The sequence below is a fragment of the Streptomyces sp. NPDC031210 genome, from assembly GCF_055570395.1.
Map to the genome: position 1 here is coordinate 420,436 of NZ_JBVIHH010000002.1, position 57,671 is coordinate 478,106.

Sequence of the window (57,671 nt, forward strand, 5' to 3'; positions counted from 1 at the left end):
TCCCACCCACCCCCCCCCCCCCCCGCCCCTCCCCCCCCCCCCCCCCCCCCCCCCCCCCCCCCCCCCCCCCCCCCCCCCCCCCCCCCCCCCCCCCCCCCCCCCCCCCCCCCCCCCCCTGTGCCGGGAGAGAGGCCGGAGCGCGCCCCGACCGTGCCGCGCCTAGAGCTTCGGCGACTCCGCGTCGGGTGCGGGCGAACCCGCCCGCATCCGCTGGCGCACCAGCGCGATGACGGCCAGCACCACGCCGAAGCCGGCCGTGAACAGCAGTTGGAGGCGCTGGTTCTCGTCGCGCAGCATCAGCAGCAGCACGACGGAGACGCCGGCCAGCGCGACCCACGTGAGGAAGGGGAAGGCCCACATCTTCACGACGAGCTTCTCGGGCGCCTCGCGCTCCAGCCTGCGGCGCATCCGCAGTTGGGCGACGGCGATGAAGCCCCAGACCACGAGCACCGCCGCGCCGACCATGTTGAGCAGCCACTGGAAGACCGTGGTGGGCCACCAGAAGCTGAAGAGGACCGCGAGGAAGCCGAAGGCGGAGCAGAGGATGACCGCCCGGCGCGGGACGCCGCCGCTGACCTTGTTGAGGAACTTCGGGCCCTGGCCGCGCGAGGTCAGGGAGTACGCCATCCGGGACGAGCCGTAGATGTTGGCGTTCATCGCGGACAGCAGGGCCACCAGGATGACGATGTTCATGATCTGGCCGGCGGCCGGGATGTGCAGGTAGTTCAGGACCGCGACGTACGGGCCGTGCTCGGCTATCGAGGCGTCGTTCCAGGGGATGACGGTGACGATGATCGCCATGGAGCCGACGTAGAACAGGGCGATGCGCCACATCGCGGTGCGCACCGCGCCGGCGACGCCGCGGACCGGGTCCTTGGACTCGGCGGCCGCGATGGTGACCGTCTCCAGGCCGCCGTAGGCGAAGACGGAGGCGAGCAGGCCGACCATCAGGCCGTCGACGCCCTTGGGGAGGAAGCCGCCGTCCCCGGTCAGGTGCGCGGCGCCCGGCGCGGCGGTGCCGGGCAGCAGGCCGAAGATGGCGAGCAGGCCCAGGATCAGGAAGATGCCGATGGCGGCGACCTTCAGCGCGGCGAACCAGAACTCGAACTCGCCGAAGTTGCTGACGGCGGCCAGGTTGGTGCCGGTGAAGATCACCATGAAGAGCAGGACCCACATCCAGGGCTCGGTGCCCGGGAACCAACTGGTCATCACGCCCGCGGCGCCGAGCGCCTCGGCGGCCACCGCCACACACAGCAGCGCGGTGAACATCCAGCCCACGGTGAAGCCGGCCCAGGAGCCGATCGAGCGCTCGGCGTGCACGGAGAAGGAGCCGGAGGCGGGGTTGGCCGCGGCCATCTCGCCGAGCATCCGCATCACCAGCATGACCAGGCCGCCGGAGACCGCGTAGGCCAGCACGATCGAGGGGCCCGCGGCGGCGATGCCCTCGCGGGAACCGACGAACAGGCCGGCGCCGATCACGCCGCCCAGGGCGATCATCGAGAGGTGGCGCTGCTTGAGGCCGTTGGAGAGCGAGGAGCCGCCGTCCTGGCCGGCGCCCGGGACCGCGTCGGTCTGCTCGCGCGCGGGCGCGGCCGACGGGGGTGTCCGATTCATGTCGTACCTGTCCCAGTAGGTGAGAGCGGAGCGGGGCGAAACTGCGTTCTCCCGGGGCCGCGACCGGTGCGACTGTGCTGCCGGGCCCCCTGGACCCCCGCCGGGGCAGCGGGTCGCGCAGGGCTGCCGACGGTTTGGCTCCGGAGGTCCTCGGTGAAGCGCGCTCAGTTTGAGTGCCGGTGTCCGCTCAGGGCAACAGTCCTGCGGCAGATGTTCGGTATTCAGACGCGATCGTCACCGTCCGTGCCTGATTCCTCGTCGGTTACGACGCGCTGTGACCCCCGGCTCAGGGGCGGCCGGCGCTCCGGCGGGCCCGCAGCTCGCGGACGCCCGCGACGAGCAGGACCGCGGCGGTCGCGCCGGCCGACCACAGGAGCTGCGGCCGGGCCGTCTCATCCGTCAGCATCAGCACCAGGACGCCGCCCATCGCGGCCAGCGCCACCCAGGTCAGGTACGGGAAGGCCCACATGCGCAGGGTCAGCTTCCCGGGCGCCTCGCGTTCGATACGCGGACGCAGGCGCAGTTGGGAGACGGCGATCAGGCCCCAGACGAACAGCAGCACCGCGCCGACCGCGTTGAGCAGGTAGAGGAAGACCGAATCCGGCCATTTCAGATTGAGCAGCACGGAGACGAAGCCGAACGCCACGGACGCCAGCACCGCCCGGCGCGGCACCCCACCCGCCACCTTCAGCAGCGCCCGCGGCGCCTCACCGCGCTCGGCCAGCGAGAACACCATCCGCGACGAGCCGTAGAGGTTGGCGTTCAGCGCCGACAGCAGCGCCACGAACACCACGATGTTCATGATCTGCCCGGCGCCCGGCACGCCGATGCTGTCCAGCACCGCGACGTACGGGCTCTGGCCGGGCCGCATCGAGGTCCAGGGCAGCAGGGTGACGATGACGAGCATCGAGCCGACGTAGAAGAAGAGGATGCGCCAGACCGCGCTGCGCACCGCCCGGCCGACCGCGCGCGCCGGATCGTCGGACTCGGCGGCGGCGATGGTGACGACCTCCAGGCCGCCGAACGCGAACACCACCGCCAGGACGCCGGAGATCACCCCGGACCAGCCGCTGGGCAGGAAGCCGCCCCGCCCGGTCAGGTTCGCCAGGCCCACCGGCTCGGTATCGGGCAGCACACCGAAGACGGCGAGGACGCCGAGGGCGAGGAACAGCACGATCGCGGCGACCTTGAGGGCGGCGAACCAGAACTCGAACTCGCCGAAGTTCTTCACCGCCGCCAGGTTGGCGAGCGTGAAGACGACCATGAAGATCAGCACCCAGCCCCATTGGGGGACCGCCGGCACCCACCCGCTCGCGATCTGCGCCGCGCCGGTGGCCTCCACGGCGAGCACGACGACCAGCAGGAACCAGTAGAGCCAGCCCACGCTGAAGCCCGCCCAGCGGCCCAGCGCCCGCTCCGCGTGCACCGAGAACGCGCCGGAGGCCGGCATCGCCGCCGACATCTCACCCAGCATCCGCATCACGAGCATCGCGAGCGCGCCCGCGATCAGATACGACAGCACGATGCCGGGCCCGGCCACCGCGATGCCGGCGCCCGACCCCACGAAGAGGCCCGCGCCGATCACCCCGCCGAGCCCCAGCATGGTCAGATGGCGCTGCTTGAGCCCGGAGGTCAGCGGCTCTCGCTCGCCGGTGCCCTCACCGAGAGGGGGCGTCCCGGCGGTGGTCGGTGCATCGTGCATGGGCTCGTACTCTCGCAAGGTGGTTTGGGGGAACTCCACAGGTCTCCGCGGGGCGGCCCCAGTTTCCCCGCAAGCCGCACGCCAGCACAAAACGCCCCCCGCACAATGACGCGTTCCGTGACGGACATCACGTGACCTGCGAAGACACCGGCGGCCCGGCGGCATGGCGGTTGTTCGGAACTCTCCAAGCGGGCCGGTGCGGCTTTGTGGCCGCCTCACGATGATCGCCGGCGCCTTCCTGGACTACCGTCATCGCGTCCCGTCCTCCTCCCGTATCCCTCTCACACCTCGCGGAGCCCCGATGAGCACTGCCGCCGTCATCCGTCCCGGTACGGTCCTCGCCGACCTGCTGCCGGCCGCCACCGCCACCCGCGCCCGCGTCCGCGACGCCGCGCTGGTGCTCGGCGGTGCGGCGCTCACCGGCGTCGCGGCCCAGATCGCCGTCCCCGTCCCCGGCTCGCCGGTCCCGGTCACCGGCCAGACCTTCGCCGCCCTCCTGGTCGGCGCCTCGCTCGGCGCGGGCCGCGGTCTGCTCTCGCTGGCGCTGTACGCCCTGGCGGGCATCGCGGGCATGCCGTGGTTCGCGGGCGGCGCCTCGGGTGCGGGCGGCGCCACCTTCGGCTACGTCCTGGGCATGCTGCTCGCCGCCACCGTCGTGGGCGCGCTGGCCCGCCGCGGCGGCGACCGCGGCGCGCTGCGCACCGCCGCCACGATGGCCGCCGGCACGGCCCTGGTCTACGCCGTCGGCGTCCCCTACCTCGCGCTGAGCACCGGCATGCCGTTCGGCCAGGCCGTTTCGCTCGGCCTCGTGCCGTTCCTGATCGGTGACGCCCTCAAGGCCGCGCTGGCGATGGGCGCGCTGCCCACCGCCTGGAAGCTGGCCGGCCGCCGCGGCTGACCGAGCCGCCGCGCCTGCCGTCCGACGGGCCGGGCCCCGCACGCACCCCAGGGTGAGCGCGGGGCCCGGCCCGTTCCCGTCCGCCTACTTCGGCCCGGCGATCTGCCCGTCGGTCCGCCCGGCCGTCCGTCCCGCCTCGCGCGGCCGCCGCCGGTCCAGGACCAGCCCGACGGCCAGCACCACGACGGCGGCGACCACGGACAGGACCATCTGCTCCCGGCCGTCCGGGTCGTAGAACATGTAGCCGACGACGAAGACGATCAGACCGATCGTCGCGTACGTCAGCCACGGATACAGCCACATCCGCACCGTCAGCCGCTCCGGCGCCTCCCGTTCGATGACCCGCCGCATCCGCAACTGCGAGAAGCAGATGACCAGCCAGACGAACAGCGCCACCGCGCCCGAGGAGTTCAGCAGGAACTGGAAGACGGTGTCCTTGGACGTGTAGCTGAAGATCGTCGCGATGAAGCCGAAGGCGACCGACGCCCAGATGGCGACCGCCGGCACCCCGCCCCTGTTGACCTTCTTGAACGCCTGGGGCGCGTCGCCGCGCTCACCGAGCGAGAAGGCCATCCGCGAGGCGGTGTAGAGCCCGGAGTTCAGGCAGGACAGCACGGCGGTCAGCACCACCACGTCCATCACCGTGCCCGCGTACGGAATGTCCAGCGACTTCAGCACCGCCACGTACGGGCTCTTGATCACCGCCGGGTCGTTCCACGGCAGCAGCGTCACGATCACCGCGATCGAGCCGATGTAGAAGAGCGCGATCCGCCAGATGACGCTGTTGACGGCCTTGCGGACGGCCCGCACCGGATTCGGCGACTCGCTCGCCGCCAGCGTGACGATCTCGCTGCCCATGAACGAGAAGACCACCAGCAGCATCCCGGAGAGGATCGCGCCGGGCCCGTTCGGCAGGAACCCGCCGTGCCCCGTCAGGTTGGACATGCCCACCGCCGTACCGCCCGGCGGCAGCCCGAAGACCGCCAGCGCGCCGACCACGATGAACACCACGATCGCGACGACCTTGATCCCGGCGAACCAGAACTCGAACTCGCCGAACGACCCCACCGATATCAGGTTGGTGCCGGTCAGCACGGCCATCACCAGCAGCGCCCAGGCCCACTGCGGGACGGCCGGGACCCAGCCGGTGAGGATCGCGGCGGCCGCGGTCGCCTCGACGGCGAGGACCACCGACCAGAAGAACCAGTACAGCCAGCCGATCGTGAAGCCCGCCCAGCGGCCCAGCGCCCGGTCGGCGTACGCCGAGAACGACCCCGACGTGGGGGAGGCCGCGGCCATCTCGCCCAGCATCCGCATGACCAGCACGACCAGCAGCCCGGTCAGCGCGTAGGACAGGAGAATGCCCGGCCCGGCGGCCGAGATGCCGGCGCCCGATCCGACGAAGAGGCCGGCGCCGATGACACCACCGATGGCGATCATCGACAGATGACGGTTCTTGAGTCCTGCCTGCAGTCCGTCCCGTTGCTGCTCCCCGGTGGGCCCGCCGCCGGGTTCGCCGGTGGTGGGGGCCTCTGGGATGAGAGGCGGGCGCGTGCCCATGTGCACCGTCCTTCTGTGGCTCTTGTGTGGTTCTTGGTGAGAACCCTGCATGAGAACGTGGCCGATGATCGATTCCCACGATCCGGATCCGGCTCGTGGGGGTGACCTCCGGCCGGTCGAAGACCCGGCGGCGCCTACCCGCCGAGTGCCGTGCCACACTCTTGCCATGCGCGTGTATCTCGGCTCCGACCATGCAGGTTTCGACCTCAAGAACCACCTCGTCGAGTGGCTCAAGGCCCACGGCCACGAGCCCGTCGACTGCGGTCCGCACATCTACGACGCCCAGGACGACTACCCCCCGTTCTGCCTGCGCGCCGCGGAGAAGACCGCCGCCGACCCCGACAGCCTCGGCATCGTGATCGGCGGCTCGGGCAACGGCGAGCAGATCGCCGCCAACAAGGTCAAGGGCGTACGGGCCGCGCTGGCCTGGAGCGAGGAGACCGCCAAGCTCGGCCGCGAGCACAACAACGCCAACGTCATCTCGGTCGGCGGCCGGATGCACACCCAGGAAGAGGCGACGAAGTTCGTCGAGCTCTTCCTCAGCACGCCGTATTCGGGCGAGGAGCGCCACACCCGCCGCATCGACATGCTCTCGGCGTACGAGACGACCGGCGAGCTGCCCCCCGTACCCGCCCACCACCCGCAGGGCTGACCGACCCGCAGACCCACGCGCCCGCCCGCCCCGCTCGCCGGGCCGGGCGGGCGCGCCCACTGGAGGACCCCCATGCCCGAGGGGCACACGATCCATCGCCTCGCGCTGGACCACCGCGCCCGCTTCGAGGGCGAACCGGTCCGGGTGAGCAGCCCCCAGGGGAAGTTCGCGGACGGCGCCGCGCTCCTCGACGGCCAGGTCATGGACACCGCCGAGGCGCACGGCAAACACCTCTTCCTCGGCTTCGGCCCGGACCGCTGGGTCCACATCCACCTCGGCCTCTTCGGCAAGCTCGGCTTCGGCGACGCCCCCGCCCCGCCGCCCACCGACACCGTCCGGCTACGCCTGGCCGGCGCGCGGGCGTACGCCGACCTGCGCGGCCCCACCACCTGCGCGCTGATCACCGACGCCGAGAAGCGGGCGATACACGACAGGCTCGGCCCCGACCCGCTGCGCCCCCAGGACGACGGCGCGCGCGCCTGGCAGCGGATCAGCCGCAGCCGGACGACCATCGCGGCGCTGCTGCTCGACCAGAAGGTCATCGCGGGCGTCGGCAACGTCTACCGCGCCGAGGTCCTCTTCCGGCACGGCATCGACCCCTACCGGCCCGGCCGCGACCTGACCCGCGCCGAATGGGACGCCCTCTGGGCCGACCTGGTGTTCCTGATGCGCGAGGGCGTCCGCCACAACCGCATCGACACCGTCCGCCCCGAGCACATGCCCGAGGCGATGGGCCGCCCACCGCGCGTCGACGACCACGGCGGCGAGGTCTACGTCTACCGTCGCGCCACCGGGCGCTGCCACATCTGCGCCGGCGAGATCCGCACCGCCGGCCTCGCCGCCCGCAACCTCTTCTGGTGCCCGGGCTGCCAGCCGGCCACGGCCCGCGCCGACGGCTGACGACACCCGGCCCGGCCCGTACACCCAGAGGCCCTACGTCCGGACCCCGCACGGCCCAGCCTGCCGTACCACGCGTCCCACTCCGCCGGCCGCAGCTCCCGTAATTCTGTCGTCATGCGCGATCACCAACAGGACACTCTCCGCCCGCGCGACCGTATTTCGAACGCGATTTCCCGGCAATTGACCTGGGCGTCGTGCGGCGAATCGACGCACCGCCGAACGGGTGGATAAGGTCCAGAACAATGGCGAGCGGCCCGGGAACGGAAACCCTGACGGCCCGGGTGCACAGAGCCCTGCACCGGGCTCGCATCGGCGTGCGCAAGGCCGGCGTCGACTACTTCCGCGGCGACGGCTCCGACTGGATCGCCCTGGCCGCCCTGCTCCTGGCCATACCCGCCATCGCCGCCGGCACGCTCTGGCACCCCGACTGGATCGCGCCGGTCGCGCTGGTCCTGCCGGTCATCGCCGGCGGACTGCTGCTGCGCCCCGCCAACCTCCTCGCCCTGTACGCCACCTCCGCGACCGCCCTGATCGTGGAGGCGGCCCTGCTCGACCCGTACGACCAGGGCCCGGCCCGGATCACGCCCGGGACGGTGCTGGTCGTCGCCGCGGTCGGGCTCTTCGGACTGCTGATCGCCCAGTTCCGCAGCCGGGTCGGCGTGCCCTGGCGGCGCGGCGGGACGATGCTCTTCGACCTGCGCGAACGCATCCGCGTCCAGAGCAAACTGCCGGATCTGCCGCGCGGCTGGCACCGCGAGATGGCGCTGCGGCCGGCCGGCGGGCAGTCCTTCTCCGGCGACTTCGTGGTGGCCTCGCGCACCCAGGGCGGCAACATCCTCGAAGTCGTCCTGACCGACGTCTCGGGCAAGGGCATGGACGCGGCCTCCCGGGCCCTGCTGCTGTCCGGGGCGTTCGGCGGCCTGCTCGGCTCGCTCCCGCCGCACGGCTTCCTGCCCGCCGCCAACGGATATCTGCTGCGCCAGGACTGGGACGAGGGGTTCGCGACCTCCATCCACCTCGTCCTCGACCTGGAATCCGGCGACTACGAACTGCTCTCCGCCGGCCATCTCCCGGCCCTTCAGCTCAGCGCCGGCACCGGCCGCTGGGAAGAGAAGTCGGGCGACGGGCCGCTGCTCGGTGTCTACGACGGGGCCCAGTTCGACCCGGTCAAGGGCACCCTGCGGCCGGGCGACGTCCTGATGATGTTCACCGACGGCCTGGTGGAGGCCGCCGACCGCGACCTCACCGAGGGCATCGACCGCCTGACCGGCGAGGCCGACCGCTATGTCACCGCCGGCTTCGCGGGCGCCGCCTGGCACCTGATCGAAGCCGTCGCCAAGGACGTCAACGACGACCGCGCCCTGCTGCTGATCTGCCGCGACGCCTGACCGCAGGGCCTCCGCCGCAGGCCCTGCTCACGCCCCGCTCACACCTTGACGCGCTCCCGCTCCTCCTGCCGCGCCCCCGCCCGCGCCCGGTCGGCCGGATCCTTGACGAACGCCCACGCCATCGTCGGCTCCATGGCGAAGCGGAACACCTTGCGGACCGGTGGCGTGCACAAGGCCGTCACCACGGCCCCGGCGAGCAGCGTGACGGCGATCTCGCCGAGCGGAGAACGCAGCCACGCGTAGTCGTCGAACCAGCCCCAGAACCGCGAGCCCTTGGCCAGGAAGCCGTGCAGCAGATAGCCGTACAGCGTCCCCGCGCCCAGCACCGTGAACCACGTCCGCCGGGTGGGCACCCAGGAGAAGAAACAGGCCACCAACACGATCGAGCAGCCGAACAGGGCCAGCGTCATCAGGGCCCCGATCCACCAGGTGGTGCCCAACTCCTCGCCGCTGTCCCGGTGGTAGAACCAGGCCGAGGTCATCCTCGGCGCCGCCCAGTACGCCATCAGCAGCGCCCCCGCGAAGACCGGCACGGACGCGATCCGTACGACGCGCCGCTGCACGAGCTTGAAGTGCTCGGGCCGCACATACAGCCCCAGCACGAAGAACGGCAGGAACTGCAACACCCGTTGCAGGTCCAGGTCATCGCCGATGTCGGACGAAACGGACGCGAGGACGGCGATGGCCAGCGCGAGCGGAACCGGCCAGCGCACGACCTTCCACAGCGGCGTGGTCAGCCGCCAGATGAACAGGGCGACGAGGAACCACGTCAGGAACCACGGATCGAGCAGGCTGATCGGATGCCCCGGATCGTCGTCCGCCCAGCGCTTGAAGAAGGCGTACGCGGTCTCGAAGAGGACGTAGGGAACCGCGACGCCGGTGACGAGCCGCTGCAGCCGGTCCTTGCGCATGTCGAAACTGCGCGAGAAATAGCCGGAGATGATGATGAAAGCCGGCATGTGGAAGGCGTAGACGGTCATGTAGAGCGCTTCGGCGGTGCGGCTGCCGTCGGTCAGCGGCTCCCAGGCGTGGCCCATCGCCACGAGGACGATGGCCAGGTATTTCGCGTTGTCGAAGAACGCGTCCCGGCCGGTCTTGGGGGAGGGCGCGGGGGCGGCGGGCTCCGCCACGCCCGGTGGCTGTGCCGCACGCGCCGTCCGGTCCGCACCCGTCGCCTCCCTGGCCGGCGGGAGCGCGCGTCGAGGTGTGGGGGCAGCGTGAAACATCTGAGGCACGATAGCGGCGGGCGGCGAATGCGTAAAACCGCTCCGCAACACTTCCCCAATTTCTCCTGGACACGCTGCCGGAGGCGATCCCTATACCCCCCGCCGGTGTTCCCCATAAAACCGCTGGTCGATACGGCGTGTCCCGTCGCACACTCCCACGATTCCGCCACCCTCAGCGCGCGTCGCCCACCTCACGTGACCCGGTATGTCCCGCTTCTCCCGCCTAAAACGGGCGGTATCCCCCGCGGGCGCCCCGGAAGGAATGTCCACTTCTTCCTCGCTATGCCCGAATGGCCGACCGCCCCCACACGCGTCGACAATTCTGTGAGAGATGCCACGGAATTCGCCCGTCCCGGAGGGGTTTGCCGAAGTCGCGGAAGGTCTCGACGGGCCGGAAAAGAAATTCACCCGGTAAGTGACCAGGTCGAATTGCCGAGTCGCGTCAGGGCGCGGAATGCGACCTTCCGGTTGCCCCGGCCCGCCCGGCGGGGAACGGGTCGCGGGGCAGGGGGAAGAATCGGGCAAAGCGTTGGCCGATGATTCGTCACCCTCCTGCAGTGGGCAAGCAGTTGGTGGCACGATGTGGTGCAGGGGGTGTGGGCGGCATGCTCCCGGGCCGGTGAGGCGTTCCGACCAAGGGTGTGATCAGTTGTGGCTCTTTCACTGTCAGTTGTGCTGCTGTTGGGGATCGTGCTGATCGTGCTGATCAGAGCGAAGTCGATCAAGCCGGGGCCGGCGATCGTCGCCATACTGTTCGGCTTCTTCCTCGCCTCCACCGGCATGGCGCCGTCCATCAACCGGTTCCTCAACTCCCTCGCGGACACCATCAACCGCATCACCTTCTAGGCGCCCACCGCCGGCCTCCACACCACCGGGCGACCGACCGCTGACCGCTAGCTAGGCGAGGTCTGGGCCCCCGGTCCGCGACGCGGCGTCCCGCACGGCCTCCTCGCTGCGCCCGACCAGAGCCGACCCGTCGTCGGCGGTGATGATCGGCCGCTGAATCAACCGGGGGTGCGCGGCGAGCGCACCGATCCACCGCTCGCGCTCCGCCTCGGTGCGCTCCCAGCGGGCGACCCCCAGCTCCTTGGCCTCGGCCTCCTGGGTCCGTGTGATGTCCCACGGCTCCAGCCCCAGCTTCTCCAGGACGGCCCGCAGCTCCGCCGCTGTCGGCGGCTCCTCCAGATACCGGCGCACGGTGTACCGCGCGCCCTCCTCATCCAGGATCCGCACGGCGGACCGGCACTTGGAACACGCGGGATTGAGCCAGATCTCCATACCCGCCACCCTATTGACCCCCACCCACCCCACCGAAGCACCCACCCACCCGACGACGGCCGCCGGTCCGAGCCGGCTGGGCAGGACCGCCGCTCGCCGAACCTTGGTGACCGCGGGGTACGCGATCACGCTCGGGCTCTTCGGCGTTCTCCTGTTCCCCTACCGGCTTGTCCGCCGCAGCCACCGCAAGCGGCGCGGCTACAGAGGGTGGAGCCGGCGACCGTGCAGGCGATGCCGCTCAACCAGCAGCGGGCCCTGAGCGAGCGGAAACAGCCCAGGTGATCTCACCGAGCGGCAAAGACGCAGGGCCAGATCCGAGGAAACACCCTCTGACCTGGCCCTTGAGTCGTGCGGAGCGGGCGACGGGAATCGAACCCGCGTAGCCAGTTTGGAAGACTGGGGCTCTACCATTGAGCTACGCCCGCGAGCGCCGCAGGTCGCAGGACCTCGGCACGCAGTGCATCGTAGCGGGTCGGGGCGGGGTGTCGCACACCGCGGGGGTGGTGCGCCCGCGCGCCGGCGCGTGAGCCCGCCGGCCGGCCCCCGGCCGGTACCGCGTCCGGGCGCCGCCGCCCGAAATCTGGCAGCCGTACGGCCCTTGGCCATGTACCCTACGTGTCGCACCGACGGGGTGTGGCGCAGCTTGGTAGCGCGTCCGCTTTGGGAGCGGAAGGTCGTCGGTTCGAATCCGGCCACCCCGACCAGCAGGACTTCAGTCAGGACCCGTGTCCACTCGGCGGCCGGACCGGCCGCCGATCAAGATCGCGTTGTGGGCGTCCTCCTCCTTGCGGTTACTATGCAGACTGCGTGCCCGTGTGTCTTTGTACCGGGTGCGATCGGCCGGGCCCCGGACCACGGGTGCCGGAAGATCTCAGGCAGAACCCCAGAAGTCAGCCCCAAGGAGACCGAACCGTGAAGAGCGCCGTGGAGACCCTGAACCCGACCCGGGTTCGGCTCACTGTCGAGGTGCCCTTCGAGGAGCTCAAGGACAGCCTCGACGCGGCGTACAAGAAGATCAACCAGCAGGTCACGGTGAAGGGCTTCCGCAAGGGCAAGATCCCCGCCCGGGTCATCGACCAGCGGTTCGGCCGTGGCGCCGTGCTGGAGGAGGCCGTCAACGACGCGCTCCCGAAGTTCTACACCGAGGCCGTCAACGAGGGTGAGCTGAACGTCCTCGGCCAGCCCGAGGTGGACATCACCGAGCTGAAGGACGGCGAGGTGCTGGCCTTCACCGCCGAGGTCGACATCCGCCCCGCCCTGGAGATCCCGGACTACTCCGGTATCGAGGTCGAGGTCGACGCCGTCGAGGTGTCGGACGAGGACATCGACAAGTCCGTCGAGCAGCTCCGCGAGCGTTTCGCCTCGACCACCCCGGTCGAGCGTGCCGCCCAGGACGGCGACGTCCTGACGCTGGACCTCGAGGCCAAGGTGGACGGCGAGGTCCTGGAGGACGGCGTCGCCAGCGGCGTCACCTACACCGTCGGCTCCGGTGAGCTCCTCGACGGCATCGACGAGGCCGTCAAGGGCCTGGAGGCCGGCGGCAGTGCCACCTTCACCTCCGAGCTCAAGGGCGGCTCCGCCCAGGGCAAGGAGGCCGAGGTCAAGGTCGACGTGACCGAGGTCAAGGCCCGCGAACTGCCCGAGCTGGACGATGACTTCGCGCAGCTCGCGAGCGAGTTCGACACCCTCGAAGAGCTTCGCGCCGACAGCCGCAAGCGCCTCGCGCAGATGAAGAAGTACGACCAGGCCACCCAGGCCCAGGAGAAGGTGCTCGACGAGCTCCTGAAGCTGGTCGACGTCCCGATGCCCGAGAAGCTGCTCGAGGACGAGATCAACACCCGCAAGCACAACCTGGTCAACCACCAGCTCGGCCAGATGGGCCTCGACCTCGCGAAGTACCTGGAGATCCAGGGCAAGACCGAGGAAGAGTTCGACGCCGAGACCAAGGAGCAGGCGGAGAAGGGCATCAAGACCCAGTTCATCCTCGATGAGCTGGTCAACAAGGAGAAGCTGAACGTCAGCCAGGAGGAGCTCACCGAGCACCTCATGCGCCGCGCGCAGTCCTCCGGCATGTCCCCCGACCAGTTCGCCCAGGCCGTCGTCGAGGGTGGCCAGGTGCCGATGCTCGTCGGCGAGGTCGCCCGCGGCAAGGCGCTCGCGGTGGTCGTCGAGGCCGCCACGGTCAAGGACACCAACGGTGAGGTCGTCGACCTGGACGACGAGGACGAGACCGCCGAGACCGTCGAGGCCGCCGCCGACGACGCGACCGCGGCCGAGGACAAGACCGAGGACAAGCCCGAGGCCTGAGCCCCGGCTGCTCCACCCCTCGCCTGACACGGGCCCGAACACGCACGTCCGCGTGTTCGGGCCCGTGTGTCATCACCGACCGGTAGCCTGCGCTCACAGCGAACAGTTCTCGAAGCGGGATGGCGTTGTCCGACCTGCGCGTTAGGGTCCGTAGATACGAGGGCAGGGGAGTCCCTGAAATCGCGCCGGGCGCACCACACGGCGCCGATCCCCGCGCCCCAGCAGACGACGCTGAGACGGTCTCGAACCGTCCGACAACGAGCAGGTGGACACGTGACGATCCCGATGCCTTCCGCCGCCGCTGAGCCGACCTTCGGTGGCCTCGGCGACCAGGTCTACAACCGGCTGCTCGGCGAGCGGATCATCTTCCTCGGCCAGCCGGTCGACGACGACATCGCCAACAAGATCACCGCGCAGTTGCTTCTCCTCGCCGCGGACCCGGACAAGGACATCTTCCTCTACATCAATTCCCCGGGCGGCTCGATCTCGGCCGGCTTGGCGATCTACGACACCATGCAGTACATCAAGAACGACGTGGTGACGATCGCGATGGGCCTCGCCGCCTCGATGGGCCAGTTCCTGCTCAGCGCGGGCACCCCGGGCAAGCGCTTCGCGCTGCCGAACGCGGAGATCCTGATCCACCAGCCGTCCGCCGGCCTGGCCGGTTCCGCCTCGGACATCAAGATCCACGCCGAGCGGCTGCTGCACACCAAGAAGCGGATGGCCGAGCTGACCGCCTTCCACACCGGCCAGTCCGTCGAGCGCATCACCCACGACTCCGACCGCGACCGCTGGTTCTCCGCCGACGAGGCCAAGGAGTACGGCCTCATCGACGATGTGATGACCTCCGCCGCAGGCGTTCCGGGCGGGGGCGGCACCGGGGCCTGAGCCCCGTACCACTCGCCCCACAGCCACCCCAGCCCACTTGATCGCCACCAGGACGGTGAACACCACGATGAACAACTACTTCGGCAGCGGCTTGCGCGAGGGCGCCGAGTCCGAGTTTTCCGGCCCGCGCGCCGAGTCCCGCTACATCGTTCCGCGCTTCGTCGAGCGCACCTCGCAGGGCGTGCGCGAGTACGACCCGTACGCGAAGCTGTTCGAGGAGCGCGTGATCTTCCTCGGCGTGCAGATCGACGACGCCTCGGCCAACGACGTCATGGCGCAGCTCCTGTGCCTGGAGTCGATGGACCCGGACCGTGACATCTCGATCTACATCAACTCGCCCGGTGGCTCCTTCACGGCGCTCACCGCGATCTACGACACGATGCAGTTCGTCAAGCCCGACATCCAGACGGTCTGCATGGGCCAGGCGGCCTCCGCCGCGGCCGTGCTGCTCGCCGCCGGCACCCCCGGTAAGCGGATGGCGCTGCCGAACGCCCGTATCCTGATCCACCAGCCGTACAGCGAGACCGGCCGCGGTCAGGTCTCCGACCTGGAGATCGCCGCCAACGAGATCCTGCGGATGCGCGCCCAGCTCGAGGACCTGCTGGCCAAGCACTCCTCGACGCCGATCGAGAAGATCCGGGACGACATCGAGCGGGACAAGATCCTGACCGCCGAGGAGTCCCTGGCGTACGGTCTGGTCGACCAGATCGTCTCGACCCGGAAGTCGTCCGTCCACATCGGATAGTGACCCTCGCAGCAGTGAGCCGGAGAGTCGCCCCCTTGGACCGAGTGAACCCAGTCGGTTCAAGGGGGGCCCGTACGGGGGGCCCGGCAAGGTACCGTCGATAGGCAAGCACCCGGGTCCGTTGGAGCAATGCGGATCCCAGGCGAAGGGGAAGCACCTCGTGGCACGCATCGGTGACGGCGGCGACCTGCTCAAGTGCTCGTTCTGCGGAAAGAGCCAGAAGCAGGTGAAGAAGCTCATCGCGGGACCTGGTGTGTACATCTGCGACGAGTGCATCGACCTCTGCAACGAAATCATCGAGGAGGAGCTCGCCGAGACCTCCGAGGTGCGGTGGGAGGAGCTCCCCAAACCGCGGGAGATCTACGAGTTCCTCAACGGCTATGTCGTCGGCCAGGAGCCCGCCAAGAAGGCGCTCTCGGTCGCCGTCTACAACCATTACAAGCGGGTGCAGGCGGGCGAGAACGGCGGCGGCCGCGGCGACGAGGGCATCGAGCTCTCCAAGTCCAACATCCTGCTGCTCGGCCCGACCGGCTCCGGCAAGACCCTGCTCGCGCAGACCCTCGCCCGGATGCTGAACGTCCCGTTCGCGTTCGCCGACGCCACGGCGCTGACGGAGGCCGGCTATGTCGGCGAGGACGTCGAGAACATCCTCCTGAAGCTGATCCAGGCCGCGGACTTCGACATCAAGAAGGCCGAGACCGGGATCATCTATATCGACGAGATCGACAAGGTCGCCCGCAAGAGCGAGAACCCGTCGATCACGCGGGACGTCTCCGGTGAGGGCGTCCAGCAGGCGCTGCTGAAGATCCTGGAGGGCACCACCGCCTCCGTGCCGCCGCAGGGCGGCCGGAAGCACCCCCACCAGGAATTCATCCAGATCGACACCACGAACGTCCTGTTCATCGTCGGTGGCGCGTTCGCCGGCCTGGAGAAGATCATCGAGGCGCGGTCCGGCGCCAAGGGCATCGGCTTCGGCGCCACGATCCGCTCCAAGCGCGAGATCGAGTCCAAGGACCAGCTCCAGGAGGTCATGCCGGAGGACCTGGTGAAGTTCGGGATGATCCCGGAGTTCATCGGCCGTCTCCCGGTCCTCACCTCCGTCCACAACCTCGACCGCGAGGCGCTCCTCCAGATCCTCGTCGAGCCCCGCAACGCGCTGGTCAAGCAGTACCAGCGCCTGTTCGAACTCGACGGTGTGGAGCTGGACTTCGACCGCCCGGCGCTGGAGGCCATCGCCGACCAGGCGATCCTGCGGGGCACCGGCGCCCGCGGTCTGCGCGCCATCATGGAAGAGGTCCTGATGTCGGTGATGTACGAGGTGCCGTCCCGCAAGGACGTCGCCCGCGTCGTCATCACCGAGGACGTCGTTCACTCGAACGTGAACCCGACCCTGGTACCGCGCAACCGCGGCGAGTCGGGCGAGCCGCAGGAGAAGAGCGCGTAGCCCGTACGCGCACAGAGCAATGCCGCCCGGCAGCGTCTCGCTGCCGGGCGGCTGCCGTTCGGGGTGCGGTTACTTCTCCTTGCGGACCTCGTTGCGGATCTTGGCCGCCTTCTCGGAGAGGTCCTCCGCGCCGGGCGTCGTCGCGCCGGTGGTGCCGTCCGGGGAGGGCGGGACCAGGGCCTGGACGATGCCGATGGCGCTGCTGTCGCCCCAGATGCAGGTGGAGACGGTGATGGGAACGCTGATGCCGCTCTGCGAGACCGTGATCTTCTGCGTCCGGCACTTCATCACCGCGCCGTCGAAGTCGTTCGGTGAGTACTCGGTCGGCGCCGTGACGTCCTCGACCTTGGCGTTCCGGCTCGCCAGGGACTTCTTCTGGTCCTCGTCCATCTTGGCGAACATCTGGGTCACGGCGCTGTCGGGGTCGGCGACGCTTCCGTAGGCGCCCAGCACGTGCAGGCTCAGCTTGCTGTCGTTCTGGTAGGCGCCGCTGACGCCCTTGCCGTTGGTGATTCCCAGCGCCCGGATCTCCTTGTCGCTGGAGAGGTCCTCCGTACCGCCGGTGCTGGACTTGCCCGACTTGTGGAACTCCCCGAGCACGGTGTCCGGCAGCGCGATCGTGTACGGCTTCACGTCCCCGCCCGAACCGAAGACGACGTACGCGCCGACACCGATGGCCGCGACGACGGCGACCGCGCCGACGATGAGGCCGATCTTCTTGCCGTTGCCGCCGGAGGTCTCGGGCCCCTGCGGGATGGTGCCGTAGGGCGTCTGCGCGCCGTACGGGGCCTGCTGGCCGTAGCCGGGCTGGGCGGGCTGCTGCTGCGGGTAGCCGTACCCCTGCTGCGGGGGCGTGGGGGCGCCCTGCTGGGGATAGCCGTAGCCCTGCTGCGGGGGCACCTGGCCGCCCTGCTGCGGGTAGCCGTAACCCGGCTGGGGGGCCGGCGGCTGCTGCGGCTGGCCGTACGGGCCGGGCTGCTGGGGCTGCTGGCCGTACGGGCCGGGAGGCGGCTGGTTGTAGCTCATGGAGCGGTTCCCCTCGTGACAACTGATGAAGCTGCTATGCCGTGCGTGATGTTTATGCGCTGCCGACATCCTGTACGACGCCGCCGAGGCCCGTCGCCCCGGGGGCGAAACCGGTTCGAGACCGCTACATCCGCGCCCGTACACTGTCCGTCGTGACCGAGAACACTCAGCAGAGCACCCACAGCGCCCCCGAACTGCCGACTCAGTACACGCCGGCCGACGTAGAGGGGCCGCTGTACGAGCGCTGGGTGGAGCGGGGCTATTTCGAGGCGGACGAGAAGAGCGAGAAGCCGCCGTACACGATCGTCATCCCGCCGCCGAACGTCACCGGCTCCCTGCACCTGGGCCACGCCTTCGAGCACACGCTGATCGACGCGCTGACCCGCCGCAAGCGGATGCAGGGCTTCGAGACGCTGTGGCAGCCGGGCATGGACCACGCCGGTATCGCCACCCAGAACGTGGTCGAGCGCGAGCTGGCCAAGGAGGGTGTCTCCCGGCACGACCTGGGCCGGGAGGCGTTCGTCGAGCGCGTCTGGCAGTGGAAGGCCGAGTCCGGCGGCCAGATCTCGGGCCAGATGCGCCGCCTGGGCGACGGCGTCGCGTGGTCGCGCGAGCGGTTCACGATGGACGAGGGCCTGTCCAAGGCCGTCCAGACGATCTTCAAGCGGCTCTACGACGACGAGCTGATCTACCGCGCCGAGCGGATCATCAACTGGTGCCCCCGCTGCCTGACGGCCATCTCGGACATCGAGGTGGAATACCAGGACGACGACGGCGAGCTCGTCTCCATCCGGTACGGCGAGGGCGAGAACTCCATCGTCGTCGCCACCACCCGCGCCGAGACGATGCTCGGTGACACCGCCGTCGCGGTGCACCCCGAGGACGAGCGGTACGCCCATCTCGTCGGCACCGAGATCGAGCTGCCGCTGACCGGCCGCCGCATCCCGGTCGTCGCGGACGAGCACGTCGACCCGGAGTTCGGCACCGGCGCGGTCAAGGTCACCCCGGCCCACGACCCGAACGACTTCGAGATCGGCCGCCGGCACGGCCTGGCCAACCTCGCGGTCATGGACGAGCACGCGGTCATCACCGCGCACGGCCCCTTCCAGGGCCTGGACCGTCTGGAGGCCCGCAGCGCCATCGTCGGCGCGCTGCGCGCCGAGGGCCGGATTGTCGCGGAGAAGCGCCCGTACCCCCACTCCGTCGGTCACTGCTCGCGCTGCAAGACGACGATCGAGCCGCGGCTGTCGATGCAGTGGTGGGTCAAGGTCGGCCCGCTGGCCAAGGCGGCGGGTGACGCGGTGCGCGACGGCAAGGTCGCCATCCACCCCAAGGAGATGGAGTCCCGCTACTTCGGCTGGGTCGACAACCTCCATGACTGGTGCATTTCGCGGCAGTTGTGGTGGGGTCACCGCATCCCGGTCTGGTACGGCCCGAACGGCGAGGTCGTCTGCGTCGGACCGGACGACGAGGCGCCGACCGGCGAGGGCTGGACGCAGGACTCCGACGTCCTGGACACCTGGTTCTCGTCCGGGCTGTGGCCGTTCTCCACGCTGGGCTGGCCCGAGCAGACCCCGAGCGTCGAGAAGTTCTACCCGAACTCCGTCCTGGTCACCGGCTACGACATCCTGTTCTTCTGGGTCGCCCGGATGATGATGTTCGGCATCTACGCGATGGACGGCACCCCGCCGTTCCACACCATCGCGCTGCACGGCATGGTCCGTGACCAGTTCGGCAAGAAGATGTCCAAGTCCTTCGGGAACGCGGTCAATCCGCTGGACTGGATGGACGCCTACGGCGCCGACGCCGTCCGCTTCACCCTCGCCCGGGGCGCCAACCCCGGTGTCGACGTGCCGATCGGTGAGGACTGGGTCCAGGGGTCCCGCAACTTCGCCAACAAGATCTGGAACGCGACCCGCTTCGCGCTGATGAACGGTGCGACGGTCGAGGGCGAACTGCCGCCCGCCGAGGAGCTGTCGGCGACCGACCGGTGGATTTTGTCGCGGCTGAACTCCGTGGTCGCCGAGGTGGACGCGTACTACGACGACTACCAGTTCGCCAAGCTGTCGGACACGCTCTTCCACTTCGCGTGGGACGAGGTCTTCGACTGGTACGTCGAGCTGTCGAAGACCACGTTCATGGCGGGCGGACCGGCCGCCGACGCCTCGCGCCGGGTGCTGGGCGAGGTGCTGGACGTCACGCTGCGGCTGCTGCACCCGATCGTCCCGTTCGTGACGGAGACGCTGTGGACGACGCTGACCGGCCGCGAGTCGGTCGTCATCGCCGAGTGGCCGGCCGCTGTGGCGGTTCCCGGGGCCGACGTCCCGGGCGGCTTCCGGGACGAGGCGGCGGAGCGGGAGATCGGTCTCGTCCAGCAGGTCGTCACCGAGGTCCGCCGGTTCCGGTCGGACCAGGGTCTGCAGCCCGGCCAGAAGGTTCCGGCGCGGCTGGACCTGTCCGGTACGGCGCTGGCGGCGCACGAGGCGGCGATCCGTTCGCTGCTGCGGCTCCAGCCGGCCGGCGCGGAGTTCAGCGCGACCGCCTCGCTGCCCGTCGCGGGCGCGACCGTGGCACTGGACCTGTCCGGGGTCATCGACGTCGAGGCGGAGCGCAAGCGGCTGACGAAGGACCTGGCCGCCGCCGAGAAGGAGAAGGCCCAGGCCACCGCCAAGCTCGGCAACGAGGCGTTCCTCGCCAAGGCGCCGGAGAAGGTCGTGGACAAGATCCGTGGCCGGCTCCAGGGCGCGGAGGCGGACATCATCCGGATCACCGCGCAGTTGGCGGCCCTGCCCAAGGCGTAGGCGCGGGGCCCGGCCGGGCGCCGGGTTCCGGGCCGTCCGCCGGAGTGTCGTTCGCGGGCCCCTCGTCCTTACGGGTGAGGGGCCCGCGGCGTCCCCGGGCGCGGGCGCCTCGTTCGCGTACCGGCCACAGCAGCACGTACGCCGTCGAGACGGCCACGAAGGCCAGGCGGATCAGGCCGCGCGCGGCGTCGTCGGGGACGGCGAAGACGCTGCCGTACAGCATCAGCAGCGCGATCCAGCTCCACCACGGGACGAGCCGGCGCTGCCCGATGACGTCCCACAGCAGGGTGCCGAGCAGTACGGACGCGGTGTAGTAGGTGTAGACGCTGGGGTCGAGGACGATGCGGGCGTTGGCGCCCAGGAGGACGACGGCGGCCCAGCGGCCGCGCCAGACGGCGATGGTGCCGAGCGCCAGGCCCAGCGCGGCCTGCGCGGGACGGTCCCAGCCGGGGGTCTCCGGGTCGCCGACGCCGAGCCAGCGCAGCGCGGACGCGGGGTGGTTGGGGATGGCGAACTTCGCCGCGGCGAAGGACTGCGGGGCGCCGATGAAGAACGGCAGCCAGGCCAGGGCCACCAGCCCGGCGCACCACAGGGCCGCGCGCGCCCATTTGTCCCGGGGCAGGGCGAGGAGCAGGGGGACGAAGGCCAGCGCGGTGGGCTTGGAGTCCATGGCCAGGGCCAGGCAGGCGCCGGTGAGCGCGGCGTTGCCGCGGGTGACGGACCGGACCGCGAGGGCGGTGAAGAACAGCGCCAGGACGTCGTCGAGGTGTCCGAAGCGGACCGCGACCTCGGTCCACATGGGGATGAAGGCGAGCCCGGCGATCAGGACGCGCCGGCGCAGCCGCTGGTGGTTGGTGCCGGTGCCCAGGAAGTGGTGGGCGGCGCTGCGGCCGGCCAGGACGACGATGACCAGCCCGAGGAGCGACATCAGGGCGGCGGCGAGGAACTGGCCGGTGGCCTCGGGGAAGGGGTTGAACAGGCCGGCGACCAGGAAGCTGAGCGGGCCCATCTGGAGCTCGGGGTGATGGGCGTAGAGGTTGAGCCCGCCGGTGCCGTCGCCGGAGGCGCCCTGGTAGAGCAGTTCGCCGCCGGTGCGCAGATAGTGCCAGGAGAAGCCGCCGTTGGGCTCCACGAGGACGAACCACAGCACGGTCCAGGCGGTGAGCAACACTAAGTGCATCCGCTGACTGATTGCCGGCACCGTCTTCAGCTCCCGCTCTCCGTGGGGCGCCTCGGTTGCGAAGCGCCTTCCGCCGCCCTCGGGGCGTACAGAGCCCGTCGTCGAAGAGGGCGGAAAACGGGGGAAAGTTGTCCCGTTCGGCAAGGAAGTGTGAAGAAGTGCTCGCGGACGTGCTCCGCGCAGGTGTTCTTGCGTGGGCGCCCTGCGGTGCCGTGGGAGCGCATGCGGTGCGGTGCCGGGGCCGACGGGGCGTGGCGCCCGTCGCGGGCAGCGCAGCGCGACCGCTGTCACAGGTGCCTCGTAGACTGGTCGGCGTGAGCGAGCGCCCCCAGAACGACGACCCTGACCCGACCGACGCCTTCGACGAACTGGTCGAGGCCGAGACCAGCCGTGACCCCGACCTCGCGGTGATCGAAGCCGGCAGCCGGACCCTGCGCGCGCAGGCCGGCCCGCCTCAGGGGGACGGTGTGCCCACCCGCCCCGCCGACCCGGAGGTCGACCGTGCGCTGCGCGCGGTCGAGGAGGAGCTGGCCGGCCGCTGGGGGGAGACCAAGCTCGACCCGTCGGTGCAGCGCATCGCGGCGCTGCTGGATGTGCTGGGCTCGCCGCAGCGCGCGTATCCCGCCATCCACATCACCGGCACGAACGGCAAGACCAGCACGGCCCGCATGATCGAGTCCCTGCTGTGCGCCTTCGACCTGCGCACCGGCCGCTACACCAGCCCGCATGTGCAGTCCGTCACCGAGCGGATCAGCCTGGACGGCAGCCCGATCTCGGCCGAGCGCTTCATCGAGACCTACCGCGACATCGCTCCGTATGTGGAGATGGTGGACACCCAGCAGCAGTTCCGGCTGTCGTTCTTCGAGGTGCTGACGGCGATGGCGTACGCCGCGTTCGCGGACGCGCCGGTCGACGTCGCGGTCGTCGAGGTCGGGATGGGCGGCACCTGGGACGCGACGAACGTCATCGACGCCGGTGTCGCCGTCGTCACCCCGATCTCGCTCGATCACACCGACCGGCTGGGGGAGACCCCCGAGCAGATCGCCGTCGAGAAGTCCGGGATCATCAAGAAGGACGCCACGGTCGTGCTGGCCCAGCAGCCGGTGGACGCGGCGTCGGTGATGCTCAAGCGCGCCGTCGAGGTGGACGCCACGGTCGCCCGTGAGGGCATGGAATTCGGGGTGCTGGCGCGCGAGGTGGCGGTCGGCGGCCAGATGCTGACGCTGCGCGGACTGGGCGGCGAGTATCCGGAGATCTTCCTGCCGCTCTACGGCGCCCACCAGGCGCACAACGCCGCGGTGGCGCTCGCCGCGGTCGAGGCGTTCTTCGGCGTCGGCTCCGAGCACGCCCGTCCGCTGGACATCGACACCCTGCGCTCGGCGTTCGCGGCGGTCACCTCGCCCGGCCGGATGGAGGTCGTGCGGCGCAGCCCCACGGTCGTGCTGGACGCGGCGCACAACCCGGCGGGGGCGCGGGCGGCGGCCGAGGCGGTCACCGAGGCGTTCGGATTCAGCCGTCTGGTGGGTGTCGTCGGTGCCAGTGCCGACAAGGACGTGCGGGGGCTGCTGGAAGCCTTCGAACCGATCTTCGCCGAGGTCGTGGTGACCAGTAATTCCAGCCATCGGGCGATGGACGCCGATGAGCTGGCGGCCGTCGCGGTGGAGGTCTTCGGCGCCGAGCGGGTCCAGGTCGAGCCGCGGCTGGACGACGCGCTGGAGGTGGCGATCACCCTCGCCGAGGAAGAGGGCGAGTTCTCCGGAGCGGGTGTGCTGGTGACCGGCTCCGTGATCACGGTCGGCGAGGCCCGGCTGCTCTTGGGAAGGAACTGACCATGCGCACCTTGTGTGCGAGCACGCTGATCGGCGAGTTCTTCGTGATCGGTTTCGCCGGACTGGTCGCGATGCAACTGAGCGAGGTGCCGGCGGCCACGGTCTGGACGGTCAGCGGGATCGCGATGCTGTTGTGCGTGCTGCTGTGCGGGATGCTCACCCGGCCGGGCGGCGTCCAGCTCGGCTGGGCCCTGCAGATCGCGCTGATCGCCGCCGGTCTGGTCATTCCGGCGATGTTCTTCCTCGGCGCGGTGTTCGCGGCCCTGTGGTGGGCGTCGGTGCACTTCGGCCGGAAGATCGACGCGGCGAAGGCACAGTGGGCGGCCCAGGCCGAGGCCCAGGCGGACGGCGAGCCGGTGGGCGGCCCGGCCTAGGCCCTGTCGCGGCCCCTCCACGCCGGGCCGGGGGCCTGGCCCGGAGGGGCTGGGGCCCCATGTAGCCTCAGGTCACCCGCTGACCGTCGATTCGTATACAGGGAGTCCCTTCGTGAGCCAGCGCACCCTCGTCCTTCTCAAGCCCGATGCCGTCAAGCGCGGTCTGATCGGCGAGATCATCGGCCGGATCGAGCGGAAGGCCGGCTGGACGATCAGCGCGCTGGAGCTGCGCGGCCTGGACCGCGCGATCCTGGAGCAGCACTACGCCGAGCACGTCGGCCGGGACTTCTACGAGCCGCTGGTCAAGTTCATGTCCTCCGGACCGGTGGTCGCGATGGTCGTCGAGGGTGAGCGGGTGATCGAGGGCGTGCGGGTGCTCGCCGGTCCCACCGACCCGATTACCGCACCGAGTGGGTCCATTCGTGGGGACTTCGGCACGATTACCCGGGAGAATCTGATCCACGCCTCGGATTCCGAAGAGTCCGCCGAGCGCGAGATCAAAATTTTCTTTCCCGGGATTTCCTGACGGATCTTCACCCTCAAACCCCTTGTGACCAGGGGCGACCGATGGAATCATCGGTCGCCCCTTGGCATATGCGCCGTCATCGGGGGAACGCTTCCTCGCGACACGACGTCACCATTAAGGGGGGCGGGTGCGTGGAGAGCCGACAATGGCGGAAGTCCTCCCACTGCGTTCGAGTGGGCGAGACTACGAGACTACGATGGAAGCTTCCGCGCCTTACGGCGCATCACCTCCTGCCGACCTCCAGTAAGCATTCGCTCCAGTTGGGAAGGCCAGACGTATCCTCATGGGGAACAACATGTCGTTCATCGGCCGTGACATGGCTGTCGACCTCGGGACCGCCAACACGCTGGTGTACGTCAGGGGCCGCGGAATCGTCCTCAACGAACCGTCGGTCGTGGCCATCAACACCAACACCGGCGGCATCCTGGCGGTGGGTGCCGAGGCGAAGAAGATGATCGGGCGGACGCCCGGCAACATCGTCGCCGTGCGGCCCCTGAAGGACGGCGTCATCGCCGACTTCGAAATCACCGAGCGGATGCTCCGCTACTTCATCCTCAAGATCCACAAGCGTCGCTATCTGGCGCGCCCCCGCGTGGTGGTCTGCGTTCCCTCCGGCATCACCGGAGTCGAGCGCCGTGCCGTCATCGAGGCGTCGACCCAGGCCGGCGCGCGCCAGGTGCACATCATCGAGGAGCCGATGGCCGCCGCGATCGGCTCCGGTCTGCCGGTCCACGAGGCCACCGGCAACATGGTCGTGGACATCGGCGGCGGCACCACCGAGGTCGCGGTGATCTCGCTCGGCGGCATCGTCACCGCCCAGTCCATCCGGGTCGCCGGTGACGAGCTCGACAACGCGATCATCCAGCACATCAAGAAGGAGTACAGCCTTCTGCTGGGCGAGCGGACCGCCGAGAGCATCAAGATCACCATCGGTTCGGCGTACGACCTGGAGCAGGACGAGCACACCGAGATCCGCGGCCGCGACCTGGTCTCCGGACTGCCCAAGACCGTCGTCATCTCCGCTGCCGAGGTCCGCAAGGCCATCGAGGAGCCGGTCAACTCCATCGTCGACGCGGTCAAGACGACCCTCGACAAGTGCCCGCCGGAGCTGTCCGGTGACGTCATGGACCGCGGCATCGTGCTCACCGGTGGCGGCGCCCTGCTGCGCGGCCTGGACGAGCGGCTGCGCCGCGAGACCGGCATGCCCATCCACATCGCCGAGGACCCGCTCGACTCCGTCGCGCTCGGCTCCGGCAAGTGCGTCGAGGAATTCGAGGCCCTCCAGCAGGTCCTCGACTCCCAGCCGCGCAGGTAGCAAGCCCCCGGCCCCCGGCCCGTCCCGCGGACGTCATACGGCGTTCGCGGGGGGCGGGGAGCATCCGGCTCACGGCCGGAACGCTTTCGGCCGAGCCGATGAGACATCGCTGATATACAGGCACAACACTTCGACAACCCCGGCGCCCTGACATCTTGTCACCCGGCGTCGCACACACAGGCACAACGCTCAACTCCCGAACGAGACCGGCGAGGGCCCGCAGCCGGCCGGTCCTACGAGGAAGGACACGGCCGCCGCACGTGAGGGACACACGAGAGAGCCGGCTGCTACTGGTGCTGCTGGTAGCGATCGCGTTCGCGCTGATCACGGTGGATATCCGCGGCGGCGAGCAGTCCCCGCTGGACGGTGCCAGGCAGGCCGCCGCCTCCGCCTTCGGCCCGGTCGAGCACGGCGTCGCCCGCGTCGTCGACCCGGTCGGCAACGCCGTCGGCGCGGTCCGCGACTCCGGCGAGCGGCACACCCGCATCAGCGCCCTGGAGCTGGAGAACGCCGCGCTCAAGGCCAAGCTCGGGTCCTCCGACCGCAACCGCAGCCGGGCCGCCGAACTGGACAAGATCCTCAAGACCGCGGGCACCGGCCAGTACGGCATCAAGGGCGCCCAGGTCATCGCCATCGGAGCCGCCCAGGGCTTCTCCTGGACCGTCACCATCGACGCCGGCAGCCGCGACGGCATCGCCCGCGACATGACCGTCCTCAACGGCGACGGGCTGGTCGGCCGGGTCACCACCGTCGGCGCGGACACCGCCACCGTGCTGTTGGCCAACGACCCCGACTTCACCGTCGGCACCCGCATGGAGAAGACCAACGAGATCGGCTTCGCCAACGGTCAGGGCGGCCGCTCGCTGCGCGTCCAACTGCTCAACGGCCGGGCCGCCGTCAACAAGGGCGACCGCCTGGTCACCTTCGGCTCCAGCGCCGACAAGCCGTTCGTGCCCGGCGTGCCGGTCGGCCAGATCGTCAAGGTGGAGCCGTCCACCGGTGACCTGACCCGCACCCTCCAGGTCCGGCCCTACGTCGCCTTCTCGCAGCTCGACATCGTCGGCGTCGTCGTCCAGCCGCCCCGCGAGGATCCGCGTGACACCGTCCTGCCGCCCAAGCCGGCCAAGCCCAAGCCGGCGCCGACGGTCACCGTCACGGCCACCCCGACCGCGAGCGCCCCTCCCAGGAGCTGACCGATGCGCATCAACCGGATCCTGCTCGCCACCCCCCTGGTGGTCGTCGCCCTGGTCATCCAGGTCAGTGTCCTGGCCCGCCTCCAACTGCCGGGCGCCGTACCGGACCTGCTGCTGCTGGTCGTGCTCGGCCTCGCGATGGTCTACGGCCACGTCGGCGGCGCGCTGGTCGGCTTCGGCGCCGGCCTGGTCGCCGACCTCGCCCCGCCCTCCGACCACGCCATCGGCCGCTACGCCCTCGTCCTGTGCGTCATCGGCTACGCCGCCGGCCTGACCCGCCCCGACAACGGCCGGCACCGCTCCGCGACCCTCTCCCTGATGGTCGTCACCGGCGCCGCCATCGGCTCCACGCTGCTCTACGCCGGCGTCGGCGCGCTCGTCGGCGACACCGCCGCCCGGCATGTCGGCGTCGCCGGACTGCTGCTGAGTGCCACCCTCTACGACCTGCTGCTCGCCCCCTTCGTCGTCCCGCTCGTCCTGGCGCTGGCCCGCAGAACCGAACACGATCCGCTCTCCGGTGACGGCCAGAGCGGTATGTCCGGCGGCCGCGAGGCCGCCTACGGCTGGCTCAGCACCAGTACCGGCCTCAAGAGCAGCCGCGGCCTCATGAAAGCGGCCCGGATCGGCGGCCAGCGCGGCGGACTGATGGGCAAGTCCGCCCGCGGCAAGGAAGCACGCGTCAAGGGGGTCAAGCGGCTGTGAGCAACATTCCCGAGACGGGCCGCACCTCCCGCGTCAAGGTCCGCCTCATCGCCATCCAGATCCTCGTCTTCTCGCTGCTGCTCACCCTCGGCGGCCGGCTGTGGTTCCTCCAGATCCGCAATGGCCAGGAGTACGCCAACGAAGCCAAGAGCAACCACGTCCAGCAGGTCATCGAGCCCGCCACCCGCGGCTCCATCCTCGACGCGCGCGGCGTGCCGCTGGCCGACAACCAGACCCGACTCGTCGTCTCCGCCAGCCGCACCGAGCTGCTGAAGATGAAGGACGACGGCAAGGCCGTGCTCGGCCGGCTCTCCAAGGTGCTGAAGATGTCCGAGAAGGACATCCGCAACAAGACCCGGCTCTGCGACGCCAAGACCCCGCAGCCCTGCTGGAACGGATCGCCCTACCAGCCCATCCCGATCACGGACGAGGCCACCACCCAGCAGGCCCTCCAGATCCGGGAGCGGTCCGAGGACTTCCCCGGCATCAGCGCCGAGCCCACCGCCGTCCGCCGCTACGCCGCCCCCGGCAGCGCCCACACCGCCCAGGTCCTGGGCTACCTCTCGCCGGTCACCGACGAGGAGATCACCAAGGCCAAGGACAGCCGCTCGCCGCTGCTGCGCTCCGACCAGATCGGCCGGTCCGGGCTGGAGCGTACGTACGACAGCGATCTGCGCGGCAAGGCGGCCGTCACCCGCTACGAGGTCGACAACCTCGGCCGGGTCATCGGCCAGACCAAGAGCGAGAAGGGCCGGCCCGGCTCCAGCGTCGTCACCAGCATCGACGCCCGCGTGCAGGCCATAGCGGAAAAAGAGCTGGACCAGGCCATGAAGGACGCCCGCAAGGAAATCGACCGCAACACCAACCGCCCCTACGAGGCGGACGCGGGCGCGGTCGTGGTGATGGAGGCGAAGACGGGGCGCGTGGTGGCGATGGCCTCCAACCCCGACTACGACCCCAACGCCTGGGTCGGCGGCATCGACGCCAAGGACTACCGGCGGCTCACCAGCAAGCAGTCCAACTACCCGCTGCTCAACCGGGCCATCCAGGCGCAGGCGGCCCCCGGCTCGATCTTCAAGGTCGTACCGACGGCCGCCGCGGTCAACGCCGGCTACGACTTCAACGGCAGCTACCCCTGCGGCGCCTCGTACAGCATCGGCGGCCAGGTCTTCAAGAACTTCGAATCCAGGGGCTACGGCGCCATCAGCCTGGGCCGCGCGCTGGAGGTCTCCTGCGACACCGTCTTCTACAAGCTCTCGCACGACGAGTGGAAGAAGGACGGCGGGGACAAGCCGAAGAAGGACGCCAACGACTGGTTCTACAAGACCGCCCACCAGTTCGGACTCGGCGCGGAGACCGGCATCGACCTGCCCAACGAGGTCCGCGGCCGGGTCCCGGACCGCGACTGGAAGAAGAGGTTCTGGAAGGCCAACAAGGCCGGCTGGTGCGAGCAGGCCAAGGCGTACCCGAAGAAGAAGGACTACCAGACGCTGCTCGCCCACGAAGGCTGCGTCGAAGGCATGAAGCTGCACGCCTACGACTCCGTCAACTACGCCATCGGCCAGGGTGACACCCTCGTCACCCCCATCCAGATGGCGACGATCTACGCCGCGATCAGCAACGGCGGCACGCTCTACAACCCGAGCGTCGGCAAGGCCGTCATCAGCCCCGACGGCAAGCACATCCGGCAGATCAAGCCCACGCCGCACGGCCAACTGCCGGTCTCGCGGCAGACCCTCGCGCAGATGGACAGCGCCCTGGCCGGTGTCGCCACCCGCGGCACCGCGGCCTGGCGGTTCACCGGCTGGCCGCAGGACAAGATCCCGATGCACGCCAAGACCGGTACCGCGGAGGTCTACGGCAAGCAGACCACGTCATGGTTCGCGACCTACACAAAGGACTACGCGATCCTCATGACGATCTCCCAGGGCGGTACGGGCTCCGGCGCCTCGGGCCCCGCCGTACGCAAGATCTACAACGCCCTCTACGGCGTCAACGACAAGGGAGAGATCAACCCCAAGGCCGCGCTGCTCCCGCGTCCGCAGCCCACCCTTCCCAAGATCGAGTCCGACGGCACCATCCAGGCCCAGCCCATCAAGCCGGTGGCGGCCACGCCCCCGCCGGCCCCGGCGGGGAGGCGAGAACAGTGACCAGCCCCACCTCCCGGACGTTCTCCATCCGGCGCTACACCCCCGAGCTCGGCACCTGGGCCAAGATCACCGCGCGTGACTCGGTGGTCCGCAAGCTCGACTGGGTCCTGCTGCTGGCCTGCGTGGCGCTGTCGCTCATCGGCTCGGTGCTGGTCTTCTCCGCCACCCGCAACCGCACCGAGCTCAACCACGACGACGAGTACTTCTTCTTCCTGCACCACCTGCTGAACACCGGCATCGGGCTGGCGCTGGCCGCCGGCACGATCTGGCTGGGCCACCGCACGCTGCGCGGCGCGGTCCCCATCCTCTACGGCCTGTCGGTCGTCCTCGCCCTGCTGGTGCTGACGCCGCTGGGCGCGACCATCAACGGCTCCCGCTCCTGGCTGGCGATCCCGGGCGGCTTCTCGCTCCAGCCCGCCGAGTTCGCGAAGATCACCATCACGCTCGGCATGGCGATGATCCTGGCCGCCCGGGTCGACGCCGGTGACCGCCCGCACCCGGACCACCGCACCGTCGTCCAGGCGCTCGCCATGGCCGCCGTCCCGGTGGCCATCATCATGCTGATGCCCGACCTCGGTTCGGTCATGGTGCTGGGCGCCATCATCCTCGGCGTGCTGCTGTCCTCCGGGGCGTCCAACCGCTGGATCATCGGCCTGCTGGGCACCGGCGTCATCTGCTGTCTCACCGTCTGGCAGCTCGGCCTGCTCGACGACTACCAGATCGCCCGCTTCGCGGCGTTCGCCAATCCGAGCCTCGACCCGGCGGGCGTCGGCTACAACACCAACCAGGCGCGCATCGCCATCGGCGGCGGCGGTCTGACCGGCTCCGGGCTCTTCCAGGGCAGCCAGACCACCGGCCAGTTCGTCCCCGAGCAGCAGACGGACTTCATCTTTACCGTCGCCGGTGAGGAGCTGGGCTTCCTCGGCGCGGGCCTGATCATCGTGCTGATCGGCGTGATCCTGTGGCGCGCCTGCCGGATCGCCCGGGAGACCACCGAGCTGTACGGCACGGTCGTGGCCGCCGGCATCATCGCCTGGTTCGCCTTCCAGGCGTTCGAGAACATCGGGATGACGCTGGGCATCATGCCCGTCACGGGCCTGCCGCTGCCGTTCGTCTCCTACGGCGGTACGTCCATGTTCGCCGTGTGGATCGCCATCGGGTTGCTCCAGTCGATCCGGGTGCAGCGGCCGGTGTCCGCGTCCCGCTGAGTGCGCCGCACGGCCGGGGGCGGCGCCTCGGAGGCGCCGCCCGGTCGTTGTAGCGCCGCGGACGGCGCGATCCGGGGAGCCGCAGGTCGGTGGCCGCCGGTGTGGGCCGATGACTAGATTCGACGCATGGCGGACACCGTGCGGGAAGTCGAGCGGAAATACGAGGCCACCGGCGAGACGCGGCTGCCCGACCTGACCGTTGTCGACGGGGTCGCGGCCGTGGTGGACCAGGGCGTCACCGACCTCGACGCCACCTACTACGACACCGCCGACCAGCGCCTCGCCGCGGACGGCATCACACTGCGCCGGCGCACCGGCGGCCACGACGCCGGTTGGCACCTGAAGCTGCCGGTCGCGCCGGGCGTGCGGGACGAGGTGCGGGCGCCGCTGTCCGACACGCCGCCCCCGGAGCTGACCGCGCTCGTCCGCTCGCGGGTGCGCGGCCGCGAGCTGGCTCCCGTCGTACGGCTGCGGACGCGGCGTACCGTGCGGCTGCTCCAGGACGCGGAGGGCGCGCCGCTGGCCGAGGTCGCGGTCGACGCGGTGCGGGCGGAGCGGGCCGGTCCGGCGAGCGGGGCGGCTGGGGCCGTGGGGGGCGAGGCGGGCGCCGCTGTCGGGGACGCTGATGACGCCGAGGGGGACGCCGGCCACGCCGGGGGTGGGGGGCAGGCCAGGGGCGTTCGGGGTGCCGAGGCGTCGGCGGGACCGGGGGACGCCCGGCGCGAGGCCCGGTGGCACGAGATCGAGGTGGAGCTGACGGGCGCCGGAGAGGGCGGTGCCGGGCTGCTGGACGCCATCGGCCATGCGCTGGCAGCGGCCGGCGTGCGCCCTGCCCGGGCCGCGTCGAAACTGGCGCGGGCGCTGGCGGAGACCGCGCCTGAAGGCCCGCCGGACGCGACCGGCGGCCCGGTCCGGCTCGACAAGCGGGCAGGCGTCCGGCTCGACAAACCGGGAGACACGGCAGCGGCCACCGCATCCGGCACGGCACCGGCCACCACATCCGCCCCCCTGGCCACCGCACCGGCCACCGCCGGCGACCTGGTGCTGCGCCACCTCCGTACCCAGGTCCGCACGCTCGTCGAACTGGACCCGGCCGTACGGCGCGGCCTGCCCGACTCCGTCCACCGGATGGGGGTCGCCACCCGCCGCCTGCGTGCCGCGTTCCGCTCCTGCGCGAAGGTCCTCGACCCCACGGCCACCGCTCGCCTCGACGGCGAACTGCAGTGGCTGGCCGACGCGTTGGGCGCCGACCGCGACTGGAGGGTGCTCGCCGCGCGGCTGGCCGCCGGGCTGGCGGAGCTGCCCGGGGCGCTGCGCATGGGCCCGGTGGACGCGCGGCTGCGCCTGTGGTCCCGGCGGTGCGGCCTCGCCGCACGCCAGGAGCTGCTCGACGCCCTGGATGGTGCGCGCTTTCTCGCGTTGCTGGACGCCCTGGACGCGCTCCTGGCCGAGCCGCCCCTGAAGCGGGCCGCCGCCAGGCCCGCGCCCGAAGTGCTGGCCAAGGTCGTGCTGGCGGAGTACGCGCGGCTGGCCCGCCGCGTCACGGCGGCGCTGGACACCCCCGCCGGGCCCGCGCGGGACGCGGCCCTGCACCGCGCCCTGAAGGCGGCCGAGCGGGCGCGGTACGCGGCGGAGACGGCGCGCCCGGCGCTCGGCCGCCCGGCGAGGAAGTTCGCGCGACGGATCGAGCGGGTGCGGCGGCTGCTGGACGATCACCACGACGGCGTGCTGGCGCGCGAGGCGCTGCGTGAGCTGGCGGCCCAGGCACAGAGCGCCGGGGAGGGCGGCTTCGCGTTCGGGCTGCTGTACGGGCGGGAGGAGGCCCGCGCCGCCGATCTGGAACGGAAACTGGCGGCGCGCTGGAAGAAGGCGTCCCGCCGCAGGCACCGCGCCGCCTTGCGCAAGACGGCGCGACTCAAGACGGCGCGACGCACGACGCCACAACGCACGACGCCACCACGCAAGGCAGCGCGCCGCGAGACCGGCGACACGGCGCGCCAGGGGCCCCATCGCCGGCCCTGGTACGCGCTGCGCCGGGCGTCCTCCCGCCGCTAGCGAACGACGCTGCCGCCATGCCCGGCGGGCGGTCACCCACGGCCGCCCGCTCCGTTTCGTCAAGGCCGCCTCCCGAACACGTTAGGCTTGAGGGTCACCCCTGCCCGCTGATGAAAGATCACCACGATGCCTGTCGAGTCGGTCTTCCCGCGCCTGGAGGCCCTCCTCCCGCATGTTCAGAAGCCGATTCAATACGTCGGCGGAGAACTGAACTCCACGGTCAAGGACTGGGACGCCTGCGATGTCCGCTGGTCCCTGATGTACCCCGACGCGTATGAGGTCGGCCTGCCCAACCAGGGCGTCATGATCCTTTACGAGGTCCTCAACGAGCGCGAGGGCGTGCTGGCCGAGCGCACGTACAGCGTCTGGCCGGACCTCGAAGCGCTGATGCGCGAGCACGACGTGCCGCAGTTCACCGTCGACGGGCACCGCCCCGTCGGCGCCTTCGACGTGCTCGGCGTCTCCTTCTCCACCGAGCTCGGCTACACCAACCTCCTGACCGCCCTGGACCTCGCCGGCATCCCGATCGAGTCCAAGGACCGTACGGAGGACCACCCGCTGATCCTCGCGGGCGGCCACGCGGCGTTCAACCCGGAGCCGATCGCCGACTTCCTGGACTGCGCCGTCGTCGGTGACGGCGAGCAGGCGGTGCTGGAGATCACCGAGATCATCCGCGCCTGGAAGGCCGAGGGCCGGCCCGGCGGCCGCGACGAGCTGCTGTTCCGCCTCGCGAAGACCGGCAGCGTGTACGTCCCCAAGTTCTACGACGTCGAGTATCTGGCCGACGGGCGGATCTCCCGCGTCGTGCCCAACCGCTCCGGCGTTCCGTGGCGCGTCTCCAAGCACACCGTCATGGACCTCGACGAGTGGCCCTACCCCAAGAAGCCGCTCGTCCCCCTGGCCGAGACCGTCCACGAGCGGATGTCGGTCGAGATCTTCCGTGGCTGCACCCGCGGCTGCCGTTTCTGCCAGGCCGGCATGATCACGCGTCCCGTGCGGGAGCGAAGCATCACCGGCATCGGCGACATGGTGGAGAAGGGGCTCAAGGCCACGGGATTCGAGGAGGTCGGCCTGTTGTCGCTGTCCTCCGCGGACCACACCGAGATCGGCGACATCGCGAAGGGGCTCGCCGACCGGTACGAGGAAGACAAGATCGGTCTGTCGCTGCCGTCGACCCGTGTCGACGCCTTCAACATCGATCTTGCCAACGAGCTGACGCGCAACGGCCGTCGCTCCGGTCTCACCTTCGCGCCCGAGGGCGGCAGTGAGCGGATCCGCAAGGTCATCAACAAGATGGTCTCGGAAGAGGACCTGATCAGGACCGTCTCCACCGCCTACGGCAATGGCTGGCGGCAGGTGAAGCTGTACTTCATGTGCGGCCTGCCGACCGAGACCGACGAGGACGTCCTCCAGATCGGCGACATGGCGGTCAAGGTCATCGCCGAGGGCCGCAAGGTCTCCGGGCAGAACGACATCCGCTGCACCGTCTCCATCGGCGGCTTCGTCCCCAAGCCGCACACCCCCTTCCAGTGGGCGCCGCAGCTCTCCGCCGAGGAGACCGACGCCCGCCTGGAGAAGCTGCGGGACAAGATCCGCGGCGACAAGAAGTACGGCCGCTCCATCGGTTTCCGCTACCACGACGGCAAGCCGGGCATCGTCGAGGGCCTCCTCTCGCGCGGCGACCGCCGCATCGGCTCGGTCATCCGCGCCGTCTACGAAGGCGGCGGCCGCTTCGACGGCTGGCGCGAGCACTTCAGCTACGACCGCTGGATGAAGGCCGCCGAGGAAACGCTGCCCGCGTACGGCGTGGACGTGGCCTGGTACACCACGCGTGAGCGCACCTACGAAGAGGTCCTGCCCTGGGACCACCTGGACTCCGGCCTCGACAAGGACTGGCTCTGGGAGGACTGGCAGGACGCCCTCGACGAGACCGAGGTCGAGGACTGCCGCTGGACCCCGTGCTTCGACTGTGGCGTCTGCCCGCAGATGGACACCGAGATCCAGATCGGCCCGACGGGCAAGAAGCTGCTGCCCCTGACCGTCGTCAAGTAGCGCACCGCGCACGCCCTTTCGGCCCGGCCACCGCACCCCGCGGGGCCGGGCCGAGGCGTGTCCGCGGACAATGGGACCGCCGGACACGAACGGGGCGGGCGCCGGGTGAGGCGAGTCGGCCCGGCCGGCGCAGGAGCGTTTCCGCACCACTGGGGGGAAGAACAGATGGAGCCCACCGACCGGCGTGAGCCGCCCGTCCGCTACGAGCCGGCCGAGGGCTGTCTGACCACCATGATCCGGCTACCGGTGCGGATCGTGGTGCTGGTGCTCGTGGTGCCCTTGCGGGTGGTCTGGGACGTCCTCGTCGCCTGCGCCAAGGCCGTGGACCGGACGGTGCTGCGCCCCTTCGGCCGCGGCCTGTCCTGGCTGTGGCGCACGCTCGTCGTCACACCAGTGGTGTGGAGCTGGCGCACGCTCGTCGTCACACCAGTGGTGTGGAGCTGGCGCACGCTCGTCGTCACACCAGTGGTGTGGAGCTGGCGCACGCTCGTCGTCGCCCCGCTGGCGTGGTCCTGGCGCGTTCTCGTCGTCGCCCCGTTGGTGTGGGTTTACCGCAGCGTGTTGACGCCGATCGGGCGTGGACTGGCGTGGTTGGCGCGTGGTTTGGGTGTCGGGTTGGTGTGGTTGGCGCGGGCGTTGTTCGTGTGGCCGTGGGTGGCGTTGTGGCGGTTCGTGGTGGTGCCGGTGGGGTGTGCGGTGGCCGCGGCGGTGGTGTGGTTGGTGCGGTATCTCGTGGTGGTGCCGGCGGCGTGGTTGTACGCGTCCGTGCTGGCGCCGATCGGGCGGGCGATCGTCTGGCTGGCGCGCGGTCTCGGGGCGGGCGTCACCGCGCTCGTGCGGTGGCTGGTGATCGTGCCGGTCGTCGCCGTGTGGCGCTATGTGCTCCAGCCGGTGGGCCGGGCGCTGGCCGCCGTGGTGACCGTCGTCGTCCGCGAGGTCGGGGACGCGCTGGGGCACTGCTGGCGGGCCGCCGGATTCCTCTCCCGGGCCCTCGGCCGGTTCCTCGCCCGACTGCTGCGGTGGATCTTCGTCGAACCGTTCCGCTGGGCCTACCGCCACGTCCTCATCCCCCTCGGGCACGGCATCCGCTGGGCCTACCGCCACGTCCTCGCACCCCTGGGGCGCGGCATCCGCGACGGCGTCTGGCGCCCGGTACGGCAGGCCCTGGGCGACGCCGGCCGGGCCACCCGGCAGGCCCTGCGCACGGCCCGCGAGACCGCGCGGCAGACCCGCCGGGACATCCGGCACGCCCTCTTCGGCGCCCCCGCGGAGCCGGAGCGGGCCCTGCCGGTGCCGCCCCACCGGGAACCGGCCGCGCCCCGGGCACGTACTCTTGGTAGCAGTACGACCGCACTCACGAAGGACTGAGCGACACTGGGCAAGCGACAGCCCGAAGGCCCGCCGCCCGCACCGGCGGTGCAGCGCATCCGACTGCGCTACACCAAGCGCGGCCGCCTCCGGTTCACCAGCCACCGCGACTTCCAGCGCGCTTTCGAGCGGGCGCTGCGCCGCGCCGAGGTCCCCATGGCCTATTCGGCGGGCTTCACCCCGCACCCCAAGGTGTCGTACGCCAACGCCGCCCCCACGGGCACCGGCAGCGAGGCCGAGTATCTGGAGATCGCGCTCACCGAGCGCCGCGATCCGGAAAAGCTCAGGGAACTGCTGGACGAGTCGCTGCCGGCGGGGCTCGACGTGATCGACGCCGTCGAGGCGCACACCAGCGGACTCGCCGACCGGTTGCAGGCCTCGGTGTGGGAGATGCGGCTCGACGGGGTGGCGGCCGAGGAGGCCGCGCGCGCCGTCGAGGCGTTCCTCGCCGCCGAAGAGGTGCAGGTCGAGCGCCGTACGAAAAACGGCATGCGGGCCTTCGACGCGCGCCAGGCGGTGGCCCGGCTGGAGGCGGCCGAGGGCGTGGACGATAGGCCCGACGGCAAAGCCTGTGCGATACTGCGGCTGGTTGTTCGGCATCTGACACCTGCCGTTCGACCCGACGACGTCCTGTCCGGCCTCCGAGCTACGGCCGACCTGGCGCCGCCGGTCCCCGCTGCGGTGACCAGGCTGGCGCAGGGGCTGCTCGATGAGGAGACCGGCGCGGTGACTGACCCGCTAGCGCCCGACCGCGACGCTGCCACGGCCGCCCCACCCACGGCCGCCGGGCTGAGTGCCGCGAAGGCGCCGAGTGGGGCCTCCCCGGCAGTTTCCGGGGAAGGTACTGCGTAGGACCGCCGTCGTCGCGTCGCCGATCAGCCAGGGAGCCACCCCGGTCCGGCAGACGCACTGACCAGGAGACTTTCGCCGGTCCCCGACCTACGGGCCCGGCGAGCGAGACGACAGCTCCCGTGCGGCGCCCAGGCCCCGGACAGCGGAACCGCGCACATCACGCGGACCGCGACCGGAAGCAGGCCCGGCGCCCGGGAGCGTGACGGGAGAACCGCCCGCATGCTCGAACCAATTGAGCCCACCGAATCCACGCGCTCCACGGATCGTGGTGCCGACGACAACAACTCACCCGGCGACACCCTGCCGCCGCGCCGCAGGCGCCGAGCGGCTTCCCGGCCGGCCGGCCCGCCGGTGGCCGGCGACGCGGCGCCCGCCGTGGTGACCGCCGAGCCCGCCGCGTCCACGCCGCAGCCGGCCGCCGCCGAGGACAGCACCGCCACGGCGGTCACCACCGGCGACGACGCCAAGCCCGCCCGCACCCGCCGGCGCGCGACCCGCAAGGTCACCGCACCGGCCGGTTCGCCGCAGACCGACGCCGCCGAGCCGGCCGAGGCCGTGGCAGCCGCTCCGGCCGCCGCCCCCCAGGCCGCCGCCGAGGCCCCGCAGGCGGAGGACGAGGCCCCGCGTGGCCGCACCCGCCGCCGCGCGACCCGCAAGGTCACCGCCCCGGCCGGGTCCCCGCAGACCGACACCGCCCCCATGGAGACGCCCGCTGCCGCCGAGGCGCCCGAGCCGAGCGCCGAGCCCGTCGAGCAGGCCGCTCCGGCCGCCGCCACGGAGGACGACGCACGGCCCGCCCGCAGCCGCCGCCGCGCCACCCGTAAGGTCACCGCCCCGGCCGGCGCTCCGCAGAGCGCCGTCGAGGAGAGCGCCGCCGTGGTCGTCGAGACCGCCGCCGCGCCGGCCGAGAGCGCCGCTCCGACCGCCGCCGACACGGTCGCCGAGGCGCCCGCGGAAGACGCCAGGCCGACTCGTTCCCGCCGTCGCGCCACCCGCAAGACCACCGCTCCCGCCGGTGCGCCGCAGGCCGCCGAGGAAGCCGCTCCGGCTCCGGCAGCCGCCCCCGCAGAGGAGCCTGCGGAGGCCCCCGCCGTCGAGGCCGAGGCCCCCAAGCGCCGTACCCGCCGCCGTGGCGAGCGGGTCGCGGAGCCGGCCGCCGAGCAGCCCCGCGCCGCCGAGCAGGCCCGCGCCGAGGAGGAGCCCGCACCGGAGGCGCCGGTGCGCGGCCGCCGCCGGGCGCAGCGCCCGCCGACCGCCGTCTTCCAGGCGCCGGTCTTCACCGAGCCGATGTTCCAGACCCCCGAGAGCGCGGCCGCTGCCGCCGCCGCGGCCCTCCAGACCGAGGAGGAGCCCGAGGCCGAGGCCGAGGCCGAGCAGCTCCCCGAGGAGCAGCCCGCCGCCCCGCGCCGCCGTCGTCGTCGCGGTGCGCAGGCCGAGCCGGAGCCGGTCGCCGTGCCCGCCGAGGAGGCGGAGGCCGAGGAGCCGGCCGAGGCCGAGGAAGAGACCGAGCAGGGCGAGTACGGGCCGGGCGAGGACGAGTCCGGTGACCGTCCCTCGCGCCGTCGCCGCCGTGGTGGCCGTCGCCGCCGGCGCGGTGAGTCCGCCGACGCCGACGAGCAGCCCGCCGAGGGCCGGGGCGCCGGGACGCGGGCCGCCGCCGAGGCGGACACCGAGGCCGAGGAGGCCGAAGAGGCCGACGAGCGGGCCGCCGACCAGGACCAGGACGCCGAGGCCGACGAGCAGGGCGGCGGCTCCAGCAGCAGCCGCCGGCGCCGTCGCCGCCGCCGTCGCAGCGGTGACGCGGGCGAGGCCGAGGCGAACAACGGCGACGACCCCGAGCGCACGGTCGTCAAGGTCCGCGAGCCCCGCAAGAAGGACGAGAGCACCAGCGCCGACGAGGTCCAGTCGATCAAGGGCTCGACGCGCCTGGAGGCGAAGAAGCAGCGTCGCCGCGAGGGCCGTGAGCAGGGCCGCCGTCGGGTGCCGATCATCACCGAGGCGGAGTTCCTCGCGCGCCGCGAGGCCGTCGACCGGGTGATGGTCGTGCGCCAGAGCGGGGAGCGCACCCAGATCGGCGTCCTTGAGGACAACGTGCTCGTGGAGCACTACGTCAACAAGGAGCAGGCGACGTCGTACGTCGGCAACGTCTACCTCGGCAAGGTGCAGAACGTCCTGCCGTCGATGGAGGCCGCCTTCGTCGACATCGGCAAGGGCCGCAACGCCGTCCTGTACGCCGGTGAGGTCAACTTCGAGGCGCTGGGCATGGCCAACGGCCCCCGGCGCATCGAGACCGCGCTGAAGTCCGGCCAGTCCGTGCTGGTGCAGGTCACCAAGGACCCGATCGGCCACAAGGGCGCCCGGCTCACCAGCCAGGTCTCGCTCCCCGGCCGCTACCTCGTCTACGTGCCCGAGGGCTCGATGACGGGTATCAGCCGCAAGCTCCCGGACACCGAGCGGGCGCGTCTGAAGCAGATCCTCAAGAAGATCGTCCCCGAGGACGCGGGCGTCATCGTGCGTACCGCCGCGGAGGGCGCGAGCGAGGACGAGCTGGCGCGTGACGTCCTGCGGCTCCAGGGGCAGTGGGAAGAGATCCAGAAGAAGGCCAAGAGCGGCGGCAGCTCGAACGCGCCGACGCTGCTCTACGGCGAGCCGGACATGACCGTCCGGGTCGTCCGAGACATCTTCAACGAGGACTTCTCCAAGGTCATCGTCAGCGGTGACGACGCCTGGGAGACCATCCACGGCTATGTCGCGCACGTCGCGCCGGACCTCACCGACCGTCTGCAGAAGTGGACTTCGGACGTCGACGTCTTCGCGACGTACCGCATCGACGAGCAGCTCATGAAGGCGCTGGACCGCAAGGTCTGGCTGCCCAGCGGCGGTTCGCTGGTGATCGACAAGACCGAAGCGATGATCGTGATCGACGTCAACACCGGGAAGTTCACCGGTCAGGGCGGCAATCTCGAGGAGACCGTCACCAGGAACAACCTGGAGGCGGCCGAGGAGATCGTGCGCCAGCTCCGGCTGCGCGACCTCGGCGGCATCGTCGTCATCGACTTCATCGACATGGTGCTGGAGTCCAACCGGGACCTGGTGCTGCGGCGGATGCTGGAGTGCCTGGGCCGCGACCGTACGAAGCACCAGGTGGCCGAGGTCACCTCGCTGGGCCTGGTGCAGATGACGCGGAAGCGGGTCGGCCAGGGTCTGCTGGAGTCCTTCTCCGAGCCGTGTGTGCACTGCAACGGCCGCGGCGTCATCGTCCACATGGACCAGCCGACCTCGGTCGGCGGTGGCGGCAAGCGCAAGAAGAAGGGCAAGGCCGGCAACGGCGCGCAGCCCGAGGTCGAGCACGTCCACGAGGCAGAGGTCACGGCGGAGGAAGCCGCGCCGGAGCTGGAGCCCGCTCCGGTGACGGAGGCCGAGCTGCAGCCCGCGGTGGCGGACGCCGACGAGTGGTTCAGCAGCCCCGCGGAGGCCGAGGCCGCCGCAGGCCGCGGCCGTGGCCGCCGCCGGGTGAGCCGGAAGGTGTCCGCCCCGGCGGGCGCCCCCAAGGCCGCCGCCGAGGCCGCCGCCATCGTGGTGCCGAGCGAGCCCGTGCCGGCGCCCGTCGCCGAGCCGGAGCCCGCCGCGCAGCCGGTCGCCGAGGCGCCGGCCGCGGAGCCCGCGCCGGCCCGTCCGCGCCGCCGGGCGACCCGTAAGGCGACCGCTCCGGCGGGCTCGCCGCAGGTCTCCGATGCCGCCGCCGAGGCGACCGTGGTGGTCCCGGCGCCGGTGACGGAGCCCGTCATCGAGCCGGCCGCCGAGGCAGTCGCGGAGCCCGTCGAGGCAGCCGAGCCCGAGGCCGCCGAAGCCGGCGAGCCCGAGGGTGCGGAGGCGGCGCCGGCGAAGAAGACGGCGAAGAAGGCCACGACCCGTAAGGCGGCGGCCAAGAAGACCGCCGCGAAGACGACGACGGCCAAGAAGACGGCGGCGAAGAAGACCACCGCCAAGAAGGCCGTGACGAAGAAGACCGCCACGAAGACCGCCGCCAAGACGACGAAGAAGGCGACGGCCAAGAAGACCGCCGCCGCCGAGCAGCAGGCTGTGTCTTCGGTCTCTTCGGTGTCGGCCTCCGCGGAGGACTGAGCACCACCCGGCACCACAAGCCGTGCCCCGGGCCGTCAGCGGTCCGGGGCCGGTTTGACCCCCTGGTCAAGGCCCCGTAACCTTGACCGTCGGTGTCTGTGACACCAAACCCCTGAGCAAACACCTCTCGGTCCGCCGAGAGAGGCCGCTCGTCCACTCGGATTCCACGGGCGTTTCCCAACCCGTGTGAGCGGCTGGCATCAGAGGATCCGTTCCTAGCGAAAGAGAGTTCCGCGTGTACGCGATCGTGCGCACCGGCGGGCGCCAGCAGAAGGTTGCTGTCGGCGACGTCATCGAGGTTGACCGCATTTCCACCAGCAAGGTCGGCGACACCGTCGAGCTCTCGACGCTGCTGGTCGTTGACGGCGACTCGGTCACCAGCGACCCGTGGGTCCTGGCCGGCGTGAAGGTCCAGACCGAGGTCGTCGACCACCACAAGGGCGACAAGATCCGGATCCAGAAGTACAAGAACAAGACCGGTTACAAGAAGCGGATCGGCCACCGCCAGCTCCACACGGCGCTGAAGATCACCGGCATCGACGCTCCGGCGAAGTAAGGGACTGAGGAGACATGGCACACAAGAAGGGCGCATCGTCCACTCGGAACGGTCGCGACTCCAATGCTCAGCGGCTCGGCGTGAAGCGCTTCGGCGGTCAGGCCGTCAACGCCGGTGAGATCCTGGTCCGCCAGCGCGGCACCCACTTCCACCCGGGCACGGGCGTCGGCCGCGGCGGCGACGACACCCTGTTCGCCCTGGCCGCGGGCGCCGTGCAGTTCGGCACCCACCGTGGTCGCAAGGTTGTGAACATCGTCCCGGTCGCCGAGTAATCACGGCACGGACGTAGGCAGCACCACTCCAGGGGCGGACCGCCTTTCTCGCGAGAGCGGGAAGGCCGGTCCGCCCTTGGCGTGTTAGTACAGAGACATTCCCGCAGTTACTGGAGGACCCACCATGACCACCTTCGTGGACCGCGTCGAGCTGCACGTCGCCGCGGGTAGCGGAGGCCACGGCTGCGCCTCCGTTCACCGGGAGAAGTTCAAGCCCCTCGGGGGCCCGGACGGCGGCAACGGCGGCCGTGGCGGCGATGTGATCCTGGTCGTCGACCAGGACGTCACCACGCTCATCGACTACCACCACCACCCCCACCGCAGGGCCACCAACGGCCAGCCGGGCGCGGGCGACAACCGCGAGGGCAAGAACGGCAACGACCTGGTCCTGCCGGTGCCCGACGGCACGGTCGTCTTCGACCGCAACGGCGAGGTACTGGCCGACATGGTCGGCCAGGGAACCACCTTCATCGCCGGCCAGGGCGGCCGCGGCGGCCTCGGCAACGCCGCGCTGTCCTCGGCCCGCCGCAAGGCCCCCGGCTTCGCGCTGCTCGGCGAGCCCGGTGAGGCCCGCGACATCGTGCTGGAGCTCAAGACCGTCGCGGACGTCGCGCTGGTCGGCTACCCCAGCGCCGGAAAGTCGTCGCTGATCTCCGTGCTCTCCGCGGCCAAGCCGAAGATCGCCGACTACCCCTTCACGACCCTGGTGCCCAACCTGGGCGTGGTGACGGCCGGTTCGACCGTCTACACCGTCGCCGACGTACCGGGCCTGATCCCGGGCGCCAGCCAGGGCAAGGGCCTGGGCCTGGAGTTCCTGCGGCACGTCGAGCGCTGCGAGGTGCTCGTCCACGTCCTGGACACCGCCACGCTGGAGTCCGACCGTGACCCGGTCTCCGACCTGGACGTCATCGAGGCGGAGCTCGCCCAGTACGGCGGCTTGGACAACCGGCCGCGGGTCGTCGTCCTGAACAAGGTCGACATCCCGGACGGCAAGGACCTCGCCGAGATGATCCGCCCCGACCTGGAAGCGCGCGGCTACCGCGTCTTCGAGGTCTCCGCCGTCGCGCACCTGGGCCTGAAGGAGCTGTCCTTCGCGCTCGCGGACATCGTCGCCAAGGCGCGCGCCGCCAAGCCCGTGCAGGAGGCCACCCGCATCGTGATCCGTCCGAAGGCCGTGGACGACGCGGGCTTCACGGTCACGGAGGAGGGCGACCACTTCTACCGCGTGCGCGGCGAGAAGCCCGAGCGCTGGGTCCGCCAGACCGACTTCAGCAACGACGAGGCCGTCGGCTACCTGGCGGACCGCCTCAGCCGCCTCGGCGTCGAGGCCGCGCTGATGAAGGCGGGCGCCCGCGCCATGGACGGCGTGGCGATCGGCCCCGAGGACAACGCCGTGGTCTTCGACTGGGAGCCCACGATGGCGGCCGGCGCGGAGATGCTGGGCCGGCGTGGCGAGGACCACCGTCTGGAGGCGCCCCGTCCGGCCGCCCAGCGCCGCCGGGACCGCGACGCGGAGCGGGACGAGGCGGACGAGGAGTACGAGGGCTTCAAGCCCTTCTAGGGGCGGCCCGGCCAGGACGGCCGGTCACCCCGCACCGGTTGACGGGGAAGGCCCCCGGGAGGATCTCCTCCCGGGGGCCTTCCCCGTCTCGGTGCGCCGCGCGGCCGAAGCCGTGGGCGCCCGTCTGCGGCCTAGACGGCGGCCGGGGCGTCCGATGCGCCGTCGGACTCCCGTTCGGCGCTCTCGTCGGCGTCCATGCCCTCCTGCGAGCGCTGCCCGGGGATGCCGGCCAGGCGGGTCTCCATCCGGAGGCGGCGTTCGTCGGCCTTGGCGGCCAGGTCGAGCGCGGCCTGGTTGAAGCGGACCGGCGACGGCGGGTCCGAGGGGCCCAGCAGGTGCTCCTTGAGCTCGGCCCGCTCCGCCGCAAGGGTGTCCTTCTCCGGGTTGCGGACCGCGTCGAGCAGGCCGGGCACCTCCTCCGCCCCGGGCGTGAGGATCGTCGCCGCCCGGACGGTCGGGAAGTTCGCCCGGAAGTCGTCCTCGCTCATGCCGGAGGTGTTGGCGACCGCGTACGGCTTCTCGCTGGTCAGGTAGTCCGAGACGACGCTGGAGACGTCGCTGATCAGCACGTCGGCCTCGTTGAAGCAGGAGAAGATGCCGGGCCGGGCGGTGGTGATGACGCGGTGCTCCCACTCGGGGAAGGAGTTCCAGTACGCCTCCTCCCACGCGGTGACGGCGGCCGCCACGGCGGCGGCGCGGCCCTCCTCCGGGGTGCCCTGCAGCCGCATCCGCTCCAGCTCGTCGGCGCTCTTGCGGAAGGCCGAGGTCGTCAGCCGGTCCAGCTCCTCGGTACGGGTGACAAGCTCGGCCGCGGCCTCGGGGCCGGGCATCGCGCCGCCGCGCAGGGCGTTGGCCTCGGCGATCATGGCCTGGATGCGGCTGTTGGCGGCGCCCGCGCGCGGGTCGACCGAACCGGTCATCGGGTGCGGCTTGTACAGCAGCCGCACCTTGTCGTCGGCGAGCAGCGCCCGGACGATGTTCTCGCCCGCCAGGATCACCGAGGTGTTGCCCGGGTTGCCGTCCCAGCCCTCCCAGGTCGGGGCGTACAGCACGGTGGTGTGGCCCACGGGCGCGCCCTCGTACGGGCGGATCGGGGCGAGCTGGGGACGGCCGACCTCGACGACGTCCTTGTCCTCGACGCCGATGTCGGCGAGCTGGTAGCGGTCCCGGGCCGCGGGGCCGGCCACCCACACCTCGTCGTACGCCTTGGCGTAGGGGTTGCAGGAGGACAGCTTGTCGCTCTCACCGTGGTTGGTGAAGGCGTGCTTGATGGACGGGATGCGCAGGATCTGCGAGGTCTTGCCGGAGTTCGCCGGGTGCAGCAGCACCTTGAGCGTGGTGTGCTCCAGCCGCATCAGGTGGGCGACCTTGGGGATGCAGATGATCGGGATGTCGGTGGCCTCGATCTTCTGCACCATGAAGCGCTCGCGCAGCACGATGATCGGCTTGCCGTCCAGGCCGGCGAGGGTCCCCAGCCACATGTTGGCCTGGTAGGCGGAGGAGGCGCCGCCGGAGAAGTACATGCCGACGGTGGGCTGGTAGTCGGCCAGCCAGGCGTCCAGCCACTCCAGTGCCCGCTGCTCGCCGACGACCCGCTTCTTGGGCAGCAGCCAGGTGGCCAGGTACACGGCGCCGCCGGTGGACAGGAGCAGGGACACGACCAGGCCGATGCCGCCCCAGGCGGCGTCGGTGGTGATCGCGGTGAGCATCATGCCCGCGGTGGTCGGCACCGAGAAGCGCAGCAGCCGCCGGCCGGTCTGGCGGGAGAGGATGCGCGGCGGGGCGTCCGACAGGCGCAGCGCGGACGCGTCGATGTTGCGCGTCACGAACGGCAGGGAACGGGTCCTGCGGACCAGCACCGCGACGGCCTGGCACACGAAGTGCGTGCCGTAGAAGAGCAGCAGCGTGATGGTGAGCGGCGCCTGCTCGTTCAGGGGGTTGATGCCGTCGATGTGCAGCAGGCCGACCAGTATCAGCATGTCGCGCAGCAACTGGCGGACGGTGACGTCGAACCGGATCCGGCCGAGCACCGAGAGCAGGCCGGGCTGCTTGTGCTGGAGGATCAGGTCGAGGCCGAGGTTGACCACGGACGCGGCGATGAACAGCGGGATGACGGGCAGCAGCGCACCGACGAGCTGGGCGGTGAACGCGACCATCATCGCGAGAAGTGCCGCGAGCTGTACGACTCGGCGGGGGGCGATTCCGGCGGAAGGCACGGGGGAGGGCTCCTGGCAGCAAGAAGGTCAGGGGGGAGGCCGTGGGGGGCGGCCGGGTCCCGCGCTGCGACGCCGCCGGAGCGGCGAAACGGGACCGATGGACACCCGACCGTATGACCTTGTTGGCCTCGGTGACAATCTGCTGTGGCTCTCATCACCGCGAAAGCGGATCAATCGAACGCAACCTCTTGGCGGCCCGCGACATCTTAAGAAAATCCCAGGAGGCCCGGGCCGCGTGGCGGAGGGGCGCGCGCCGGTCGGCGCGGTGACGGGTGCGCGGTGTCCGGCGGGGCGTCCGCCAGGCGATATCCCGGCGCGCGCGCAAGCCGGCCTGCCGTAGATTGCGGCGTAGGGGCCCGTACGGATTGTCCGTGCGGCAGCGGAACACAGGGGTACGCAGGTGGCAGGCGCAAGGCAGGACGTGGCTCAGGCCCGCAGGATCGTGGTGAAGGTCGGTTCGTCCTCACTGACCACGGCCGCCGGGGGACTGGACGCGGACCGCGTCGACGCGCTGGTGGATGTGCTGGCCAAGCACCAGGACAAGGAGATCGTGCTGGTCTCCTCCGGCGCGATCGCCGCCGGACTCGCCCCGCTGGGGCTGGCGAAGCGCCCGCGCGACCTGGCCAGGCAGCAGGCCGCCGCCAGCGTCGGCCAGGGCCTGCTGGTCGCCCGCTACACCGCCTCCTTCGCCCGCTACGGCCGCCGCGTCGGCCAGGTCCTGCTGACCTCCGACGACACCAGCCGCCGGGCCCACTACCGCAACGCCTACCGCACGCTGGACCAGCTCCTGGCCATGGGCGCGGTGCCGATCGTGAACGAGAACGACACCGTCGCCACGGACGAGATCCGCTTCGGCGACAACGACCGCCTGGCCGCGCTGGTCGCCCATCTCGTCCGCGCCGACCTGCTGGTCCTGCTCTCCGACGTGGACGGCCTCTACGACGGCGATCCGGCCACCCCCGGCACCTCCCGGATAGCGGAGGTCAGCGGCCCCAAGGACCTGGAGGGCATCTCCATCGGCAGCGCCGGCAAGGCCGGGGTCGGCACCGGCGGCATGGTCACCAAGGTGGAGGCGGCCCGGATCGCCGCCGCGGCCGGCATCCCCGTCGTCCTGACCTCCGCCGTGCACGCCGCCGACGCGCTGGCCGGCGGTCCGACCGGCACCCACTTCCTGCGCACCGGCCGGCGCTCCGCCGACCGGCTGCTGTGGCTCGCGCACGCCTCCACCCCGCGCGGCGCGCTCGTCCTGGACGACGGCGCGGTGCGGGCGGTCGTCGAGCGGCGCTCCTCCCTGCTGCCGGCCGGCATCGCCTCCGTAGAGGGCGACTTCTCCGCCGGTGATCCGGTGGAGCTGCGCGACGGCGGCGGCCGGGCCGTCGCCCGCGGTGTCGTCAACTTCGATGCCCGGGAAATCCCCCGTTTGATAGGGCGTTCGACGCGGGATCTGGCGCGCGAACTGGGCCCGGCCTACGAGCGCGAGGTCATCCACCGCGACGACCTGGTCCTGCTGCACCACTGAGCGGGACCCGGGCGCGGCCAGGAGTCCGGCCCCTGTCCGGCGCGCGCCGGAACGGCCCGGTGGCGGGAAAACACCGTGCGGCGCGGGGGAGACGCGGTCCGGTCCGCGGTGCGAAGACCAGCCTTTCCACGCAGACCTTCGTCAAAACGGCCCCGCGACGGCTCGCGGGCTGGTCAACTTTGTTGCGGGGCGCCGTAGGGGAACGGCGCCCGCAGCGCGAGAGCGCACGCCGAAGTACGACCGCACAATCGGCTCCGCACCCCCGGGCGCGGAGCGATTCGCATCACAGGAGGCCGCCGGTGAGACGAGGGCGCCCAGGGGCACCGCCCCGAGGGACGGCGGAGCGCACCCTGACCAGTGTCGGGACCGGTGAGGACGCCGGCCGGCCGGGTCAGGAGAAACGGGCGGAGCGGGACGCGGCGCGGCCGGCGCCGCGGGGCGAGTGCCAGGACGCCTCTCGGCTGTGGCACATCACCCTCAGCGTCTCGGGGGCCGAGGCTCCCCTGAAGGAGGTCCGGCGGGCGCTCGAACAGCTCGCTCACGACCATCCCTTCCTGCTGACCAGCCGCTACGCCAACGACCACGCCGAGATCCGCTACTGGGAGGAGGCGCGGGACCTGCACGACGCCGCGGCCGTCGCACTGCGGCTGTGGGGCGAACACCGCTCGACGGCCAACCTGCCGCCGTGGGAGATCGTCGGCCTGGAGGTCATCGACCGCGAGACCTACCACCAGCGCATCGCGGAGGGCTACGGCCCGCCACCGGCGTCACCGGTCGGCGTGCATCCCTACTGAGGCGGCGCGCGTCGCCGCTCAAGGATCCGGCCCGACGGCACCCGCAGCCGTGGGACGAGCGTCCCGCACTGTGAAATGCGGCATGGCCGCGGCCCGCCACCCGGTTAGGCTGCGGCCATGACCAGCAGCACAGCGCACTCCTCGCCCGTCCTTGAGACCGCCCGCCGCGCGAAGGAGGCGGCCGCCCTTCTGGCGCCGCTGCCGCGCACGGTCCGTGACGGAGCGCTGCTCGCCATCGCCGACGCCCTGGTGGCCCGCACCGACGCGATCGTCGCCGCGAACGCCGAGGACACCGCCAAGGCGCGGGCGGCCGGCACCGCCGAATCGATCGTCGACCGGCTCACCCTCACCCCGGAGCGGATCGCCGCGATCGCCGCGGACGTCCGCCAGGTCGTCGCGCTGCCCGACCCGGTGGGCGAGGTGGTGCGTGGCTCGACGCTGCCCAACGGCCTCGACCTGCGCCAGGTCCGCGTCCCGCTCGGCGTCATCGGCATCATCTACGAGGCCCGGCCCAACGTGACGGTCGACGCCGCCGCCCTGTGCCTGAAGTCCGGCAACGCCGTGCTGCTGCGCGGCTCCTCCTCCGCGTACGCCTCCAACAGCGCCCTCGTGGACGTCCTGCGGGACGCCGTCGGGAGCGCCGGGCTGCCCGCCGACGCGGTGCAGCTCGTACCGGGCGAGAGCCGCGAGTCGGTGCGCGAGCTGATGCGCGCCCGCGGCCTGGTCGACGTGCTCATCCCGCGCGGCGGCGCCTCCCTGATCCGTACGGTCGTCGAGGAGTCCACCGTCCCGGTGATCGAGACCGGCACCGGCAACTGCCACGTCTACGTCGACGAGGCCGCCGACATCGACATGGCCCTCGACATCCTCATCAACTCCAAGGCCCAGCGGCCCAGCGTCTGCAACGCCGCCGAGACGGTGCTGGTGCACGCGGGAATCGCCGAGAAGTTCCTGCCGCGCGCCCTGGAGGCGCTGACCCAGGCCGGTGTGCTCGTGCACGGCGACGCGGCCTGGCAGCAGGCCGGCCCCGGCCTGGTCGCCCCGGCCACCGACGAGGACTGGGCGACGGAATACCTCTCGTACGACATCGCGGCCGCCGTCGTGCCCGACCTGGACGCCGCCGTGGCGCACATCCGCCGCTGGACCTCCGGCCACACCGAGGCCATCGTCACCACCTCGCAGGCCGCCGCCCGCCGCTTCACCCAGTTGGTGGACTCCACGACCGTCGCGGTCAACGCCTCCACCCGCTTCACCGACGGCGGCCAGTTCGGCTTCGGCGCCGAGATCGGCATCTCCACGCAGAAGCTGCACGCCCGCGGCCCCATGGGCCTGCCGGAGCTGACCTCCACCAAGTACATCGTCACGGGAGACGGCCACACCCGCTGAACCATCCCCCGGATTCCTCGTTCTCCCTGCCCAAAGTGACGGGCCGGGGCTAATCTGGACGGGTGCCGGACGACGTGGGGGGCAAGCCGTTCCCGGACGGTGAAGAGCCCGACGAGCACCACCACGGGAGCCACGGAAGAGCGGACGAGGAGTTCGCCTCCGTGGTCTTCGACGAGGAGTTCGTCCGGGCCGCGCGGATCCATGAGCCCTCGGCGGTCGAGCGGATGCTCGCCGCCGCGCAGGCGCGCGCCGAGGCCGAGGCCCGCTCGGGCGCCGGATTCGGCCCGGACGGCGCGGAGGAGCCCGAGGGCGAGGTCGGACCGCGCACCCGCCGGCGCCGCCGCCGCGGCCAGGACGGCTGGGACCCCGAAACCGGCGACGTCGACGCCTACGGCGACCGCACCGATCACGCCGCGTACGGCGAATACGACGCATACGGGCCGTACAGCCCCTACGGTCCCTATGGCGGCGCGCTGCGCCCCTACCGCGGCAGTGCCCGCTGGCACCGCCCGGTGGCCTGGGTGCTGGCCGTGGTGATGGGCATCGGGCTCGTCGCTCTGGCCTTCAGCGCCGTCTACCGCGGCGCCTCCGGGCGCGGCCAGGGCCCCGCCCCGTCCTCGTCCTCCAGCGGGGTGGACGCGCCCTCCTCCGGCGGCCCCGACGGCGTCCGGCCCGGGCACCCCGGCCTGCTGCCGTCCGCGTCCGCCGGCTCCCCGGGGCCGTCGGCCTCCGCCGCTCCCCGGGCCCGCTGACGCCGCCGCCCCACGCCCGGCGGTAAGCGGAGCACGGGCGTCCGGTGAAGTCGCCGCCACCGTCGCGTTTACGGCGGCCCCGGCAGACCTACCCTTGTTGTATGAGCGGGCCTGGTGACCCTCCCGAAGGGACGCCCAACGGCGCCCCGGGAGGTGGTGAGGACGAATACCGATCCGTTGTCTTCGACGAATCGTTTGTGCGTGCTGCCCGGCTGCAGGAGTTCTCCGCTGACGAGCGGCTGGGCGAGCATCACGCGCCGGCCGTCAAACCCCGCCACCGCTGGCTGCTGCGGGCCGGCGGCCCCCGGCAGGCACTCCTGCTCGTCCTGCTGATAGTGCTCGCCTTCGGCACCGCCGTCTACATGGGCGTACGCCACCCCTACAAAACCCCGCAGGCTGTCCTTGCGCAGCCGCTGCGCTCCTCCGTCGTGCCGCTCGCGCCCGGCCAGGCCGTCCCGGGCGCCACCCCCGACGACCTCTTCGCGCACAGCCCGGCGGCCGATTTCCGGATCGGGGCCGCCGGCGTCAACCTGCCCGTCGTCGAACGCACCGCGCACTTCTCCGACGGCCAGATCGTCGCCGCCCTGACCATCGCCAAGGACTACCTCGTCCGCTCCTCGCTGGATCCGGCCACCCTCACCCAAGGCTCCGTACGGCCGGTCCGGCTGCTGCTCGACACCGGCCAACTCGACCAGTTCGACCGGAGCCTGGCGCGTCCTGACGACGACGGGCGCCACGCGGCGACCGGCTGGCTGGTCCGCTTCGACCCCCGGACGACCGAACTCGCCGACCCGGAAGTCCGCGTCAACGGCACGCTCTCGGCAACGGAGTTGAGCCCTGACGCCCTGGCCATCACCGCGGACTACACCTTCGTCTACGCCGTGCGGCCCACCGACGGCGCGCAGCGGACCGGCGCCGTGAACCAGGGCACCGGCAAGGTCACCCCGGGCGCCGCCTCGCTGTTCACCGTCCGCCGGGAGGTGCACTTCCGCCTCGGCCGGGACGACCTCGGCGACCACCGCCTGGAGGTGCTGCAGAGCAACCTCCAAGCGGGACCGCTGGCCTGCTCCTCGAACCCGGCCGACACGCTGCGCCCGCTGCTCGCCGGACAGCGGGCCGGCGACGACGGGCCGGCGAGCACCGATCCCTACTCCGAGAACCGGACCAACGCCGCGCTGTGCGGGAAGCTGGCGGCTACTTCCCAGCCGGACCCGAGCCACCCGATCCGTTAGCGCCGCCCTCGCCGCCGGACCCCTCCGGCCGCGAACCGCCGCGGAAGACCGTGTCGCGCAGCTTGCCGCCCAGGTCGCCCGCCCCGCCCGCGATGTCGCGCACCAGGCCCATGAGCGGGTCCTTGCTGTTGCGCACCGTGTCGGCGTAGTGGTTCGCCGACTCCTTGAACGAGTCGGAGACGGAGGTGTCCTTGTCGCCGTCCCGGCGCGGGTAGTGGCCGTCCATGATCCGCTGGTAGTCGCGGCTGGCCGCCCACTTCTTCAGCTCGGCCGCCCGCACGGTGGTGAACGGGTGGCTGCGCGGCAGGAGGTTGAGGATCTTCAGCACGGAGTCGCGCAGGTCGCCGCCCGACTCGTATTCCTCCGCCTGCTCCAGGAAGGCGTCCACGTTCATCTCGTGCAGGTGATTACCGCCGGCCAGCTTCATCAGGCCGCGCATCGAAGCCTTCAGGTCCTGCCCGACCAGCAGTCCGGCCCGGTCAGCGGACAGCTCCGACTTGCGGAACCACTCGCGCAGCGCCGTCACGATCGCCATGATCGCGACATTGCCCAGCGGGATCCAGGCGACCTTCAGGGCGAGGTTCGTCAGGAACAGCAGCACCGTGCGGTAGACGGCGTGCCCGGACAGGGCGTGCCCCACCTCATGGCCGATGACCGCCCGCATCTCCTCCTCGTCCAGGAGCTCGACCAGGCCGGTCGTCACCACGATGATCGGCTCGTCCAGGCCGATGCACATGGCGTTGGGCTGCGGGTCCTGATTGACGTACATCGGCGGGACCTTCTCCAGGTCCAGGATGTAACAGGCGTCGCGCAGCATGTCGTTCAGGTGGGCGAACTGCTGCTCGCCGACCCGGACGGAGTCCGACAGGAACAGCAGCCGCAGGCTGCGCTCCGGCAACAAGCCGCTGAGCGTCTTGAAGACCGTGTCGAACCCGCTCAGCTTGCGCAGCGCCACCAGCGCCGAGCGGTCCGCCGGGTGCTCGTAGGACCGCGAGGAGATTCCGGGGAAACGCCTGCGGTCACGGCTCGGTACGTTTTCGCTGCCGCCTGGGCTCTCCGACATTGGGGCCTCCCCCTGTTCGACTGCGTGTGTTCAGACTAGAGGACGCCACTGACAGGCGATTGGATGCCCGGGCGTACGCTGGCGATCGCACCGATGACCGCACAGGCCCGTACAAAAGGGAGCGCACCGTCATGACGAATCCGAGCGTGCTGCTCGCGGCCGCCGTCCAGGAGACCTCCAAAGCCGACGGCCCCGGATGGGCGCTGCGCACCGTGATCATCGTCGGCGTCGTGGGCGCGGTCCTCCTGGGCTGGTTCCTGCTGCGCGGCTACGGCGACAAGGACTGACGACCGGGCCCCGGCGGGCCCGTGCGCGGAGTCGCCGTGAGCCCGCGGTGAACTGATGCTTACGATGTGGCGGACGTCTCTACCCGACTCAGCCCGGATTGGTCCCGACAATGAGCCTGCACTCCACCGCACAGTCCCTGGTCTCCCTCGCCGAAGGCGAGCACGGGGGTGGCGGTCACGCCAGCCTCAGCCCGCTCGTGACCGGCGGCGGCGCACTGATTGTCCTGCTTCTCCTGCTCTGGATCACGACGCGTTTCAACCGCGACCGCTGAGCCTTCCCCGCACCCGGCCCCCGGCACGGCGCGCCGCCCAGTAGGGTCTGCACGCATGGGAGAGCACACAGGGCCCGTGAAGCGGCGACTCGGAGTGATGGGCGGCACGTTCGACCCGATCCATCACGGACACCTGGTCGCCGCCAGCGAGGTGGCCAGCCAGTTCCACCTCGACGAGGTCATCTTCGTGCCGACGGGGCAGCCGTGGCAGAAGAGCCACAAGAAGGTGTCCCCGGCCGAGGACCGGTATCTGATGACGGTCATCGCGACCGCCTCGAACCCGCAGTTCTCCGTCAGCCGCATCGACATCGACCGCGGCGGCAAGACGTACACCATCGACACCCTGCGTGATCTGCGTGCCCAGCACCAGGACGCGGACCTGTTCTTCATCACCGGCGCCGACGCGCTCGGCCAGATCCTGACCTGGCACGACGCCAAGGAGCTGGTCTCGCTCGCCCACTTCATCGGCGTCACCCGGCCCGGCCACGTCCTCGCGGACCCCGGGCTGCCCGAAGGCGCGGTGTCCTTGATCGAGGTGCCCGCGCTGGCCATTTCGTCGACCGACTGCCGGGCGCGCGTCGTCCAGGGGGAGCCGGTCTGGTATCTGGTGCCGGACGGCGTGGTGCGCTACATCGACAAAAAGCAGTTGTACCGCGACGACCGCTGACGGGGCTGACGGAAAGGGGCGACCGGTGAGCGACCGACAGGAACCGTACGGGCCGCAGGACCCGTATGCCCGCGACCCGTATGCCCGGGAGCAGGGGCAGCCGGGCTACACCTATGACGCCTACGGGCAGCCGGTGTACCAGGAAGAGGCGCGGCAGCCGTACGAGCAGCGGTACGACCAGTACGGCCGGCCGGTCGCCCCCGCGGCCACGGCCTACGACGGCTACGACCCCTACGACGGCGGGCAGGCCGCCGCGCCCTACGGGGAAGAGCGGTACCAGGGGCAGCAGGGATACGACGCCTACGGCCAGGGCGGTCCGGCACAGCAGCCCGGCTACCCCCAGCAGTACGACCCGTACGCCCAGCCCCAGCAGCCACCGGCTCACCAGCAGCAGCCACCGCGGCAGGACTGGATCCCCCAGCAGGCGCCCCAACCGCCGTACGAGCAGGCGCCGTACGAGCAGAGCCCGTACGAGGAGCGGCAGCCCCGCTACGACGAGCAGCCCCGCTACGACGAGGCCGGGCCCCGGCAGTACGACCGGGCGCGGCCCCCGGCGCAGCGCGGCGCGCCCTCCGGCACCGCCGCGTCCGACGAGGCCCCGGAGTACCGCACCGAGCAGTTCTCGTTCATCGAGGAGCCCGACGAGGACTCCGAAGACGTCATCGACTGGCTGAAGTTCACCGAGAGCCGCACCGAGCGCCGCGAGGAGGCCAAGCGCCGCGGCCGCAGCCGGATCGTCGCGCTCTGCGTCGTGCTGGCCCTCGTGGTGGCCGGCGGTGTCGGCTATCTGTGGTGGGCGGGCAAGCTGCCCGGACTGGCCGGCCCGGACACCGGTGGGACCGTGGCCGGCGGCGGCCAGAAGCGAGACGTGCTCGTGGTGCACCTGCGGGACACCAAGAGCGGCAACAGCTCCACGGCGCTGCTGGTGGACAACGAGACCACCCACAAGGGCACCACCGTCCTCCTGCCCAACAACCTCGTCGTCTCCAAGGACGACGGGACCACCACCACCCTCGGCAAGTCCGTCAAGGACGAGGGCGTCGACCCGACCCGGGAGTCCCTCAACTCCCTCCTGGGCGCCGACCTCAAGGCGAGCTGGCGGCTGGACACCCCGTATCTGGAAAACCTCGTCGAGACGGTCGGCGGGATCACCCTCGACACCGACGCCACCGTGCCCGGCGCCAAGAAGGGCGACGCCCCGGCCGTCAAACAGGGCCGAGGACAGCTCCTCAACGGACAGGCGGCCGTCGCGTACGCCACCTACCAGGGGCCGGGCGAGACCCAGACCGCGCAGCTCCAGCGGTTCGGGCAGATCATGCAGGCCACGCTGAAGAAGGTCTCCAGCGACGCGGACGGCGCCACCGCCGTCGTCAAGACGCTCCTCCAGGTGCTCGACCCGCCGCTCACGGAGGCCCAGCTCGGCAGCTCGCTGGCGCAGCGGGCCGAGCTGGCGAAGACCGGGGCCTACGGCACGACGATGCTGCCGGTGCGCACGAACGGCACCCTCAGCCAGGAGGCGTCGGCGCGCGTGGTCAAGGACGTCCTTGGCGGCACGGTCAAGAAGACCGCCCCCGACGTGACCGCCCGGGTCGCGGTCCGCAACGCCGGCGGCGGCGCGCGAGCCACCGGAAAGGCGCAGGTCGCCCTGGTCAACGGTGGCTACACCTTCGTCGACGGCGGTACCGCCGACGCGCCCGTGGCCGTCTCCCAGGTGACGTACGCGGACGCCGGCCAGAAGGCGAAGGCGGAAGAGGTGGCCAAGACGCTGGGGCTGCGGACGAGTGTGGTCAAGCGGGGCCAGGGCGCCTCGAACGCCGACATCACCGTCGTACTGGGCCAGGACTTCAGGGGCTGACGGCACGGTCGGGCCCGTGGCCGGGCCTGGGGCCGGGCCGACCGGAGGCCCCGGGCTGCCCGGTCCGCCACCGGCCTCGCGCGCGGGTTCGAAAAGCCCGCCGGGAGTGTCGGTGGTCCGTGAGACCCTTGAGGGGTATCTGACCGCTGATCCGGCCGCCCCGGGCCACGGCGCGCCGCGGCCCCGCCGCGAGCCGCCCGCCCCGGCCGGAGAAGCTGCCCTCGACCGGAAAGCCGCTTGTGACCGCCACGGACCGCTCCATCGAGCTCATCAACGCCGCCGCTCAGGCAGCGGCCGACAAGCTCGCGCACGACATCATCGCGTACGACGTCAGCGACGTCCTCTCCATCACCGACGCCTTCCTGCTGGCCTCGGCGCCCAACGACCGCCAGGTGAAGTCGATCGTCGACGAGATCGAAGAGCGCCTGAGCAAGGAGCTCGGCGCCAAGCCGGTCCGCCGCGAGGGCGACCGCGAGGCCCGCTGGGTGCTGCTCGACTACATCGACATCGTCGTCCACGTCCAGCACAGCGAGGAGCGTGTGTTCTACGCCCTCGAGCGCCTGTGGAAGGACTGCCCCGAGCTGGACCTCCCCGAGGAGGCCAAGGCGACCCGCGGCAAGGCCGCCGCGCACGCCGAGACCGCGGCGGACGAGCAGGACGGAGAGCTGCGCTGAACGGCACCAAGGGCGGCCGGGGCCGCCGCATAGTCCTCTGGCGCCATGGCCAGACCGCCTGGAATCTGGAGCGCCGCTTCCAGGGCTCGACGGACATCGAGCTGACGGAGGAGGGCCTGGGACAGGCGCGCCGCGCGGCCCGGCTGCTCGCGGCCCTCAAGCCGGACGCGATCATCGGCTCCGACCTCCAGCGGGCCGCGGCCACGGCCCGCGAGCTGGCCGCTCTGACCCGGCTGGACGTCACCTATGACGCGGCCCTGCGGGAGACCTACGCGGGCTCCTGGCAGGGCCTGACGCACGAGGAGATCGTCGAGCGGTACGGCGAACAGTACGCCGCCTGGAAGCGCGGCGAGCCGGTGCGGCGCGGCGGCGGCGAACTGGAGACCGAGGTCGCCGACCGGGCCGCCCCGTATGTCCTCGGTCACGCCGGCAAACTCCCCGACGGCGGCACCCTGGTCGTCGTCAGCCACGGCGGCACGATCCGCACCACCATCGGGCGGCTCCTGGGCTTGGACGCCCACCACTGGGAGGGCCTGGGCGGTCTGTCGAACTGCTGCTGGTCCGTGCTGGGCGAGGGAGCCCGCGGCTGGCGCCTGCTGGAGCACAACGCCGGCACCCTGCCGGAGCCCGTGCTCGGCGACGACGACTGAGCCCCGCGCCCGGGGCCGGCCGACCGGATTTCACATCTGGGCAGGTCGCAGGCTAAAGTTCTTCTTGTTCGCGGCGCCGCCGGGGGAAACCCGGAGGGGCGGAACAAGATCCGGGGCTATAGCTCAGTTGGTAGAGCGCCTGCATGGCATGCAGGAGGTCAGGAGTTCAATTCTCCTTAGCTCCACAACCCGGAAGATCCCGTCTCCCTCAGGAGGCGGGATCTTCGCGTTGGGCAGGCGGGTGTGCGCGCCGGGGGAGCGGCGCCGCGCCTGCCGGCCGTTCCTCGCCCCCTCCGGTGGGCCGGCGCGGGCTCCGTTTGCTAAGGCGGGCCTGACCCGGCCCCCGGTCCGTGGCAGAATCGGACGGCGCCGGCAGGGGAGGAGATATCGCGATGCCCACGAGCATCCTCGGGGAGGTCACTGACCTGCTCGAAGTGGCCGAGGCGCGACGTTGTGACAGTCTGCCGGAATCCGCGCTCCGCTTCACCGGACCGGTCGGCGGTCCTGGATCCACATGCCGGGGTGGCGATGCTTCCGCTTTGCAGTGCCCCTCTTGC

General features: G+C 71.3%; 47 protein-coding genes and 3 tRNA genes (1 of these 50 running past the window's edge). 40 read left to right on the forward strand and 10 right to left on the reverse strand.

What is annotated here, in order from left to right:
- Nucleotides 1-159 precede the first annotated feature (159 nt).
- Complete coding sequence (locus ACZ45Z_RS05535) at nt 160-1,614, reverse strand: amino acid permease (RefSeq protein WP_468356507.1); 1,455 nt, start codon at nt 1,612-1,614, stop codon at nt 160-162.
- 286 nt (nt 1,615-1,900) lie between these two features.
- A complete protein-coding gene (locus ACZ45Z_RS05540; protein ID WP_468356510.1) occupies nt 1,901-3,316 on the reverse strand; it encodes an amino acid permease in 1,416 nt (471 codons plus the stop codon).
- Nucleotides 3,317-3,617: 301 nt separating this feature from the next.
- On the opposite strand from ACZ45Z_RS05540, the gene ACZ45Z_RS05545 reads away from it, so the two are divergent.
- Nucleotides 3,618-4,214 (forward strand): biotin transporter BioY, encoded by a 597-nt coding sequence (locus ACZ45Z_RS05545; RefSeq protein WP_468356513.1) that lies wholly within the window; start codon nt 3,618-3,620, stop codon nt 4,212-4,214.
- Between the two features lie 84 nt (nt 4,215-4,298).
- On the opposite strand, the gene ACZ45Z_RS05550 is transcribed toward ACZ45Z_RS05545, so the two are convergent.
- Complete coding sequence (locus ACZ45Z_RS05550; RefSeq protein WP_468356516.1) at nt 4,299-5,774, reverse strand: amino acid permease; 1,476 nt, start codon at nt 5,772-5,774, stop codon at nt 4,299-4,301.
- Nucleotides 5,775-5,940: 166 nt separating this feature from the next.
- Between ACZ45Z_RS05550 and ACZ45Z_RS05555 the strand changes: the two genes are divergently transcribed.
- From ACZ45Z_RS05555 to ACZ45Z_RS05565, 3 genes are all read left to right on the forward strand, one after another.
- Nucleotides 5,941-6,426: a ribose-5-phosphate isomerase gene (locus tag ACZ45Z_RS05555; RefSeq protein ID WP_468356519.1), complete on the forward strand. Its 486-nt coding sequence runs from the start codon at nt 5,941-5,943 to the stop codon at nt 6,424-6,426.
- 72 nt (nt 6,427-6,498) lie between these two features.
- Entirely contained in the window at nt 6,499-7,326 is an 828-nt protein-coding gene (locus tag ACZ45Z_RS05560; RefSeq protein ID WP_468356522.1) for an Fpg/Nei family DNA glycosylase, read from the forward strand.
- Between the two features lie 242 nt (nt 7,327-7,568).
- Nucleotides 7,569-8,714: a SpoIIE family protein phosphatase gene (locus ACZ45Z_RS05565; RefSeq protein ID WP_468356525.1), complete on the forward strand. Its 1,146-nt coding sequence runs from the start codon at nt 7,569-7,571 to the stop codon at nt 8,712-8,714.
- A 38-nt stretch (nt 8,715-8,752) separates the two neighbouring features.
- Here ACZ45Z_RS05565 and ACZ45Z_RS05570 read toward each other — a convergent pair whose 3' ends face one another.
- Nucleotides 8,753-9,940, reverse strand: coding sequence for an acyltransferase family protein (locus tag ACZ45Z_RS05570; protein ID WP_468356528.1), 1,188 nt, complete (start codon nt 9,938-9,940; stop codon nt 8,753-8,755).
- Nucleotides 9,941-10,591: 651 nt separating this feature from the next.
- Here ACZ45Z_RS05570 and ACZ45Z_RS05575 point away from each other — a divergent pair.
- Nucleotides 10,592-10,786 (forward strand): hypothetical protein, encoded by a 195-nt coding sequence (locus ACZ45Z_RS05575; RefSeq protein ID WP_468356531.1) that lies wholly within the window; start codon nt 10,592-10,594, stop codon nt 10,784-10,786.
- 51 nt (nt 10,787-10,837) lie between these two features.
- On the opposite strand, the gene ACZ45Z_RS05580 is transcribed toward ACZ45Z_RS05575, so the two are convergent.
- Together ACZ45Z_RS05580 and ACZ45Z_RS05585 are read right to left on the reverse strand one after the other, a co-directional pair.
- On the reverse strand, nt 10,838-11,218 hold the full coding sequence (locus ACZ45Z_RS05580) for an arsenate reductase family protein (RefSeq protein ID WP_468356534.1): 381 nt from the start codon (nt 11,216-11,218) through the stop codon (nt 10,838-10,840).
- Between the two features lie 354 nt (nt 11,219-11,572).
- A tRNA-Gly gene (locus ACZ45Z_RS05585) sits at nt 11,573-11,643 on the reverse strand.
- Between the two features lie 202 nt (nt 11,644-11,845).
- Between ACZ45Z_RS05585 and ACZ45Z_RS05590 the strand changes: the two genes are divergently transcribed.
- From ACZ45Z_RS05590 to clpX, 5 genes are all read left to right on the forward strand, one after another.
- A tRNA-Pro gene (locus tag ACZ45Z_RS05590) sits at nt 11,846-11,922 on the forward strand.
- 208 nt (nt 11,923-12,130) lie between these two features.
- Entirely contained in the window at nt 12,131-13,525 is a 1,395-nt protein-coding gene (gene tig / locus ACZ45Z_RS05595; protein ID WP_468356537.1) for a trigger factor, read from the forward strand.
- Between the two features lie 285 nt (nt 13,526-13,810).
- The gene (locus tag ACZ45Z_RS05600; protein WP_468357365.1) at nt 13,811-14,413 is read left to right on the forward strand and encodes an ATP-dependent Clp protease proteolytic subunit; all 603 of its coding nucleotides are present in this window, start codon (nt 13,811-13,813) and stop codon (nt 14,411-14,413) included.
- 67 nt (nt 14,414-14,480) lie between these two features.
- Nucleotides 14,481-15,158: an ATP-dependent Clp protease proteolytic subunit gene (locus tag ACZ45Z_RS05605; RefSeq protein ID WP_468357368.1), complete on the forward strand. Its 678-nt coding sequence runs from the start codon at nt 14,481-14,483 to the stop codon at nt 15,156-15,158.
- A 160-nt stretch (nt 15,159-15,318) separates the two neighbouring features.
- Nucleotides 15,319-16,602, forward strand: a complete 1,284-nt coding sequence (clpX, locus tag ACZ45Z_RS05610) for an ATP-dependent Clp protease ATP-binding subunit ClpX (RefSeq protein WP_468356540.1) — start codon at nt 15,319-15,321, stop codon at nt 16,600-16,602.
- A gap of 69 nt (nt 16,603-16,671) precedes the next feature.
- Here clpX and ACZ45Z_RS05615 read toward each other — a convergent pair whose 3' ends face one another.
- Nucleotides 16,672-17,628 (reverse strand): hypothetical protein, encoded by a 957-nt coding sequence (locus ACZ45Z_RS05615; RefSeq protein WP_468356543.1) that lies wholly within the window; start codon nt 17,626-17,628, stop codon nt 16,672-16,674.
- A gap of 152 nt (nt 17,629-17,780) precedes the next feature.
- Between ACZ45Z_RS05615 and ACZ45Z_RS05620 the strand changes: the two genes are divergently transcribed.
- Nucleotides 17,781-20,429, forward strand: coding sequence for a valine--tRNA ligase (locus ACZ45Z_RS05620; RefSeq protein ID WP_468356546.1), 2,649 nt, complete (start codon nt 17,781-17,783; stop codon nt 20,427-20,429).
- On the opposite strand, the gene ACZ45Z_RS05625 is transcribed toward ACZ45Z_RS05620, so the two are convergent.
- The gene (locus tag ACZ45Z_RS05625) at nt 20,395-21,609 is read right to left on the reverse strand and encodes a hypothetical protein (protein WP_468356549.1); all 1,215 of its coding nucleotides are present in this window, start codon (nt 21,607-21,609) and stop codon (nt 20,395-20,397) included. The genes ACZ45Z_RS05620 and ACZ45Z_RS05625 overlap by 35 nt on opposite strands.
- 314 nt (nt 21,610-21,923) lie before the next feature.
- On the opposite strand from ACZ45Z_RS05625, the gene folC reads away from it, so the two are divergent.
- From folC to obgE, 16 genes are all read left to right on the forward strand, one after another.
- Nucleotides 21,924-23,438 (forward strand): bifunctional tetrahydrofolate synthase/dihydrofolate synthase, encoded by a 1,515-nt coding sequence (folC, locus tag ACZ45Z_RS05630; RefSeq protein WP_468356552.1) that lies wholly within the window; start codon nt 21,924-21,926, stop codon nt 23,436-23,438.
- Between the two features lie 2 nt (nt 23,439-23,440).
- Nucleotides 23,441-23,812, forward strand: coding sequence for a DUF4233 domain-containing protein (locus ACZ45Z_RS05635; protein ID WP_468356555.1), 372 nt, complete (start codon nt 23,441-23,443; stop codon nt 23,810-23,812).
- Between the two features lie 112 nt (nt 23,813-23,924).
- On the forward strand, nt 23,925-24,338 hold the full coding sequence (ndk, locus tag ACZ45Z_RS05640; RefSeq protein WP_468356558.1) for a nucleoside-diphosphate kinase: 414 nt from the start codon (nt 23,925-23,927) through the stop codon (nt 24,336-24,338).
- 295 nt (nt 24,339-24,633) lie between these two features.
- Entirely contained in the window at nt 24,634-25,653 is a 1,020-nt protein-coding gene (locus ACZ45Z_RS05645) for a rod shape-determining protein (protein ID WP_003985182.1), read from the forward strand.
- Nucleotides 25,654-25,913: 260 nt separating this feature from the next.
- On the forward strand, nt 25,914-26,846 hold the full coding sequence (gene mreC, locus ACZ45Z_RS05650; protein WP_468356561.1) for a rod shape-determining protein MreC: 933 nt from the start codon (nt 25,914-25,916) through the stop codon (nt 26,844-26,846).
- A gap of 3 nt (nt 26,847-26,849) precedes the next feature.
- On the forward strand, nt 26,850-27,548 hold the full coding sequence (gene mreD / locus ACZ45Z_RS05655) for a rod shape-determining protein MreD (RefSeq protein WP_468356564.1): 699 nt from the start codon (nt 26,850-26,852) through the stop codon (nt 27,546-27,548).
- Nucleotides 27,545-29,698, forward strand: coding sequence for a penicillin-binding protein 2 (gene mrdA / locus ACZ45Z_RS05660; protein ID WP_468356567.1), 2,154 nt, complete (start codon nt 27,545-27,547; stop codon nt 29,696-29,698). The genes mreD and mrdA overlap by 4 nt, the downstream gene beginning before the upstream one ends.
- Entirely contained in the window at nt 29,695-30,906 is a 1,212-nt protein-coding gene (gene rodA, locus ACZ45Z_RS05665; protein WP_468356570.1) for a rod shape-determining protein RodA, read from the forward strand. The genes mrdA and rodA overlap by 4 nt, the downstream gene beginning before the upstream one ends.
- Before the next feature lie 126 nt (nt 30,907-31,032).
- Nucleotides 31,033-32,961: a CYTH and CHAD domain-containing protein gene (locus tag ACZ45Z_RS05670; protein WP_468356573.1), complete on the forward strand. Its 1,929-nt coding sequence runs from the start codon at nt 31,033-31,035 to the stop codon at nt 32,959-32,961.
- Nucleotides 32,962-33,087: 126 nt separating this feature from the next.
- On the forward strand, nt 33,088-35,013 hold the full coding sequence (locus tag ACZ45Z_RS05675) for a TIGR03960 family B12-binding radical SAM protein (protein ID WP_468356576.1): 1,926 nt from the start codon (nt 33,088-33,090) through the stop codon (nt 35,011-35,013).
- Between the two features lie 165 nt (nt 35,014-35,178).
- Nucleotides 35,179-36,381, forward strand: a complete 1,203-nt coding sequence (locus ACZ45Z_RS05680) for a hypothetical protein (RefSeq protein WP_468356578.1) — start codon at nt 35,179-35,181, stop codon at nt 36,379-36,381.
- A 48-nt stretch (nt 36,382-36,429) separates the two neighbouring features.
- Nucleotides 36,430-37,233 (forward strand): TIGR03936 family radical SAM-associated protein, encoded by an 804-nt coding sequence (locus tag ACZ45Z_RS05685; RefSeq protein WP_468356581.1) that lies wholly within the window; start codon nt 36,430-36,432, stop codon nt 37,231-37,233.
- A gap of 219 nt (nt 37,234-37,452) precedes the next feature.
- Complete coding sequence (locus tag ACZ45Z_RS05690; RefSeq protein ID WP_468356584.1) at nt 37,453-41,358, forward strand: Rne/Rng family ribonuclease; 3,906 nt, start codon at nt 37,453-37,455, stop codon at nt 41,356-41,358.
- A gap of 235 nt (nt 41,359-41,593) precedes the next feature.
- On the forward strand, nt 41,594-41,914 hold the full coding sequence (gene rplU / locus ACZ45Z_RS05695; protein WP_052855736.1) for a 50S ribosomal protein L21: 321 nt from the start codon (nt 41,594-41,596) through the stop codon (nt 41,912-41,914).
- Between the two features lie 14 nt (nt 41,915-41,928).
- Complete coding sequence (gene rpmA / locus ACZ45Z_RS05700) at nt 41,929-42,186, forward strand: 50S ribosomal protein L27 (protein WP_009717948.1); 258 nt, start codon at nt 41,929-41,931, stop codon at nt 42,184-42,186.
- A gap of 124 nt (nt 42,187-42,310) precedes the next feature.
- Nucleotides 42,311-43,747: a GTPase ObgE gene (obgE, locus tag ACZ45Z_RS05705; protein WP_468356589.1), complete on the forward strand. Its 1,437-nt coding sequence runs from the start codon at nt 42,311-42,313 to the stop codon at nt 43,745-43,747.
- 131 nt (nt 43,748-43,878) lie between these two features.
- Here obgE and ACZ45Z_RS05710 read toward each other — a convergent pair whose 3' ends face one another.
- Nucleotides 43,879-45,963 carry a hypothetical protein gene (locus ACZ45Z_RS05710; RefSeq protein WP_468356592.1) on the reverse strand — a complete coding sequence of 695 codons (2,085 nt, stop codon included), beginning with the start codon at nt 45,961-45,963 and terminating at the stop codon, nt 43,879-43,881.
- A gap of 400 nt (nt 45,964-46,363) precedes the next feature.
- Here ACZ45Z_RS05710 and proB point away from each other — a divergent pair, with 400 nt between their 5' ends.
- From proB to ACZ45Z_RS05735, 5 genes are all read left to right on the forward strand, one after another.
- Nucleotides 46,364-47,482, forward strand: a complete 1,119-nt coding sequence (gene proB, locus ACZ45Z_RS05715) for a glutamate 5-kinase (protein WP_468356595.1) — start codon at nt 46,364-46,366, stop codon at nt 47,480-47,482.
- Between the two features lie 299 nt (nt 47,483-47,781).
- On the forward strand, nt 47,782-48,276 hold the full coding sequence (locus tag ACZ45Z_RS05720) for a hypothetical protein (RefSeq protein WP_468356598.1): 495 nt from the start codon (nt 47,782-47,784) through the stop codon (nt 48,274-48,276).
- 117 nt (nt 48,277-48,393) lie between these two features.
- Nucleotides 48,394-49,662 carry a glutamate-5-semialdehyde dehydrogenase gene (locus ACZ45Z_RS05725; protein ID WP_468356602.1) on the forward strand — a complete coding sequence of 423 codons (1,269 nt, stop codon included), beginning with the start codon at nt 48,394-48,396 and terminating at the stop codon, nt 49,660-49,662.
- Nucleotides 49,663-49,724: 62 nt separating this feature from the next.
- The gene (locus ACZ45Z_RS05730) at nt 49,725-50,414 is read left to right on the forward strand and encodes an SCO2584 family spore wall biosynthesis protein (protein ID WP_468356605.1); all 690 of its coding nucleotides are present in this window, start codon (nt 49,725-49,727) and stop codon (nt 50,412-50,414) included.
- A gap of 101 nt (nt 50,415-50,515) precedes the next feature.
- Complete coding sequence (locus tag ACZ45Z_RS05735; RefSeq protein WP_468356608.1) at nt 50,516-51,646, forward strand: SCO2583 family membrane protein; 1,131 nt, start codon at nt 50,516-50,518, stop codon at nt 51,644-51,646.
- Here ACZ45Z_RS05735 and ACZ45Z_RS05740 read toward each other — a convergent pair.
- Nucleotides 51,609-52,709, reverse strand: a complete 1,101-nt coding sequence (locus tag ACZ45Z_RS05740; RefSeq protein WP_468356611.1) for a M48 family metallopeptidase — start codon at nt 52,707-52,709, stop codon at nt 51,609-51,611. The genes ACZ45Z_RS05735 and ACZ45Z_RS05740 overlap by 38 nt on opposite strands.
- 131 nt (nt 52,710-52,840) lie before the next feature.
- Here ACZ45Z_RS05740 and ACZ45Z_RS05745 point away from each other — a divergent pair, with 131 nt between their 5' ends.
- The 8 genes from ACZ45Z_RS05745 to ACZ45Z_RS05780 all read left to right on the forward strand — a co-directional run.
- On the forward strand, nt 52,841-52,996 hold the full coding sequence (locus ACZ45Z_RS05745) for a hypothetical protein (protein WP_468356614.1): 156 nt from the start codon (nt 52,841-52,843) through the stop codon (nt 52,994-52,996).
- Nucleotides 52,997-53,106: 110 nt separating this feature from the next.
- Nucleotides 53,107-53,268: a hypothetical protein gene (locus tag ACZ45Z_RS05750; RefSeq protein ID WP_468356617.1), complete on the forward strand. Its 162-nt coding sequence runs from the start codon at nt 53,107-53,109 to the stop codon at nt 53,266-53,268.
- Nucleotides 53,269-53,323: 55 nt separating this feature from the next.
- Nucleotides 53,324-53,935 carry a nicotinate-nucleotide adenylyltransferase gene (nadD, locus tag ACZ45Z_RS05755; protein WP_468356620.1) on the forward strand — a complete coding sequence of 204 codons (612 nt, stop codon included), beginning with the start codon at nt 53,324-53,326 and terminating at the stop codon, nt 53,933-53,935.
- Nucleotides 53,936-53,960: 25 nt separating this feature from the next.
- Complete coding sequence (locus ACZ45Z_RS05760) at nt 53,961-55,790, forward strand: LCP family protein (protein WP_468356623.1); 1,830 nt, start codon at nt 53,961-53,963, stop codon at nt 55,788-55,790.
- A gap of 239 nt (nt 55,791-56,029) precedes the next feature.
- Complete coding sequence (gene rsfS, locus ACZ45Z_RS05765; protein ID WP_468356626.1) at nt 56,030-56,464, forward strand: ribosome silencing factor; 435 nt, start codon at nt 56,030-56,032, stop codon at nt 56,462-56,464.
- Nucleotides 56,461-57,114, forward strand: coding sequence for a histidine phosphatase family protein (locus tag ACZ45Z_RS05770; RefSeq protein WP_468357372.1), 654 nt, complete (start codon nt 56,461-56,463; stop codon nt 57,112-57,114). Before rsfS ends, ACZ45Z_RS05770 begins: the two co-directional genes overlap by 4 nt.
- 112 nt (nt 57,115-57,226) lie before the next feature.
- Nucleotides 57,227-57,299, forward strand: a tRNA-Ala gene (locus ACZ45Z_RS05775).
- 276 nt (nt 57,300-57,575) lie between these two features.
- Nucleotides 57,576-57,671, forward strand: partial view of a hypothetical protein gene (locus ACZ45Z_RS05780; protein WP_468357375.1) — the 5' portion only. It continues 84 nt past the right edge of the window; the window shows 96 of its 180 coding nt (coding positions 1-96); it begins with the start codon at nt 57,576-57,578; its stop codon lies beyond the right edge, outside the window.

Coding starts and splice junctions, on each gene's coding strand:
- nadD (WP_468356620.1), top strand. CDS start 53,324: ATGGGAGAGCACACAGGGCCCGTGAAGCGGCGACTCGGAGTGATGGGC.
- ACZ45Z_RS05625 (WP_468356549.1), bottom strand. CDS start 21,609: ATGCACTTAGTGTTGCTCACCGCCTGGACCGTGCTGTGGTTCGTCCTC.
- ACZ45Z_RS05580 (WP_468356534.1), bottom strand. CDS start 11,218: ATGGAGATCTGGCTCAATCCCGCGTGTTCCAAGTGCCGGTCCGCCGTG.
- ACZ45Z_RS05615 (WP_468356543.1), bottom strand. CDS start 17,628: ATGAGCTACAACCAGCCGCCTCCCGGCCCGTACGGCCAGCAGCCCCAG.
- rpmA (WP_009717948.1), top strand. CDS start 41,929: ATGGCACACAAGAAGGGCGCATCGTCCACTCGGAACGGTCGCGACTCC.
- ACZ45Z_RS05550 (WP_468356516.1), bottom strand. CDS start 5,774: ATGGGCACGCGCCCGCCTCTCATCCCAGAGGCCCCCACCACCGGCGAA.
- ACZ45Z_RS05535 (WP_468356507.1), bottom strand. CDS start 1,614: ATGAATCGGACACCCCCGTCGGCCGCGCCCGCGCGCGAGCAGACCGAC.
- ACZ45Z_RS05735 (WP_468356608.1), top strand. CDS start 50,516: ATGAGCGGGCCTGGTGACCCTCCCGAAGGGACGCCCAACGGCGCCCCG.
- ACZ45Z_RS05690 (WP_468356584.1), top strand. CDS start 37,453: ATGCTCGAACCAATTGAGCCCACCGAATCCACGCGCTCCACGGATCGT.
- ACZ45Z_RS05750 (WP_468356617.1), top strand. CDS start 53,107: ATGAGCCTGCACTCCACCGCACAGTCCCTGGTCTCCCTCGCCGAAGGC.
- ACZ45Z_RS05745 (WP_468356614.1), top strand. CDS start 52,841: ATGACGAATCCGAGCGTGCTGCTCGCGGCCGCCGTCCAGGAGACCTCC.
- ACZ45Z_RS05675 (WP_468356576.1), top strand. CDS start 33,088: ATGCCTGTCGAGTCGGTCTTCCCGCGCCTGGAGGCCCTCCTCCCGCAT.
- ACZ45Z_RS05680 (WP_468356578.1), top strand. CDS start 35,179: ATGGAGCCCACCGACCGGCGTGAGCCGCCCGTCCGCTACGAGCCGGCC.
- ACZ45Z_RS05645 (WP_003985182.1), top strand. CDS start 24,634: ATGTCGTTCATCGGCCGTGACATGGCTGTCGACCTCGGGACCGCCAAC.
- ACZ45Z_RS05560 (WP_468356522.1), top strand. CDS start 6,499: ATGCCCGAGGGGCACACGATCCATCGCCTCGCGCTGGACCACCGCGCC.
- ACZ45Z_RS05570 (WP_468356528.1), bottom strand. CDS start 9,940: ATGTTTCACGCTGCCCCCACACCTCGACGCGCGCTCCCGCCGGCCAGG.
- mreD (WP_468356564.1), top strand. CDS start 26,850: ATGCGCATCAACCGGATCCTGCTCGCCACCCCCCTGGTGGTCGTCGCC.
- obgE (WP_468356589.1), top strand. CDS start 42,311: ATGACCACCTTCGTGGACCGCGTCGAGCTGCACGTCGCCGCGGGTAGC.
- ACZ45Z_RS05555 (WP_468356519.1), top strand. CDS start 5,941: ATGCGCGTGTATCTCGGCTCCGACCATGCAGGTTTCGACCTCAAGAAC.
- ACZ45Z_RS05545 (WP_468356513.1), top strand. CDS start 3,618: ATGAGCACTGCCGCCGTCATCCGTCCCGGTACGGTCCTCGCCGACCTG.
- ACZ45Z_RS05605 (WP_468357368.1), top strand. CDS start 14,481: ATGAACAACTACTTCGGCAGCGGCTTGCGCGAGGGCGCCGAGTCCGAG.
- ACZ45Z_RS05725 (WP_468356602.1), top strand. CDS start 48,394: ATGACCAGCAGCACAGCGCACTCCTCGCCCGTCCTTGAGACCGCCCGC.
- ACZ45Z_RS05565 (WP_468356525.1), top strand. CDS start 7,569: ATGGCGAGCGGCCCGGGAACGGAAACCCTGACGGCCCGGGTGCACAGA.
- ACZ45Z_RS05600 (WP_468357365.1), top strand. CDS start 13,811: ATGCCTTCCGCCGCCGCTGAGCCGACCTTCGGTGGCCTCGGCGACCAG.
- ACZ45Z_RS05740 (WP_468356611.1), bottom strand. CDS start 52,709: ATGTCGGAGAGCCCAGGCGGCAGCGAAAACGTACCGAGCCGTGACCGC.
- ACZ45Z_RS05540 (WP_468356510.1), bottom strand. CDS start 3,316: ATGCACGATGCACCGACCACCGCCGGGACGCCCCCTCTCGGTGAGGGC.
- ACZ45Z_RS05635 (WP_468356555.1), top strand. CDS start 23,441: ATGCGCACCTTGTGTGCGAGCACGCTGATCGGCGAGTTCTTCGTGATC.
- ACZ45Z_RS05670 (WP_468356573.1), top strand. CDS start 31,033: ATGGCGGACACCGTGCGGGAAGTCGAGCGGAAATACGAGGCCACCGGC.